General features: G+C 48.0%; 43 protein-coding genes and 1 tRNA gene. 40 read left to right on the forward strand and 4 right to left on the reverse strand.

Annotation, left to right across the window (positions count from 1 at the left end):
* Positions 1-226: 226 nt before the first annotated feature.
* The 4 genes from tig (at position 227) to ACI31H_RS03180 (ending at position 3,926) form a co-directional block, all read left to right on the forward strand.
* Complete coding sequence (gene tig, locus ACI31H_RS03165) at positions 227-1,549, forward strand: trigger factor (RefSeq protein WP_439770549.1); 1,323 nt, start codon at positions 227-229, stop codon at positions 1,547-1,549.
* A 215-nt stretch (positions 1,550-1,764) separates the two neighbouring features.
* A complete protein-coding gene (gene clpX / locus ACI31H_RS03170; protein WP_439770550.1) occupies positions 1,765-3,015 on the forward strand; it encodes an ATP-dependent Clp protease ATP-binding subunit ClpX in 1,251 nt (416 codons plus the stop codon).
* 18 nt (positions 3,016-3,033) lie between these two features.
* On the forward strand, positions 3,034-3,624 hold the full coding sequence (gene yihA / locus ACI31H_RS03175; protein WP_439770586.1) for a ribosome biogenesis GTP-binding protein YihA/YsxC: 591 nt from the start codon (positions 3,034-3,036) through the stop codon (positions 3,622-3,624).
* Positions 3,625-3,626: 2 nt separating this feature from the next.
* On the forward strand, positions 3,627-3,926 hold the full coding sequence (locus tag ACI31H_RS03180; RefSeq protein WP_439770551.1) for a nucleoside triphosphate pyrophosphohydrolase family protein: 300 nt from the start codon (positions 3,627-3,629) through the stop codon (positions 3,924-3,926).
* A gap of 74 nt (positions 3,927-4,000) precedes the next feature.
* Here the strand turns inward: ACI31H_RS03180 and ACI31H_RS03185 are convergent, their stop codons facing one another.
* Complete coding sequence (locus ACI31H_RS03185) at positions 4,001-4,144, reverse strand: SPJ_0845 family protein (RefSeq protein ID WP_439770552.1); 144 nt, start codon at positions 4,142-4,144, stop codon at positions 4,001-4,003.
* A gap of 148 nt (positions 4,145-4,292) precedes the next feature.
* Between ACI31H_RS03185 and uvrC the strand changes: the two genes are divergently transcribed.
* The 10 genes from uvrC (at position 4,293) to ACI31H_RS03235 (ending at position 15,171) form a co-directional block, all read left to right on the forward strand.
* Entirely contained in the window at positions 4,293-6,104 is a 1,812-nt protein-coding gene (gene uvrC, locus ACI31H_RS03190; protein ID WP_439770553.1) for an excinuclease ABC subunit UvrC, read from the forward strand.
* Between the two features lie 62 nt (positions 6,105-6,166).
* Positions 6,167-7,492, forward strand: coding sequence for a GTPase ObgE (obgE, locus tag ACI31H_RS03195; RefSeq protein ID WP_439770587.1), 1,326 nt, complete (start codon positions 6,167-6,169; stop codon positions 7,490-7,492).
* Between the two features lie 29 nt (positions 7,493-7,521).
* Positions 7,522-8,451, forward strand: coding sequence for a ribonuclease Z (rnz, locus tag ACI31H_RS03200; RefSeq protein ID WP_439770554.1), 930 nt, complete (start codon positions 7,522-7,524; stop codon positions 8,449-8,451).
* Positions 8,452-8,463: 12 nt separating this feature from the next.
* Positions 8,464-9,297: an SDR family NAD(P)-dependent oxidoreductase gene (locus ACI31H_RS03205; protein ID WP_439770555.1), complete on the forward strand. Its 834-nt coding sequence runs from the start codon at positions 8,464-8,466 to the stop codon at positions 9,295-9,297.
* A gap of 104 nt (positions 9,298-9,401) precedes the next feature.
* Positions 9,402-11,720 carry a single-stranded-DNA-specific exonuclease RecJ gene (recJ, locus tag ACI31H_RS03210; RefSeq protein ID WP_439770556.1) on the forward strand — a complete coding sequence of 773 codons (2,319 nt, stop codon included), beginning with the start codon at positions 9,402-9,404 and terminating at the stop codon, positions 11,718-11,720.
* A gap of 17 nt (positions 11,721-11,737) precedes the next feature.
* A complete protein-coding gene (locus tag ACI31H_RS03215) occupies positions 11,738-12,256 on the forward strand; it encodes an adenine phosphoribosyltransferase (protein WP_439770588.1) in 519 nt (172 codons plus the stop codon).
* A gap of 69 nt (positions 12,257-12,325) precedes the next feature.
* Entirely contained in the window at positions 12,326-12,922 is a 597-nt protein-coding gene (locus tag ACI31H_RS03220) for a DUF308 domain-containing protein (protein WP_439770557.1), read from the forward strand.
* 109 nt (positions 12,923-13,031) lie between these two features.
* Positions 13,032-13,120: transfer RNA gene (locus ACI31H_RS03225), tRNA-Ser, on the forward strand.
* A gap of 175 nt (positions 13,121-13,295) precedes the next feature.
* Positions 13,296-14,009: a ribonuclease H family protein gene (locus ACI31H_RS03230; RefSeq protein ID WP_439770558.1), complete on the forward strand. Its 714-nt coding sequence runs from the start codon at positions 13,296-13,298 to the stop codon at positions 14,007-14,009.
* 4 nt (positions 14,010-14,013) lie between these two features.
* Positions 14,014-15,171, forward strand: coding sequence for a hydroxymethylglutaryl-CoA synthase (locus ACI31H_RS03235; RefSeq protein WP_439770559.1), 1,158 nt, complete (start codon positions 14,014-14,016; stop codon positions 15,169-15,171).
* A 58-nt stretch (positions 15,172-15,229) separates the two neighbouring features.
* Here ACI31H_RS03235 and lexA read toward each other — a convergent pair whose 3' ends face one another.
* Positions 15,230-15,856: a transcriptional repressor LexA gene (gene lexA / locus ACI31H_RS03240; RefSeq protein ID WP_439770560.1), complete on the reverse strand. Its 627-nt coding sequence runs from the start codon at positions 15,854-15,856 to the stop codon at positions 15,230-15,232.
* A gap of 138 nt (positions 15,857-15,994) precedes the next feature.
* Between lexA and ACI31H_RS03245 the strand changes: the two genes are divergently transcribed.
* Together ACI31H_RS03245 and ACI31H_RS03250 are read left to right on the forward strand one after the other, a co-directional pair.
* Positions 15,995-16,246, forward strand: coding sequence for a DUF896 domain-containing protein (locus ACI31H_RS03245; RefSeq protein ID WP_439770561.1), 252 nt, complete (start codon positions 15,995-15,997; stop codon positions 16,244-16,246).
* An 80-nt stretch (positions 16,247-16,326) separates the two neighbouring features.
* Complete coding sequence (locus ACI31H_RS03250; RefSeq protein WP_439770589.1) at positions 16,327-16,551, forward strand: YneF family protein; 225 nt, start codon at positions 16,327-16,329, stop codon at positions 16,549-16,551.
* A 111-nt stretch (positions 16,552-16,662) separates the two neighbouring features.
* On the opposite strand, the gene ACI31H_RS03255 is transcribed toward ACI31H_RS03250, so the two are convergent.
* Complete coding sequence (locus ACI31H_RS03255) at positions 16,663-17,301, reverse strand: lysophospholipid acyltransferase family protein (RefSeq protein WP_439770562.1); 639 nt, start codon at positions 17,299-17,301, stop codon at positions 16,663-16,665.
* Between the two features lie 87 nt (positions 17,302-17,388).
* Here ACI31H_RS03255 and ACI31H_RS03260 point away from each other — a divergent pair, with 87 nt between their 5' ends.
* From ACI31H_RS03260 to ribF, 21 genes are all read left to right on the forward strand, one after another.
* Positions 17,389-18,159: a tRNA1(Val) (adenine(37)-N6)-methyltransferase gene (locus ACI31H_RS03260; RefSeq protein ID WP_439770563.1), complete on the forward strand. Its 771-nt coding sequence runs from the start codon at positions 17,389-17,391 to the stop codon at positions 18,157-18,159.
* Complete coding sequence (locus ACI31H_RS03265) at positions 18,143-18,466, forward strand: GIY-YIG nuclease family protein (protein WP_439770590.1); 324 nt, start codon at positions 18,143-18,145, stop codon at positions 18,464-18,466. Before ACI31H_RS03260 ends, ACI31H_RS03265 begins: the two co-directional genes overlap by 17 nt.
* A gap of 154 nt (positions 18,467-18,620) precedes the next feature.
* Positions 18,621-19,409 carry a 30S ribosomal protein S2 gene (gene rpsB / locus ACI31H_RS03270; RefSeq protein WP_439770564.1) on the forward strand — a complete coding sequence of 263 codons (789 nt, stop codon included), beginning with the start codon at positions 18,621-18,623 and terminating at the stop codon, positions 19,407-19,409.
* Positions 19,410-19,525: 116 nt separating this feature from the next.
* Positions 19,526-20,401: a translation elongation factor Ts gene (tsf, locus tag ACI31H_RS03275; RefSeq protein ID WP_439770565.1), complete on the forward strand. Its 876-nt coding sequence runs from the start codon at positions 19,526-19,528 to the stop codon at positions 20,399-20,401.
* Positions 20,402-20,473: 72 nt separating this feature from the next.
* Positions 20,474-21,196 (forward strand): UMP kinase, encoded by a 723-nt coding sequence (gene pyrH / locus ACI31H_RS03280; RefSeq protein WP_439770566.1) that lies wholly within the window; start codon positions 20,474-20,476, stop codon positions 21,194-21,196.
* Positions 21,197-21,199: 3 nt separating this feature from the next.
* Positions 21,200-21,760 (forward strand): ribosome recycling factor, encoded by a 561-nt coding sequence (frr, locus tag ACI31H_RS03285; RefSeq protein WP_439770567.1) that lies wholly within the window; start codon positions 21,200-21,202, stop codon positions 21,758-21,760.
* A gap of 183 nt (positions 21,761-21,943) precedes the next feature.
* Positions 21,944-22,723 carry an isoprenyl transferase gene (locus ACI31H_RS03290; RefSeq protein ID WP_439770568.1) on the forward strand — a complete coding sequence of 260 codons (780 nt, stop codon included), beginning with the start codon at positions 21,944-21,946 and terminating at the stop codon, positions 22,721-22,723.
* A 14-nt stretch (positions 22,724-22,737) separates the two neighbouring features.
* Positions 22,738-23,523, forward strand: a complete 786-nt coding sequence (locus tag ACI31H_RS03295) for a phosphatidate cytidylyltransferase (protein WP_439770569.1) — start codon at positions 22,738-22,740, stop codon at positions 23,521-23,523.
* Between the two features lie 20 nt (positions 23,524-23,543).
* Entirely contained in the window at positions 23,544-24,818 is a 1,275-nt protein-coding gene (gene rseP / locus ACI31H_RS03300; protein WP_439770570.1) for an RIP metalloprotease RseP, read from the forward strand.
* 24 nt (positions 24,819-24,842) lie between these two features.
* Positions 24,843-26,582 (forward strand): proline--tRNA ligase, encoded by a 1,740-nt coding sequence (locus ACI31H_RS03305; protein ID WP_439770571.1) that lies wholly within the window; start codon positions 24,843-24,845, stop codon positions 26,580-26,582.
* A gap of 65 nt (positions 26,583-26,647) precedes the next feature.
* Positions 26,648-30,970, forward strand: a complete 4,323-nt coding sequence (locus ACI31H_RS03310; protein ID WP_439770572.1) for a PolC-type DNA polymerase III — start codon at positions 26,648-26,650, stop codon at positions 30,968-30,970.
* A gap of 267 nt (positions 30,971-31,237) precedes the next feature.
* Complete coding sequence (locus tag ACI31H_RS03315) at positions 31,238-33,820, forward strand: peptidoglycan amidohydrolase family protein (RefSeq protein ID WP_439770573.1); 2,583 nt, start codon at positions 31,238-31,240, stop codon at positions 33,818-33,820.
* A gap of 17 nt (positions 33,821-33,837) precedes the next feature.
* A complete protein-coding gene (locus ACI31H_RS03320) occupies positions 33,838-36,525 on the forward strand; it encodes a serine hydrolase (protein ID WP_439770574.1) in 2,688 nt (895 codons plus the stop codon).
* Between the two features lie 119 nt (positions 36,526-36,644).
* Complete coding sequence (rimP, locus tag ACI31H_RS03325; protein ID WP_439770575.1) at positions 36,645-37,118, forward strand: ribosome maturation factor RimP; 474 nt, start codon at positions 36,645-36,647, stop codon at positions 37,116-37,118.
* 17 nt (positions 37,119-37,135) lie between these two features.
* Complete coding sequence (nusA, locus tag ACI31H_RS03330) at positions 37,136-38,347, forward strand: transcription termination factor NusA (RefSeq protein WP_439770576.1); 1,212 nt, start codon at positions 37,136-37,138, stop codon at positions 38,345-38,347.
* A 20-nt stretch (positions 38,348-38,367) separates the two neighbouring features.
* Complete coding sequence (gene rnpM / locus ACI31H_RS03335; RefSeq protein ID WP_439770577.1) at positions 38,368-38,673, forward strand: RNase P modulator RnpM; 306 nt, start codon at positions 38,368-38,370, stop codon at positions 38,671-38,673.
* Complete coding sequence (locus ACI31H_RS03340; RefSeq protein WP_439770578.1) at positions 38,660-38,971, forward strand: L7Ae/L30e/S12e/Gadd45 family ribosomal protein; 312 nt, start codon at positions 38,660-38,662, stop codon at positions 38,969-38,971. Before rnpM ends, ACI31H_RS03340 begins: the two co-directional genes overlap by 14 nt.
* A gap of 13 nt (positions 38,972-38,984) precedes the next feature.
* Positions 38,985-41,264, forward strand: coding sequence for a translation initiation factor IF-2 (gene infB, locus ACI31H_RS03345; protein ID WP_439770579.1), 2,280 nt, complete (start codon positions 38,985-38,987; stop codon positions 41,262-41,264).
* Positions 41,265-41,279: 15 nt separating this feature from the next.
* Positions 41,280-41,639 (forward strand): 30S ribosome-binding factor RbfA, encoded by a 360-nt coding sequence (rbfA, locus tag ACI31H_RS03350; RefSeq protein WP_439770580.1) that lies wholly within the window; start codon positions 41,280-41,282, stop codon positions 41,637-41,639.
* Between the two features lie 74 nt (positions 41,640-41,713).
* Positions 41,714-42,616, forward strand: coding sequence for a tRNA pseudouridine(55) synthase TruB (gene truB / locus ACI31H_RS03355; RefSeq protein WP_439770581.1), 903 nt, complete (start codon positions 41,714-41,716; stop codon positions 42,614-42,616).
* Positions 42,617-42,627: 11 nt separating this feature from the next.
* Positions 42,628-43,599 carry a riboflavin biosynthesis protein RibF gene (gene ribF, locus ACI31H_RS03360; protein ID WP_439770582.1) on the forward strand — a complete coding sequence of 324 codons (972 nt, stop codon included), beginning with the start codon at positions 42,628-42,630 and terminating at the stop codon, positions 43,597-43,599.
* A gap of 68 nt (positions 43,600-43,667) precedes the next feature.
* Here ribF and ACI31H_RS03365 read toward each other — a convergent pair whose 3' ends face one another.
* Positions 43,668-43,988: a hypothetical protein gene (locus ACI31H_RS03365; RefSeq protein WP_439770591.1), complete on the reverse strand. Its 321-nt coding sequence runs from the start codon at positions 43,986-43,988 to the stop codon at positions 43,668-43,670.
* A gap of 166 nt (positions 43,989-44,154) precedes the next feature.
* Between ACI31H_RS03365 and hrcA the strand changes: the two genes are divergently transcribed.
* The 3 genes from hrcA to dnaK all read left to right on the forward strand — a co-directional run.
* Complete coding sequence (hrcA, locus tag ACI31H_RS03370) at positions 44,155-45,207, forward strand: heat-inducible transcriptional repressor HrcA (protein WP_439770583.1); 1,053 nt, start codon at positions 44,155-44,157, stop codon at positions 45,205-45,207.
* Between the two features lie 12 nt (positions 45,208-45,219).
* A complete protein-coding gene (gene grpE, locus ACI31H_RS03375; protein WP_439770584.1) occupies positions 45,220-45,819 on the forward strand; it encodes a nucleotide exchange factor GrpE in 600 nt (199 codons plus the stop codon).
* Between the two features lie 22 nt (positions 45,820-45,841).
* On the forward strand, positions 45,842-47,195 hold a 1,354-nt coding region (gene dnaK / locus ACI31H_RS03380), incomplete at its 3' end, for a molecular chaperone DnaK (RefSeq protein WP_439770585.1).

Below are 47,195 nucleotides of genomic sequence, written 5' to 3' on the forward strand. Positions count from 1 at the left end.
ACACTGTTGGTGCCGGTGTGGTATCAGAAGTGTTAGACTAATTTTCAATTAGGCTAAATAAGTTAAAGGAATTCGGTTTTACCGGATTCCTTTTTCTTTTAAATAATTACCGGCGGAAACCCGTCAATTAGTTGCAATTGCCCGTGCCGTACGGTAAACTAATAAGGTATGTAAAGACCTACTTATTATAGTAATGGTCAAATTGATTGTTATTGGAGGAAATAAAATGTCAGCAAAATGGGAACGCGATAGCGATGCCAGCAAAGGGACATTAACGTTTGATATTGATGTCGACACGATTAAGAAGGGAATCGACGAAGCCTTCGTTGAAACTCGGAAGAAGATCACGGTACCAGGTTTCCGGAAGGGCCGTGTTCCTCGTCAAATCTTTAACCAAATGTACGGTGAAGAATCATTATACCAAGATGCCTTAAACAAGGTTCTTCCAGATGCTTACAGTGCAGCGGTTAAGGAAACCGGCATCAAGCCAGTTGACCAACCACAAATTGACATTAAGAGTATGGAAAAGGACCAACCATGGACTCTGACGGCCGAAGTTGCTGTTGAACCAGAGGTTAAGTTAGGCGACTACAAGGGCATGGAAGTTCCAGAACAAGACACTACTGTTTCCGATGCTGATGTTGATTCAGAAATCGAAAAGAAGCGTCAACAACAAGCTGAATTGGTTCTTAAGGAAGACAAGCCAGCTGCTAAGGGTGACACGGTTGTTATCGACTACGAAGGTAGTATCGATGGCAAGAAGTTTGACGGTGGTTCTGCCGACAACTACTCCCTTGAATTAGGCTCTGGCTCATTTATTCCTGGTTTTGAAGACCAATTAGTTGGTGCCAACTCCGGTGATGACGTTGACGTTAAGGTTACCTTCCCAGAAGATTACCACGCCAAGGAACTTGCTGGTAAGGAAGCACTGTTCAAGGTTAAGGTTCACGAAATCAAGGAAAAGCAACTGCCTGAACTTGACGATGATTTTGCCAAGGACGTAGACGAAGATGTTGATACCCTTGACGAATTGAAGGACAAGACGCGGAAACAATTACAAGAACAAAAGGACGACCAAGCTAAGGGCGCAATTGAAGATGCTGCCATTGAAAAGGCCGTTGCTAATGCTGAAATTGAAGACATTCCACAAGCAATGTTGGATGAAGACACCAACCGTCAAATGCAACAATACCTGGCCGGAATGCAACAACAAGGCATCAGCCCACAAATGTACTTCCAAATTACTGGAACCAAGGAAGATGACCTGAAGAAGCAATTTGCTAATGATGCTGAACAACGGGTTAAGACTAACTTAGTTCTGGAAGCAATCGTTGACGATGCTAAGCTGGAAGCCAGTGACGACGAAATCAAGGATGAAATCAAGGACTTAGCAAAGCAATACGGCATGGAAGAAGATGCTGTTGAAAAGGCCTTATCTAAGGATATGCTGAGCCATGATATCAAGATCAAGAAGGCCGTTGACCTGGTTGCTGATTCCGCAAAGCAAGTTAAGTCAGCTAAGAAGGATGACGAAAAGTCCGATAAGTAATTAGCATCCTTATCACCATGGAGAGTATAAGCACGGTCAGACTGAACTGATCTGAATACTTTCTGCAAGTACAAAGAGGCCCCAAACGTTCGGGATTATCCGAATGCTTGGGGCCATTTGTATACCACACTGCCAGCGGTTCGAAAGGCACAATGTTCGAATTTAATGGTAAAGTTTGGTATGATTATTTCATAAGTTTTAGAGGAGGTTTATAAATGTTTGAAGATACCAGTGAAATGGATTCTGTCCATTGTTCCTTTTGTGGGAAATCACAGGACGAAGTTAAAAAAATTGTGGCTGGACCAGGCGTTTATATCTGTAATGAATGCGTTGATTTGTGTAAGCAAATCATCGACCAAGAGCTGTCAGAAGATAGCGCAAAAATGACCTTCCGGGTACCAACGCCGGAAGAAATTGTTAAGGATCTAGATGATTATGTGATCGGCCAAGACGCCGCTAAGAAGACATTGGCGGTAGCGGTTTACAACCATTACAAGCGGGTTAATGCGATGACGACCGGTGATAACAATGATACCGAGTTGCAAAAGAGTAATATTGCGGTGATCGGTCCTACGGGTTCCGGGAAGACCTACCTGGCACAGTCACTGGCACGTATCTTAAATGTTCCGTTTGCAATTGCGGACGCTACGACCCTGACTGAAGCCGGTTACGTTGGTGAAGACGTTGAAAACATCATTCTTAAGCTTCTCCAGGCGGCTGACTTCGATGTTGAACGAGCTGAAAAAGGCATTATCTACATCGATGAAATTGATAAGATTGCCAAGAAGAGTGAGAATGTTTCAATTACCCGGGATGTTTCCGGTGAAGGTGTCCAACAGGCCCTGTTAAAGATCCTGGAAGGAACGATTGCAAACGTACCGCCACAGGGTGGCCGTAAGCACCCCCAACAAGAGTTTATCCAAGTTGACACTAGCAATATTCTCTTTATTGTTGGTGGGGCCTTCGATGGAATTGAAAACATTGTTAAGGAACGGGTCGGCGAAAAAACGATCGGTTTTGGAACGAGTTCTGCAGAGCGGGATGACATTACCGAAAAGAATATTCTGCAACACGTTATTCCAGAAGACTTACTTAAATTTGGCCTTATTCCGGAATTTATCGGCCGACTGCCTGTAATGACGGCCCTGGAAAAACTAGATGAGCATGACCTCGTGCGAATCTTAACGGAACCGAAGAATGCGCTGGTAAAGCAGTATCAAGAATTAATCCGGTTAGACGGCAGTGAGTTAAGTTTCACAAGCGGTGCCCTGACGGCCATGGCCAAGCTGGCAATTGCCCGCAATACGGGTGCGCGGGGTCTGCGTTCGATTATTGAAGAAGTCATGCAAAACGTCATGTTTGAATTGCCAAGTCGGAGTGATGTGGCTAAAGTTGTTATCGGGAAGCGTTGTGTCACCGACCATGCGGAACCGAAGTATGTGATGAAGGATGAACAAGCATCCTAATGATATGGGAGGTTAATGATGGAAGTTCACAATGTTGATTTAACGATTAGTGCAGTCCGGCCAGATCAGTATCCACGGACCAATTATCCAGAAGTGGCACTGGTTGGGCGTTCCAATGTCGGTAAATCCTCGCTGACGAATGTTTTAATTAACCGCCGTAACTTTGCACACACGTCAAGTCAACCGGGGAAAACCCAAACACTGAACTTTTATAATGTTGAAGATCAGCTATACTTTGTCGACGTGCCAGGCTATGGTTATGCGAAGGTCTCGAAGAAGGAGCGGGAACGTTTTGGTCAAATGATTGAACAGTACTTGACCGAACGGAACCAACTCTGTGGAACGATCTTATTGGTGGATGGCCGCCATGCGCCGACTGATGATGATATTAGTATGTATCAGTGGTTGGCTTACTACCGGATTCCAACTTTAGTAGTAGCTACCAAAATGGATAAGGTTAAAGGAAATGCTTGGAACCGTCAGGAGAGCTTAGTTAAAAAGACACTGGGGATGGACCGGGAAACACCGCTGGTTTTGTTTTCAGCAGTTAACAAGAAGGGCCAGGAAGCGGTCTGGCAGTGGATTGAAAAACAGATGGAGATGAACTAACAGTGGACTTTAATGAGTACCAAAGTGCTGCTAAACGAACGCTCTATGGTAATGAACAAGTATTAACCAATTGTGCCCTTGGGCTTGCTGGTGAGGCTGGCCAAGTGGTCGATTTGGTCAAAAACTACACTTTTAAGGGGCAGAAGCTAAGCCGGCAAGAATTAATTCATGAGATGGGGGATGTACTCTGGTACCTTTCCCAGGTGGCCGAGTGGGCTGATATTCCCTTTGATGAGGTTGCCAAGGCCAATATTGAAGAATTAAACCGGCGCTACCCAACCGGCTTTAAAAAACAGGGTTAATTGATACTGGTAAGTTAAGAAAAGGTCCCCAGTGTTCGCATTTGGTTGAACACTGGGGACCTTTTTGATTAACGTTACTTCTTTTGGTCCGTTTTAGCAGCTTTCTGGTCCGCTTTTTTATCCTTTGGCTGGTCCTTAGGATGCTTTTTCTTTGGATCAATAGCAAATTGGTCGAAAAGCCGGTCTAATTGCTCACTCCGGCGAGTTACTAAGCCCATTATTATCGCACTCCTTCTTATTTCAAATCATCTTAGCACAGGGACTGGTCTTCCTGCAAGATTTTAGGATGAAAGTAGTCACATTCTTTGCCCTGACTGCGCATTATCCTTTATAATATTATATTAGCAATTGAGCGGGAGGGTTAAAATGGCCAGTGAATATCTAGAACATAAGCTCGCATTACTACCGGATAAGCCGGGTTGTTACTTAATGAAGAACATCAATGGGCAGATTATTTACGTTGGTAAGGCCAAAAATCTTAAGAACCGGGTACGCTCTTATTTTAAGAGTAGCCACACCGGGAAGGTCGCCAAGATGGTTTCTGAAGTGGCCGACTTTGAAACCATTATTACTTCAACTAACAAGGAGTCCTTCCTTCTTGAAATTACGCTAATTCAAAAGCACCAACCCTACTTTAATATTAAATTGAAGCGGGGGACGGGGTATCCGTACATCAAGATAACGAACGAACGGGACCCCCAAACAGAAATTGTTAGTACGGTAAAAAAAGACGGGGCCTACTATTTTGGCCCGTACCCCAATGTCTATGCGGCCGAGGAAACCCTGCATTTTATCCAAAAGGTCTATCCCTTGCGCCGCTGTAATGGGTATCAGGGACGACCGTGTCTGTATTACCATATGGGGCAGTGTCTGGGGGCGTGCTTCAAGACGGTCCCACCAGAAGAATACGAGCGGCAGGTAAAACGGATTAAGTCCTTTTTGAATGGCAATACGGCGGCAGTTAAGCGCCACCTGACAGCGAAAATGGAGCAGGCCGCGGCCAGCCTGGAGTATGAACGGGCAGCTGAAATTCGGGACCAGCTCCACTATATTGAAGTGACGGTTGAAAAACAAAAGATCATCTCAAATGACCGGACCCCCCGGGACCTCTTTAACTTTTACATGGATAAGGGCTGGCTGTCGATCCAGGTTTTCTTTATTCGCCAGGCCCGGTTAATGAAGCGGGAAAAGCGACTATTCCCGGTTGTTGATACCGCCACTGAAGAAATGACGAGTTTTATCCTTCAGTTCTATAACCGGCGCAATAATATTCTTCCCCGGGAGATTTTGCTGCCGGCGGGACTGCCTAACAAGGAGATTAGTGAAATCCTCGGTATTCCGGTCCGCACTCCGGAACGGGGGGAGAAAAAGGACCTAATGGCGATGGCAGCAGAGAATGCGCAATTGACGTTGGATGAAAAGTTCCGCCTCCTCGAAATGGATAAGGGTAAGACTACCGGCGCGATGAAAGAAATTACGGACGCGTTAGGCTTACCAGTTGGCCATAAGATCGAAGCCTTTGACCACTCCCATATTCAGGGAGCTGATCCAGTGAGCGCAATGGTTGTCTTTATCGATGGTGAACCGGCCAAGAAACTATACCGGAAGTATAAACTCAAGACGGTGATTAACCATGCTGACGAAGCGGCTAGTACCCGGGAAGTAATCCGTCGCCGGTATAGTCGCCTGTTGCGGGAGAATAAGCCGATGCCGGACATGATTTTCATGGACGGGGGCGAGATTCAAATGAATGCGGTCAAAGACGTCTTAGAAAACGAACTGGGGCTTGATATTCCAGTCGTGGGGATGGTTAAAAATGACAAGCACAAGACGGCGGACCTCCTCTTTGGTGATGATGACCAACACGTTAATCTAAATCCCCGGAGCCAAGGATTTTACCTGGTCCAGCGGATTCAAGATGAGGTTCACCGCTTTGCAATTACCTTCCACCGTAACGTCCATACCAAACACTCACTGAGCTCGCGGCTGGACGAAATTAAGGGGGTTGGCCCGCGGACTAGGACCAAGCTGCTTAAGAAGTATGGCTCGGTAACTAAAATCGCCCAGGCCTCGGTCGATGAAATTCATTCGCTGGGAATTAACCGGCCGACGGCGCAGCTAATCAAAGTTTCGCTCCAAAAAAATGCGGCGGTTGCGAAGGGGAGTAGCCACGATTGATTTTGACGGCCCCCCGCTTTTCAAATATACTAGTAATAAGAACTTAGAACGGAGAAATCATGATGAATACCTTTGTTGATCAAATTAAAATTGAAGCCCATGCCGGTAAGGGGGGCGACGGGATGGTTGCCTTCCGGCGGGAAAAATACGTTCCCAACGGTGGCCCGGCTGGTGGTGATGGTGGCCGTGGTGGCTCCATCATCCTAAAAGTCGATGAAGGCTTACGGACCTTGATGGACTTTCGTTACCACCGGATTTTTAAAGCTAAGAATGGTGGTAACGGGATGAATAAGCAGATGACTGGGGCCAGTGCCGAAGATACTGTGATTGCGGTTCCCCAGGGGACCACGGTCCGCGACCTTGATACCGGTCAGATTATTGGTGACCTGGTAGAAAAAGGCCAGGAACTCGTTATCGCTAAGGGGGGCCGCGGTGGTCGTGGCAATATCCACTTTGCTAGTGCCAAAAACCCGGCTCCTGAAATTGCTGAAAATGGGGAACCAGGCGAAGACCGTTACCTTGAATTAGAGTTGAAGATGCTGGCCGACGTTGGCCTGATTGGTTTTCCTTCGGTTGGGAAATCAACCCTGTTGTCAGTGGTTACCGGTGCAAAACCAAAGATCGCGGCCTATGAATTTACGACCCTTGTTCCTAATTTGGGGATGGTAATGTTGCCAGATGGCCGTGACTTTGCGATGGCCGATATGCCGGGGCTAATTGAAGGGGCCTCGAAAGGAATTGGCCTAGGACTAAAGTTTCTCCGGCATATTGAACGGACCCGGGTCTTGCTGCACCTAGTTGATATGTCAAGCGAAGATAGCGAGCAGGCCATTAACCGTTATCGGCAAATCAACCATGAATTGGCGAACTATGATCCGGAGCTGCTAAAGCGGCCACAGGTTGTAGTAGCCACTAAAATGGATATGCCTAACGCTGAACAGAATCTGGCCCGGTTTAAGCAACAGTTGGCAACCGACCAGACGTTAGCTAAGCAGCCGACGATTTTCCCAATTTCGGCGGTAACCCACCAAGGGGTTCAACAGTTAATGCAGTTAACGGCGGACCTCTTAGACCAGACGCCGGCATTTGACAGTGCGAGCCATGATGAGCAGCTGACACCCGAATACGAGGAAGCCGGCAAGCAGTTCCAAAAGAACCCGTCCGGCCCGGCCTTTACCATCAGCAAGGATGAAGATGGTACCTGGGTTCTGGGTGGTGAACAACTACTCCGTCTGTTTGATATGACAGACCTGACGCATGAACAAAGTCAGCTTCGTTTTGCCCGGCAAATGCGGCAAATGGGGGTTGATGATGCCCTTCGTGAAAAGGGAATTCAAAATGGTGATATGGTGCGGATTCGGAAGTTCGTCTTCGAATTTATCCAGTAGTCACGGTAAAAAGGTAGGGAATTAAAATAATGCAACTTGAATTTTTAGGAACTGGCGCCGGTTCACCGAGTAAACAACGGAATGTCTCTAGCGTGGCCCTCCGGCTGTTGGAAGAGCGCAATGCCATTTGGCTTTTTGATGTGGGTGAAGCTACCCAGCACCAAATTTTAAACACCACGATTCGGCCGCGGAAGATTGAAAAAATCTTTATTACCCACTTACATGGTGATCATATTTTTGGCTTACCGGGATTGCTAAGTTCACGGTCCTTCCAAGGGGGAGCAGCACCACTAACAATTTATGGTCCGGTTGGGATTAAGCGCTTTGTGATGACGGCCTTGCAAGTTAGTGAATCCCGGCTTAGCTATCCCTTACACTTTGTCGAGATTGATCATGAAGGGGTAGTCTTTCATGATCAGGGCTTTACGGTAACCGCTAAGAAGCTAGACCACAAGATCGCTTGCTATGGCTACCGGGTCGTCGAAGCGGACCACCCGGGTGAGCTGCAAGTTGATAAGTTGCGTGAGCTAAAAATTCCGTCAGGCCCAATTTATGGTCAGTTAAAGGCCGGCAAAACCGTTGTATTGGATGATGGGCGAACGATTAACGGTCAAGACTTTATCGGCCAACCACAGCCCGGGCGGATTGTCGCGATCTGTGGCGATACGCGTAAAACCGAAAACGCGGTGGAATTAGCGCGCAATGCTGATGTCTTGGTTCATGAGAGTACCTTTGCTAAGGATGAAGCCAAGTTAGCCCGTAGCTATTACCACACCACCAGCCTGCAAGCAGCAGAAATTGCGAAACGTGCTGGGGCTAAACGCCTGTTACTTAACCATATTTCAGCCCGGTATGCTGGTAAGTCAGCCTACCAGCTGGCCTACCAGGTTCGGGATGTTTTCCCTAATACACGGGTAGTGAATGACTTTGACGTAGTCGATATTCCTTTTAATAAGTAAGGAGTGAGGAAAATGCTGAGACGGGTAAAAGTATTACGGTTTTTGCGAAATGAAGTGGTGCTGATTACCGGTGGTTCCGGTGGAATCGGTAAGAAGTTAGCTCTCGAGGCGGCACGACGGGGAGCCATCGTCGTCGTTACCTCCCGTAACCAGGAAAAACTTGACCGGGTTGCCAAACAGTGTTTACTTCTGTCCGGTCGACCGGCCTTTGCCTTTAAAATGGATGCCACTTCGCCAGATCAGATCGATGCAGTCCTTGATAAAATTCAACACCAGGTCGGGGGGATCGACGTTCTGGTTAATTCGGCCGGCCTCGGTGATTTTAGCCCGGCAGCTGATCAATCCTACAAGACCATGGCGACGATGACCGACGTTAACTTGCTGGCCCTGATGTACATTAGCCGGTGTGTCGCCCGGCGGATGATGGCCCAGGGGTATGGCGCCATTATTAATATGGGCTCTGCCTGTGGTAAGATCCCGACGCCTAATAGTGCCGCCTATTCGGCAACTAAGGCGGGAGTAATTCAATTCGACAATGTCCTCCGGATGGAAGTTGCCGATTATGGGGTTCAGGTTTTGACGGTTAACCCGGGTCCAGTTAATACGCCCTTCTTTGAGAAGGCAGATGCGGCAGGGAACTACCGGTCACACCTCCCGAAATGGTTATTCATTGAACCCGACGAATTAGCCCGGCGAATCTGGAATAACGTCGGTTATAAGACACGTGAAATTAATGTTCCGGGTTATGTTGCCTACCTTGGTTGGGCCTATCAAGTAATTCCTGGCTTAGGCGATTGGGCAATCAAGAAGTTCTTTGACTTCCAACAAAATAAAAAGGAATTATAGACTCGACGATTGAATATTAATTATGAATAGAATAATGAAAGTGTAGAACGGGCAGTGGCGTAACGTCACGCCCTTCTTGTTTTTAGTGAAATGTGGGGAAGAAAATGATCAAAGCACATTATGCTTGGCAAATGGATTCGACGACGGTTGACCAACAACTGGTAAAAACATTTCAAGAAAAGCTAGGGGTTTCATCGGTAGTGGCCACCCTGCTTGTTCAGCGGGGGTTAACGACGCCAGACGCCGCCCAGGCTTTTTTACATCCTGACTTATCAACGGTTCATGATCCCCGTCAGCTCCATGATATGGACAAGGCGGTCGAACGGATTGAAGACGCGGTTGCTAATGGTGAAAAAATAACGGTCTATGGTGACTATGATGCTGATGGGATCACGAGTACGGCGGTAGTATACGAGGCCTTAAGTGAAATTGGTGCTGACGTTGACTACTACATCCCAGACCGTTTTAAAGACGGTTATGGTCCCAATCAGGCGGCCTACGAGCGGATTATCGCTAATGGAACCAAGCTAATTATTACCGTTGATAACGGGGTTAGTGGGAAGACGGTAATTGATCAGGCAATGGCTCAGGGGGTCGATGTAGTTATTACTGACCACCACGAGCTACCGGCCGATCTCCCCAATGCGGTTGCCATTGTCCACCCTCGTTATCCGGGAAGTGAGTACCCATTTCCGGACCTCTCTGGGGTTGCGGTCGCCTTTAAGCTTGTGTGGGCACTTCAGGAAGAATTTCCGGAAGAGATGCTCGACCTGGTTGCCATCGGCGAAATCGCGGATGTGGTCACCGTAACTGATGAAAACCGTGCCTTGATTTCGCAGGGGATTCAGTTGCTGCGGCAGGGGATGCGTCCTGGTTTGCGGGCCCTCCTTAAAATTGCCGGTACTAATATCGCCAAACTGACTGACCAAGATATTGGTTTTACCATTGCCCCGCGGTTAAACGCCCTCGGCCGGGTTGCTAATGCCAGTGTTGGCGTGGAATTACTGACCACCCTCGATGAGGAACGGGGGACGGAGCTGGCCCAGCAGGTGGAGGCAGCTAATCAGCAACGCCGGGACCTGGTCGACCAGATTATGGCCGCTGCTCAACAGCAGGCCACTGCACCGGCTAATCGTGATCAACCGGTTCTTGTTTTGCTAGGGCATGATTGGCACCAGGGTGTTTTGGGAATTGTTGCTAGCCGGATTATGGACCTCACGGGAAAGCCCACGATTGTTGCCGGAATAAATGACGGGGATACCTTGGCCAAGGCTTCTGGTCGCAGTGTCACTGGTTTTAACCTTTTTGAAGCACTAGATGCCCACCGTGATTTGATGTCTTCTTTCGGGGGGCACCCGGCGGCCTGTGGCTTATCCTTTGCAGTTGACCAGGTCGATGAGTTACGTCGAGTTTTGAAACAAGCGGCACAAGAGCAAGGCTTTTCAACGGACGAAAAGCAAGTAATCACCGTGGCGGACCAATTAAATGTGGGGGCCGTTAATGAGAAGCTCTACCAAGAGGTACAACAATTGGCACCTTTTGGCCCGGGGAATGAGCAGCCGATCTTCCTGTTTAAAGATGTTCAACCCAGCAACGTTAAGACGATGGGGAAAGATAATACCCACCTTAAGTTCAATTTAGGTGGGCAATTAACGGTGGTTGCCTTTAACCAGGGGCAGTTGGCACCGCTGCTGAATGGTCAGGGCGGTGAAGTCGACTTACTGGCTAAGTTAAGTATCAATGAATGGCAGGGACGGCGGACGGTCCAGTTAATGTTAGTTGATATTCAGGTAACGGGCACCGTTATTCTTGACCAGCGAACTAATCGCCTTCGTCCCCAGCACTTTACGATGGGGGGCTACTACCTGGTTTACAATGACCGCTTACGGGAAAATATTGCGCCCCACGTTGCTAAGGGACACGCACTTTCACCGGCAGCGGCTGCTGAGATCGACTGGGCGGACCAGCAGCTAACGGTGGTTGACTGTCCACCAGACCTTACTGAGTTTACCCGACTCTTTGCTGATGATAGTGGCGCACCGGCGGTAATCCGCTTACTCTTGTATGAGGCTAATAGTATTTACCTTGCCGGGCTACCGTCCCGGAATGATTTTGTTAGCCTGTACCGCTTCCTTGGACAACACCCTAATCTCCAGTGGCCCCAACAACGGACGGCGGTCAGTCGTTATTTAAGAATTAATGAAGTCCGATTAAATTTGATGATAAGTGTGTTTTCTGAGGTAGGATTTGTTACAATTACTAATGGTGTTTTAAATCTGGTAACTGGGGTCGCAAAGGCTGATTTAAAACAGACAGACCGCTATCAAGCGCAGCTCGCCCAGTACCAAGCTGAACAGACCTTATTGTTCAGTGACACCGGTACGGTGGCCAAATGGGTCATGCAGTGCCTGAAGAAGAATTAAAGGAGACAATTTCTGGTATGACTTTAGACCTTTATAAATTTGTTGCTAGTATCCCTGATTACCCTGAGAAGGGAATTATTTACCGGGATATCTTACCATTAATGGCAAACGGCGAAGCTTATAAACAGGCTACAGATGAGTTAGTTGCCTATGCGAAGGATAAAAATGTTGATATGGTCGTGGGCCCAGAAGCCCGGGGCTTTATTGTGGGGTGCCCAATTGCCCGGGAACTTGGTGTTGGTTTTGCACCGGCCCGCAAGAAGGGAAAGTTACCACGGGAAGCGGTTAGTGCAACCTACACGCTGGAATACGGGACGGCCACTCTCCAGATGGAAAAGGATTCGATCAAACCTGGTCAACGGGTACTAGTTGTCGATGACTTATTAGCCACTGGTGGTACGATTTCGGCTACCATTAAGATGGTGGAAGAAATGGGTGGTATTGTTGTTGGCTGTGCCTTCTTGATTGACCTGAAAGATTTACACGGCCGCGATAAGATTAAGGACTACGATGTTAAGACATTGATGGAGTTTTAAAAATGAGGGTGAGACCGGTCGTCACACCCTTCTTTTTATAGCTAATGAAGGACACAAAGGAGTTTAAATATGATTTTCTTAGTTATTTTTGGTGGCCTGATGCTTTTGCTGGGGGCCTTCTACCTCGTTAACTCCTGGCAACGGTACCGGGAATGGAAATCAGGAACGGTGATTGTTGTATTGAGTTTGATTGCGGTCGTCTATGGTGCAATTAACCTACCCTACTTTAAGCATAACCAGCAATCACAATCGGCTAGCTCCTCCTCACAGGTGGTACAGGCTAGTAGCTTTTCGAACCGCCTAAGTGGTATTAACGGAAACAGTGCTAATACCCAGAACCAGCAGGCAGCAGTGTTACGGCAGCTGCAAAAGGGTTATTCTAAGCTGGGAACGGTCGAATTTAAAGAAGATAGCAATACTTACGTTGTAAAACCAACGGATGACAACACGGTTAATGCGATTAAGGCCTTAGTCCAAGATCCTAGTCAGGCTTCACAAATTGGCTGGCCTAACTTAACGAATTCGATTAAGAGAAATTCAGCACAGGTTTCAAAAGCCCTCGGTGGTGATTACTCAATTAGTATTGTGAACCCTGATAATACTAAGCAGGCAGTTTATACGGCTAAAAACGGGCGGACAACCTACAATATTGCCGATCAAAAATAGGCATTAGTCTTGGCTACCTTGCAATATCAGATAAGGTGAGAAGGGGTGAGTGATATATTTTTGGTTTACTCTTGCTCAAATGTTTGGTATAGTTAAAAGGTAGTCATATGGAGAGTTGGCAGAGTGGTAATGCACCGGACTCGAAATCCGGCGAACCCGTGTTGAGCGGGCGCGCAGGTTCAAATCCTGTACTCTCCTTTTTATATCCTTTAGAATCCTTTATACATAAGGATTCTTTTTTTATTTGTACATCAGTGCTGGTATTTCTTAAATGCAGTATTAATTAATCTCTTGTCTATTGGGGATTACGCAACTTATTTAAAATGGACTAAGCAGTTGTATAAAATATTAAATATACGAAGGTGAGGATAACATGGCAAGCAAGTACTACGCGGTCAAGCGGGGCCGGCACCCAGGAATCTATTCCAGCTGGGCCGCCTGTCAACGAGAAGTGACGGGTTACTCCGGTGCTATTTATCGGTCGTTTACCAACCGTCAAGAAGCCCAAGCCTGGTTAGGGGCACCAGTTAAAAATCAGCGTCCTAGTAAAAGGCAGCAATTAGCGTTAGACCTAGGACAATTCGAAGCGGAGCCGGCAGCGATAGCGACCATCGCCCTGTATACCGATGGCGGTTCACGTAATCACGGTAATCGTCGCGGCCAACATGTTAAGGAAAATGATAAGGCGGCCTGGGCCTTTTTAATCGAGCGGCAGGGTCAACAGGTGACGGGAACCGCGGGTGAATTTGGGGCTACCAATAACCGAATGGAGTTGCTGGGCCTAATTAATGCTTTCAAGGCCCTGATTCAACGGGAATGGCAAAACGAGACGATTAATGCTACCCTTGATTCACACTACGTCTTAGACCCGATCATGAAGGGCTGGCTCTATGGTTGGCGGCGCCGTGGCTGGGTAACCTCAACCGGTAAAGCCGTTGCTAATAAGGAGTTATGGCAAACTTTACTAACCCTGCTACCCCAGTTTCCCCACCTTCATTTTCAGTGGACGAAGGGACACGCCGATAACCAGGGTAATAACATTGTGGATGAATTACTGAATACAACGATGGATCGAATGGGGGACTAGTACGATGAAAATTGGAATTGATCAGATGGCCTTTGCCACTACCGATAAGTATATTGACCTGCGAGAATTAGCACGTGTTCGCGGGGATGAACCGGATAAGTACACGATCGGGATTGGCCAGGACCAGCAGGCGGTTGTCCCACCAACGCAGGATATTGTAACCTTGGGAGCGGCGGCCGCTGACAAGTTGCTGACCCCTGATATTCGGGAACGGATCTCAACAGTGATTGTGGCTACTGAATCGGGGATCGATAACTCAAAGGCCAGTGCCATCTATGTTAAACACCTTTTGGGATTAAGTGATTTTGTCCGAACGGTCGAATTAAAGGAGGCCTGTTACTCGGCCACGGCGGGACTTCAATTTGCCCGCGGGTTAGTAGCCCTTAATCCCCAGGAACTGGTATTGGTAATTGCGGCCGACATTGCCCGCTACGGGTTAGCAACTCCCGGTGAGGTAACCCAAGGGGCTGGGGCAGTGGCGATGTTGGTTAGCCAAAATCCGCATATTTTGGCGTTGGAGCCAACAACGGTTAGCCTAACTAAGGACATTATGGACTTCTGGCGACCACTATACGCGACGGAGGCCCGGGTTGACGGCAAGTATTCCACTAACGTTTACATTGACTTTTTTAAACAAACCCTGGCGCGTTACCAACAGCTGACAGGCCGACGGTTAGCCGATTTTGCGGCGGTCTTATTCCACTTACCCTTTACTAAAATGGGCAAAAAGGCCTTGGAAGCGGTTCTGCAAGAACGGCAAGATGAGGTTGCACAGCGCTTGCGGGCGGCCCTAACGGCAAGCCAGGTATACAGCCGGCGGGTGGGTAACCTCTATACTGGTTCACTCTACTTGGGCCTAATGTCCTACCTCCAAAACGGGTCGGCCCAAGCGGGTGACCGATTAGCTCTATTTAGCTATGGATCGGGTGCGGAAGGCGAATTCTACACGGGAATTCTTCAGCCAGGTTTTGCCACCCATTTATCCGCTGTACCGACTGACCTAGCCCAACGTCACCAGGTAACGATTGCTGAATATGAGCAGGACTTCCAGCAACAGTTAGGGATGAATCCGGCCGACGTTAGCTTTGATGTAACTAAGGATCCAGCTAAATTTGTCCTGGCAGGGCAAAAAGACCACCAGCGGATTTACCAGTGCCGGTAAACCAAAAGGTCAATCAGAATTTTTAACTAAATTCTGATTGACCTTTTAAAATTAATTATTAAAAAATATTATCACGGAAAAGACCGACAACCTTGCCCAGGATCTTGACATTTTGGAGGAAAATAGGATCCATCGTGTCGTTTTCTGGTTGAAGGCGGAAACGAGTCTTCTCCTTGAAGAACCGCTTGCAGGTCGCTTCATTGTCATCATTCATGGCAATGACGATATCACCGTTTTTAGCGGTGGATTGCTTCCGCACGATTACCTGGTCACCATTTAAGATGCCGGCCTTAATCATGCTGGAACCCCGGATAGTCAGCATGAACAAATCATCATTATCCTGGATTGAAGGCGGGATAGGGAAAAAGTCGGTAGCGTCTTCGACAGCCAATATTGGTTGTCCAGCGGTTACTACGCCTAGCAAGGGGATCTTAGTCTGCCGGGGTTTAATCCCTAACAAATCGAGGCCTTTGGGGGTAATCTCCAGGGCCCGGGGCTTGGCAGGGTCCTTCTCTAAAAAGCCCCCCTCGATAAGACGGTTAATATGTCCATGAACAGTTGATGTCGACGAAAGGCCCACCGCGCTACAAATTTCACGTACAGTCGGTGGATAACCGTGATCAGCGACTTGCTTGTGGATGTAGTTTAAGACGGCCATCTGCTTGTTTCTAACAGGCTTTGCCATGCTAACACCTCATTAAATTTATTCTTATGTCAAGAATATCATAGCTAACAGGTGATTTCAAACACATGTTCGTAATTGACAAAAAAAGACATTAATCTACAATGTTACTATGGATGTCGAATTAGGAGGACATTGATCATGACGGAATCAAAAGAACAGGAAAAACTATTAAAACGCATTAATGAGCTCGCTCATAAAAATAAAAAAGAGGGGTTAACGGAAGCGGAAACCCGTGAACGGGAACGTTTACGCCGGGAATACATTAAGAACTTCCGGGAAACCATGCGGTCAAATATTGAAATGATGCGGATCTTCGATAAAAATGGTAAAGAAGTTACGCCAGAAAAGGTCCGGGAAGTTCAACGTAAGAAGGGTCTTCGCGACGATTAATTTAGCTTTTACCTTTTCAAGTGTGAAACATTCGTGTAAGATAAAAAAGTAATTTAGCAAAGGGGGAAGTAACCATGAGTATGGGTGCGACAATTTTACTTGTCATTCTGGGACTACTAGTGGGGCTGGTAATCGGCTTCTTTGGTGCACGGAAGTACATGGAAAATTACCTGCGCAACAATCCGCCAATTTCTGAGGAAATGCTGCGGACGATGATGCTTCAAATGGGGCAAAAGCCATCTAGCCGTAAGTTACATCAGATGATGCAAACGATGAAGGCCCAGGCTAAAAAGGCCAACAGGTAAAGGAGTTGTCCGGTGACCACTAGCTAGGTGGACGGATAACCAAATAAAAAGAGGCTGGGAAAAAACGCTTGTTTTTTCACCAGCCTCTTATCTTTTTAGCGTAAGTCCCTTTTAGAAGTCATCATCCTTGGGCTTAGGCGGCATTACATATTTAAAGTGGGGGTCGATTTGCTGATCGAGTTGGTCGAACGCCGTTTGCATTTGCTTTTCCAATGCTGCTTGGTATTCCTCGGTTAGCCGTTTCTTCCGGTCAATGACAATGGGTTGACCAAAGGCAATTTTGCGTGGTTGACGACTGAAAAGTTTGCCAAAGGAAAGGGGTCCCTGGTAAACGGCCGGTACTAAGGGGACGTTGGCCATTTTAGCAATTAGGGTTGCCCCACCCTTTAGCTTGGCCGAATAGCGGGAGCCACTGGGAAAAATGATTGTTGATAAATCACTTTTGCGCAGGAGCTTAACCGGCGTCTTAATTGCGGACGGCCCGGGGTTTTTCCGGTCAACGGGGTAGGCGTTTAAAGCCCGCAGAAAGCGACCGGCGAGTGGATTTTTAAACAATTCTTTTTTGGCCATAAAGCTGAACTTCTTGGGCCAAACCGCTAAAGCGATCAGTACCGGGTCCATCCAGGTCCGGTGTGGGGCAACGATGATATAGTTGTCCTTGGGGAGGTTCTCCCGGTTATAGATGTGGGCCCGTCCATTAATTAAATTTAAAAACGGCCCAACAATTCTTACTAAGAAGGTGTAGAGCATAGCTAGTCTTCCAATCTATTTAAAATTTACTGAATAAAGTATGACCAAATTTATCTTAACATGCAAGAGGGAGGAGTAAAAAGATTTATGAATGCACATCCAGTACAGTTAAAGGACGATGAGCGGATCGATCAATTATATAGCCAAGATATCCAAATAATTCAGAGCCCGAGTTGCTTTGCCTTTTCCTTGGATGCCGTGTTACTAGCTGATTTTGTTCGTCCTAACCACCGGCACCGGCTCCAAACAGTTGACCTATGTGCGGGGAATGCAGCCATTGGCCTTTTTCTCCACAATAAGTTGGCCGGTCGCTTTACGGAAGTAGAACTTCAGGGACGAATTGCGGATATGGCCCAGCGAAGCATTGAACTTAATGGCCTGACTGACCGTTACCAGGTATTAAATATGGATATTGCGGATGTATTTACCGCTATTCCTAAGGATTCGGCAGACGTGGTTTTATGTAACCCGCCCTATTTTCCGGTTACCGCTAAGAGTCAGAAAAATCCCAACCAGTACCTGGCGATTGCCCGGCACGAAATTAAAACTAACCTGGCGATTGTTGCTCGTCAAATGAGTGGCCTGCTTAAAATGAACGGTCATGGTTACCTGGTTCACCGCCCGGACCGGTTAAGCGAGATCTTAACCACCCTCGAGCAAAATCGGTTAGTGGCCAAACGCTTGCGTTTTATCTATCCTAAACCGGACCGCGATGCTAACATGGTTTTAATTGAAGTGATTAAGGATGGTAAACCAGGAGGACAAAAGGTGGTTCCGCCATTGGTGGTAAGCGATGAAAAAGGAAATTACCAATCAGAGGTAAGAAGGCTGTTATATGGCAATGAACGAGAAGAATAAGCCCTATTACATCTACGTTTTATATTGTGCTGATAACACCCTTTATTGTGGCTTTACCGATAATGTTCGCCGGCGCTTTAGAGTTCACCAGGCCTATAAAGGGGCTAAATATACCCGGGTGAAACGCCGGCACCCCCTGCAACTAATTTATAGTGAAAAATTTACTAATAAGCACGATGCTCTTAGTGCGGAATACCACTTTAAGCACCAAACCCGGCAGAAAAAGGTTGCCTATTTGAGCGCCCATGGTGTCAATATCCGGCGCTTTTTTCTCCAGAATCAGCGCAATAAGCAAACAAAGCAGTAAAAAGCTTGTCATTGGACAAGCTTTTTTGTATACTATTAAACGGTGTTTAATAACATATAACACACCCGTGTTGATAGGTAGGGATGTGCCTACTAGCGAGGTTCTCGACCTAAGGGATGCACGGGGAGGAAAAAACATTTTGGAGGTATAACACATGTCTGTTGTTACTATGAAGCAATTGCTTGAAGCTGGTGTCCACTTCGGTCACCAAACTCGTCGCTGGAACCCAAAGATGGAAGAATACATCTTCACTGAACGTAACGGTATCTACATCATCGACTTACAAAAGACTGTTAAGTTGATCGATACTGCTTACAACTACATGAAGGATGTTGCTGCTGATGGTGGCGTCGTTCTCTTTGTTGGTACGAAGAAGCAAGCTCAAGATTCAATCGAAGAAGAAGCTACCCGTGCCGGTCAATACTACGTTAACCACCGTTGGTTAGGTGGTACCTTGACCAATTGGAAGACGATCCAATCACGGATTGCTCGTCTGAAGGAACTTAAGAAGATGGCAGAAGACGGTACGTTTGATGTCCTTCCTAAGAAGGAAGTTGCTGTTTTGACTAAGCAACGTGAAAAGTTGGAACGGTTCTTGGGTGGTATCGAAGATATGCCTAAGATTCCTGACGTTCTGTTCATCGTGGACCCGCACAAGGAACAAATCGCCGTTAAGGAAGCTCAAAAGCTGCACATTCCAATCGTTGCCATGGTTGACACCAACACCGACCCAGATGACATCGACTACGTAATCCCTTCAAACGATGATGCTATTCGTGCCGTTCGTCTGATCACTTCTAAGATGGCCGATGCAATTGTTGAAGGTAAGCAAGGTCAAGACGATGCTCAACAAGCAGACGCAGATGCTGAAGAAACTGCCGAAGACACGACTGTTAGCGAAGATTCATTAAAGAACCTGAAGAACAGTGTTGAAGGCAAGTAATTTAACTGATTAATACAATACTTGGGCTGTTTTGTGTTATGGACCATTGTGGCCCTAAGTACAAACGGCCCCTTTTTTTGTAGAAAACCTTATAAAATCAAAGGAGAGAGTTAGTCATGGCTGAAATTAAAGCTGCTCAAGTTATGCAATTACGTAAGAAGTCCGGTGCCGGTATCATGGATGCTAAGAAGGCATTAGTTGCTAGTGATGGTGACATGGACAAGGCAATGGATTACCTTCGTGAAAAGGGAATCGCTAAGGCCGCTAAGAAGAGTGACCGTGTTGCTGCCGAAGGTTTAGCAGATATCGCTGTTAATGGTAACACCGCAGCGATTGTCGAATTAAACTCAGAAACGGACTTCGTTGCTGCCAGTGACCCATTTAAGGACCTTTTGAAGAAGGTTACTAAGTTAATCAGTGAAAACAAGCCAGCAAATGTTGATGAAGCATTGGCTATCAAGACTGACAACGGTACTTTGAAGGATGACATTATTTCCACTACCCAAAAGACTGGTGAAAAGGTTAGCCTTCGTCGGTTTACTGTTGTTGAAAAGGCTGACGGTGACTCCTTCGGTGCTTACTTGCACCAAGGCGGCCAGATTGCGGCCTTAGTTGTTCTGGAAGGCGCTGACGAAGCTACTGCCAAGGACGTTGCTATGCACGTTGCTGCTATTAACCCTGAATTCATGACTCGTGACGATGTTCCTGCTGACCGTCTCGACCACGAACGTGAAGTCTTCAAGGAAGAAACTCTGAACGAAGGTAAGCCTGCCAAGATCGTTGACAAGATTGTTGAAGGTCGTTTGAACAAGTTCTTGTCACAAATCTGCCTGGCTGACCAAGACTTTGTTAAGGATTCAGACAAGACGGTTGCCCAATATGTTAAGGACAACGGTGGTAAGCTGAAGTCCTTCATCCGTTACGAAGTCGGTGAAGGTATCGAAAAGAAGCAAGACGACTTTGCCCAAGAAGTTAAGGACCAAATGAACTAAGCGTTCGGATTGGCTAAAGGGACGTACTAACCAGTGCGTCCTTTTTTACAGGGTCTGTTAAGGAGGAACACGATGGCTGATATTAAATATAATCGAGTTATCTTAAAGTTAAGTGGTGAAGCACTTGCCGGTGAAAAGGGCTTCGGTATTAACCCACCGGTATTGAAGGACGTTGCTAAGGAATTAAAGGCCGTTCACGATAAGGGGGTTCAAGTCGCCATTGTTGTCGGTGGTGGTAACATGTGGCGTGGTGTAACCGGTGAACAACTGGGAATGGAACGAGCCCAAGCGGACTACATTGGAATGCTGGGCACGATCATGAACGCCCTGTCACTACAAGACGCTTTAGAATCAATTGACGTCCCAACCCGGGTGCAAACCTCAATCGAAATGCGGCAAATTGCCGAACCATACATTCGGCGGAAGGCGATCCGGCACTTAGAAAAGGACCGGATTGTGATCTTCGCCGGGGGGACTGGTAGCCCATACTTCTCAACTGATACCACGGCGGCATTACGGGCAGCCGAAATTAATGCTGATGCAATCCTGATGGGGAAGAACGGTGTTGACGGTGTCTACTCCGCCGACCCTAACAAGGATAGCAGTGCGGTTAAGTTTGACCACCTGACCCACATGGACTTAATTGAAAAGGGCCTGCACGTGATGGATACCACGGCAAGCTCACTCTCTATGGATAACCATATTCCAATCGTGGTCTTTAACCTGAACACGGCTGGAAATATTATGAAGGTTGTTACCGGTGAAGAAGTCGGTACAACGATTGAGGGGGACTAGAATATGGCATCGAGTAAGGAAATTTTAAATGATGCAAAGGATAAGATGAAGAAGTCTGGTGAAGCATTACAACGAAGCCTGGCTGATATCCGGGCCGGACAAGCTAATGCGGCGCTGTTGAATTCCGTTAAGGTGGAATACTACGGTGCACCAACACCATTGAACCAAGTGGCTTCAATTACAATTCCAGAAGCTCGTCAGTTGCTAATTAAGCCCTATGATGAAAGCATCTTGGAAGAAATTGAACGGGCAATCTACGCCTCCAACCTGGGCCTGACACCACAAAATGACGGTAGTGCTATTCGGTTGATCATTCCGCAACTGACGGAAGACCGCCGGAAGGAACTGGTCAAGGATGTTAAGGCCGAGCTTGAAAAGGCTAAGGTGGCAGTTCGAAATGTTCGTCGGGAAGCCATGGATGACCTGAAGAAGGGGAATAAGAGCGGCGACTTTAACGACGATGAATTCCATGACTTGGAAAAGAAGGTTCAAGACGAAACCGATGCTGGAATCAAGAACCTGGAAGACATTGCGGCTGCAAAGGAAAAAGAATTAATGGACTAAAGCCAATTATTCGGGCCGGAGGACTTCCTCCGGCCCCTTTTTTGGCTCATCGTGGGGACGGTGTGTTAACTGGGAAAGCTTTTCGGCATCGTTTTCCAAGCATAAATTGTTTTTTCTGACCAAGAGCTTTATAATAGATGAACGAATTTATTTTTAAAATAGCAAATGACGTTTGCTTACTATATGGAGGAAAAAAGATTGTTCTCTAAGAAAAACGCCGCTGAACCGCCGACAGCGCTCGACTTAAACCGGATTCCCAAACATATCGCTATTATTATGGATGGAAATGGTCGGTGGGCCCAGAAGCGTCACTTACCACGGGTAGCGGGCCACAAGCAGGGAATGCAGACCGTTAAAACGGTGACGATTGCCGCTAGTCGGTTGGGCGTTAAGGTGTTAACCTTATATGCATTTTCAACTGAAAATTGGAAGCGGCCCTCTAGTGAAGTTAACTATTTGATGCAGTTACCAATTCGCTTCTTCTCAACCTTTGTTCCAGACCTTGTTAAAAATAATGTCCGGGTGATGGTAATGGGCGATATTTCACGTTTACCAGAAAAAACGCAACAAGCGGTTAACGATGCCATTGCCGATACGGCTCACTGTGACGGGATGGTTTTAAATTTTGCCCTAAACTATGGTGGCCGTGATGAAATTACCCGTGCAGTTAAAAAGATTGCTGATCAAGTGAAGAAGGGTGAGCTAGACCCTAGTCAGGTTGATGAATCAGTCATTAACCGGCAGCTAATGACGGCGCCGCTTGGTGAACTAGCGGATCCCGACCTGCTGATTCGGACCAGTGGTGAAGAACGGATTAGTAACTTCTTGCTGTGGCAGTTGGCTTATAGTGAACTTGAGTTTGTTCCCGAGCACTGGCCTGACTTCGATGAAGAATCACTTCAAAGAGCAATTATTGAATTTCAGGGACGCCACCGTCGTTTTGGTGGACTTAAGAACGAATAGGAGAAGGTAAAGAGATGAAAACAAGAGTGATTACGGCAGTCATTGCCCTAGCAATTTTCATTCCGTTAATTGTATATGGCAGCTGGCCGTTAACAATCGCTGCCGTCGTTTTAGGGATTGTGGCGATGTCAGAAGTATTAGTAATGAAGAAAATGTTTGTCATTTCCTTTGAGGCAATTGTCAGTTACCTAGGGGTGGCCCTCTTAATTTTGCCAGATAACTGGTTGGACTTCTTACCGAGTGTTGCGACCCGGTGGTTTGGCTTCTATCTATTAGTCGCCCTTTTACTACTGCATACGGTACTTCGCAAGCAACGCTTCACCTTTGATGATGCCGGTGTCTTGACCCTAGCAATGTTATATATTGGGATGGGCTTCCATTACTTTGTGGTTGCCCGGTCAGTTAACTTTCAGACCCTCTTGTATGGGATGCTGATTGTTTGGCTGACTGATAGTGGGGCCTACCTGATTGGCCGTAAATTAGGTAAGAATAAGCTGGCACCACGCATCAGTCCTAATAAGACCTGGGAAGGGTCCATCGGTGGAACGGTTGCCGCAACGATTCTTCTAGCGGTTTACCTCTACTTCTTCCCGGTTGGCGATGGCTTTATTACGATGGTAATCTTAACGTTGCTTCTCTCAATTATGGGGCAGTTAGGTGACCTTATTGAGTCGTCTTTAAAACGGTATTACGGGGTGAAAGACTCCGGAAAGATTCTGCCTGGGCATGGTGGAATTTTAGACCGTTTCGACAGTATGCTGCTGGTAATGCCACTACTCCACATGGTAGGCATTATTTAAACGCCTAAGGAAGGGATTCTGTGATAATAACAATTATTACCTTTATTCTGGTCTTCGGAATTTTGGTTCTGGTCCATGAGTACGGCCACTATTATTTTGCTAAGCGTGCGGGGATCCTGGTCCGGGAGTTTTCCATTGGAATGGGACCCAAAATTTGGTGGCAGCGCAAAAATGGTACCACCTACACTGTCCGAATTCTGCCGGTCGGGGGCTACGTCCGCTTGGCCGGTAACGATGATGAAGACGAGGAGGAGTTACGACCGGGAACACCGGTGACTCTGCAGTTAAATGACCAGGATGAAGTAGTAGCAATCAACGCCAGCAATAAGTCGACCCTTTTCCAGGGGATCCCGCTGCAGTTAGTGGCAAGTGACCTAACCGATGGACTGTGGATCAAGGGATATGTTAACGGCGATGAGGGCCAACTCAAGCAGTATCCGGTTAACCATGATGCGGTAGTGGTAGAACATGATGGTACCCAGGTTCAGATTGCGCCGCGTGATGTTCAGTTCCGGTCCGCTAGCCTTCCTGCCCGAATGATGACTAATTTTGCGGGACCGATGAATAACTTTATCTTATCGTTGGTTGTCTTTATTATTTTAGGCTTTACGTTGGCGGGGGTTCCCACCAATAGCAACCAAATTGGTAAAGTTGATTCGGGTTCAGCAGCCGCACAGGCGGGCCTGCAGGCGGGTGACCGGATTACCCGGGTTAACCATACGCGGACTAACAATTGGACGGCGCTTTCGACGAACCTATCAGATAAGCCCGGGCAACGAGTTAAGGTGACTTATGTCCGGAAAGGGCAGACCAAGACGGTAACCGTGGTTCCCAAGACGGTTAAGCAGGGTAAGCAAAAGATCGGTCAAATCGGGATTCGTGAACAGACGCAGACCGGGTTTAAGGAGCGAATTATGTTCGGCTGGCAACAGTTTGTCCAAGCCGGAACGTTAATTTTTGCCGTCCTTGGTCATATGTTTACCCATGGCTTTAGTTTGAATGATCTAGGCGGCCCCGTAGCGATTTATGCCGGTACCTCTCAGGCGACGGCGCTGGGGGTAAACGGGGTGCTAAACTTTTTAGCCCTACTGTCAATTAACCTTGGAATTGTGAACCTGCTACCAATTCCGGCCCTAGATGGTGGTAAGCTACTATTAAACATTATTGAAGCGATTATTCGTCGTCCGATCCCCGAAAGAGCAGAGGGAATTGTGACGATGATTGGTTTTATGATACTATTGGTACTAATGATATTGGTTACCTGGAATGATATCCAACGCTACTTTATTCGGTAGCGAAGAACGGAGGAGAAGTACTTTATGAAGCAGTCAAAAATTTTAATTCCAACTAAGCGGGAAGCGCCAAGTGACGCCGAAGCACTTAGTCATATTATGATGGAACGTGCTGGTTATATTTATCAACTTTCAGCCGGTGTTTGGTCCTACCTACCAATGGCCTACCGGGTTATTCGGAAGGTTGAACAAATTATCCGTGAAGAGATGGATAAGGTTAATGCCTATGAAATGCAAATTCCATCGATGCTACCAGCGGAATTATGGCAGCAAACTGGCCGGTACGAGGCCTATGGTGACAACCTTTATAAGTTTAGCGACCGGAATGATCGGGGCTTTGTCCTTGGTCCAACCGATGAAGAACCGATCACGGCAATCCTGCGGGACAGTATCAAGTCCTACAAGAAGTTACCACTGGTGGTTTATCAAATCACTGATAAGTTCCGTGATGAAGGCCGGCCGCGTTACGGGATCCTTCGTGGTAAGGAATTTTCAATGTACGATGGCTACTCTTTCTCCGCTGACCAGGAAGGCCTTGATGAAGCGTACAACGATCAAGCCAAGGCTTACCGCAACATCTTTGACCGGATCGGTCTTGATTACAAGGTTATCTTAGCGGATTCTGGTACCATCGGTGGTGATAATTCCCAAGAATTCTCTGCTCCGGCCGAAGTTGGGGAAGATATTATTGCTTATACCGATGGTGGTTACGCTGCTAATATCGAAAAGGCAACTTCAAAGTTTACCGGTGTACAGCAGACGGCGGCCCCAGCTGAATTAACCAAAAAGGCTACGAAGGGCGCTCACACGGTTGATGAAGCGGCCGAAAGTCTGGGAATCGCTGCCGACCAAATCCTAAAGGCAATGTTCTTTATGGCTAAAATGGGCGAAGATGATTATCAACCAGTAATGGTCCTAATGCGTGGTAATGATAAGGTCAATGAAACCAAGGTTACTAACGCACTCGACTGTGAAGAACTAGAACTTGCCACCGAAGAGGATGCACAAAAGTACCTCGGTGCACATCCTGGTTCACTGGGACCAGTGGGTGTCGGCAAGGAAGTTAAGATCCTGGCTGATAACTACGTCAAGGTATTGGTAAATATGGCCTGTGGGGCCAACGATGATGGCTTCCACTACATCAACGCTAATATCGACCGTGACTTCCGGGTAGATGAATTTGGTGACTTCCGGAATGTTCGCGAAGGCGATATTGCTCCTGATGGTAACCCAATTAAGTTTACTAACGGGATCGAAATCGGTCACATCTTCAAATTAGGGACCGGGTACTCAGAAAAGCTTGGTGCCCAGGTACTAGACAAGAATGGCCGTCAGGTTGATATGATCATGGGTTGCTACGGAATCGGTGTTACCCGTCTTCTTTCGGCTGTTGCTGAGCAGAATGCGGATGAAAACGGCCTGGTTTGGCCAGACAGTATTGCACCATTTGACGTCCACGTAATTCCTGTTAATGCGAAGAAGGACGACCAGATGGCCATGGCTGATGAGCTTGAAGGTAAGCTGACGGCGGCTGGCTACGAAGTTCTGGTGGATGACCGGAAGGAACGGGCCGGAGTTAAGTTTGCTGATTCTGACCTAATCGGTATTCCATTGCGGGTAACGATTGGTAAGAAGGCCGCTGATGGGATTGTCGAAGTTAAGATTCGTAAGACCGGCGAAACAATTGAAGTTAAGCAAGAAGAGCTCGTGAATACGGTTGGTATTTTGCTAAAGCAGTTAAAGAGTCCAGCTGACGAGCAGGAATAAGAGAAAATGTGGCGCAACGATAATTAGCGAGGCGCCACATTTTTAAGTAGGAGGATTTAATAACAGTGGCGTTAAATCGACAGGAACTTTTTACTAAGTTACTTGAGCAGGTACATTTTCCAGAAAAGGATAATCCGGCTTTTAAGGGGGCGGCGGTTCAATCCGTCGTGGTTCACCGGGAAAGTCGGCAGTGGGAGTTTCATTTAATCTTACGGCGGCCCTTGCCATTCCCACTTTTTCAAGAATTTAATCAGGCAATCCAGGTGGGGTTTAAGGATATTGCTGGTGTTAGCTTGCAAATTAATAGTCCTTCCACGGAGATTGATCCTAAGCTCGTAGCTGACTACTGGGAATACGTTATTCAGCACAGCACGGGGGCATCCCCAATGCTCCAGCAGGCCTGTTTAAATACCGTTCCCGAGGTGCGGGATGGGCGAGTAAGTGTAGTGGTAGAAAATGAGATTCTGAAGGATCTGTTAACTAAAAAGGCCCTCACGACGATTGAAAACCAGTATCAGTTACTAGGTTTTCCCCGTTTTAAGATCCACCCCTTTGTTGACCAGTCGGCATCGCAAGCCAAGATTAAGGAACTCCGGGAAAAGCATGAAGCAGCTGATGCGGCTTTAGCAGCGAAGGCCCTGGCACAGATTAAGAAAAAGAATGCAAGCAAAAAATCAGCACCGGTGGCAGCGGCTGACGGGCCCGCCCAACTAGGCCGCGTGATTAATGATAAGCAAGACGTCGTTCAAATGAAGGATATTCAAGGTGAAGAGCGAAACGTCGTTGTTGAAGGTTACGTCTTTAATGCGGAAGTTCGTGAGCTCCGGTCCGGTCGACAACTGCTGACCTTTGAAATAACGGACTATACTTCCTCCTTTGCGGTTAAAAAGTTTTCCCGCAATAGTGATGAAGAGGCCCAATTTGCTAATATTAAGCCGGGAATGTGGCTGAAGGTCCGGGGACCGGTTCAAGAAGATACCTGGATGCATGACCTGGTAATCAATGCCTATGATATTAACCAGGTGACCCACGCGGAACGGCAAGATAAGGCACCGGCGGACCAAAAGCGGATCGAGCTCCATGCCCACACCGAAATGAGTCAAATGGATGCGACCAACTCCATTACCCAGCTGGCGGGACAGGCTAGTAAGTGGGGACAACCGGCAATTGCTGTGACTGATCATGGTAATGTTCAAGCCTTTCCGGAAGCCTTTAAGGCCAGCAAGAAGTTTGGTATTAAGATGCTATATGGGATGGAAGCCAACGTGGTCGATGACGGGGTTCCCCTGGTATACAATGAAAATCACGCAACGCTACTGGACCATACCTACGTTATCTTTGACGTTGAAACGACTGGGCTATCGGCGATTTATGACCGGGTAATCGAATTATCGGCCGTTAAAATGAAGGATGGTAACGTTTTGGAGCGGTTTGATGAGTTTATTGACCCCGGCTTCCCATTATCGGAGCAAACCACCAACCTGACCTCGATTACCGATGAGATGGTGCGGGGTTCCAAGAGCGAAGAAGAAGTCTTTAAAATGTTTAAGGACTTCTGTCAAGGAGCAATCATTGCGGGGCATAACGTTTCCTTTGATATGGGCTTCATGAATACTGGTTACCGGCGCCACCACATGGAAGAGATTACCGAACCGGTGATTGATACGTTGCCACTGGCTCGCTTCCTGTATCCCGACCTCCGTGGTTACCGGCTAAATACCTTGAGTAAGAAGTTCAAGGTTGCCCTGGAGCACCACCACCGGGCCAACTACGATGCCGAGGCCACCGGCCACCTACTGTACAAGTTCTTAAAGGATGCCGAGAAGCGTTATGATGTGCGCTATGTTGATGACTTAAATAAGCACATGGCGGAAAACGATGCTTATAAGCATGCCCGGCCATTTCACGTTACCATCCTGGCGCAAACTCAGGCGGGTCTGAAGAACCTGTTTAAACTGGTGTCCTTTTCTAATGTAAAGTACTTCCACCGGGTGCCACGGATTCCCCGGAGCCTCTTAACCAAGTACCGGGAAGGCCTGCTCTTGGGAACCGCTTGTTCATCAGGGGAAGTCTTCACGGCCATGATGGAGAAGGGGTATGCTGAGGCCCTCCGCAAGGCTCGTTACTACGACTACATCGAAGTACAGCCGCGGGCAAACTATGCCCCATTGCTGGAAACGCATGTGATCGCTGACCGGGCGCACCTTGACGATATTTTAAAGAATATGGTTAAGATGGGCGAAGAACTTAAAAAGCCGGTGGTGGCCACCGGGGATGTACACTACCTCGACCAACATGATGGGATTTACCGGCGGATTTTGATCAACTCGCAGGGGGGCGCTAATCCCCTCAACCGGACTAAGCGCCCCGATGTCCACTTCCGGACGACCGATGAGATGTTAGCCGAATTTACGGACCTATTAGGGGCTGACGAGGCGCAAAAGATTGTGGTCGATAATACCCACGTAGTTGCTGACATGATTGATGATGATATCCGGCCAGTCAAGGATAAGCTCTACACGCCGCACATGCCGGGGGCTGAGCAGGAAATCCAAGACCGGACCTGGAATACGGCTAAGGCCTGGTACGGTGACCCGCTGCCGAAGATCGTCAAAGACCGGGTGGAACTCGAACTTAACAGTATCGTCAAGAACGGGTTCTCAGTAATTTACTTAATTGCCCAACGGCTGGTAGCCAAGTCTAACAAGGATGGTTACCTGGTTGGTTCGCGGGGGTCTGTCGGTTCGAGTGTGGTTGCGACCCTTTCGGGAATTACCGAGGTTAACCCCTTGCCACCGCATTACCGGTGTCCACATTGTCAGTACACGCACTTCTACACGAAGGGGGAGTACAGTTCAGGCTTTGACTTACCAGAAAAACGCTGTCCAAAGTGCGGCACTTTATTGGTAAAAGATGGGCACGATATTCCCTTCCAAACCTTCCTTGGTTTTAAGGGGAATAAGGTCCCGGATATTGATCTGAACTTCTCTGGTGACTACCAGCCGATTGCCCACAACTACATGAAGGTCCTCTTCGGTGAGAAGAACGTTTTCCGGGCCGGAACGATTGGTACCGTGGCCGATAAGACTGCCTATGGTTACGTGAAGGCCTTTGAACGTGATAACGATGTCCAGTTCCGGGGTGCTGAAGAAGACCGGCTGGCGAAGGGGGCCACTGGGGTTAAGCGGACGACCGGGCAGCACCCGGCCGGAATCATCATCGTGCCGGATGATATGGACATTTATGACTTTACCCCTGTTCAATACCCGGCTGATGACCAAAACGCGGCCTGGGAAACGACCCACTTTGATTTCCACTCGATCCACGATAATATTTTGAAAATGGATATCCTGGGTCACGATGACCCGACGATGATTCGTGCCCTGCAAGACCTATCCGGAATCAATCCGCGGACGATCCCGATGAACGATCCGGGTGTGATGTCACTCTTCTCCAGTCCTAAGCAGTTGGGTGTGACTGAGGAACAGATCCAAAGTAAGACGGGAACGCTGGGACTACCAGAGTTCGGAACCCGCTTTGTCCGGGGGATGTTAAACGATACGCACCCGAAGAACTACTCCCAGTTGTTACAGATTTCTGGCCTGTCACACGGTACGGGGGTGTGGTTGGACAACGCCCAAGAGCTGATTAAGGAAGGGACGGCGACGATTGCCAACGTGATCGGTTGTCGTGATAACATCATGACCGACTTAATCCACTACGGATTGGATTCTGAAACATCCTTCCAGGTGATGGAATCGGTTCGGCACGGTCGGGGGATTCCTGATAAGTGGCAAGAAAAGATGCGGAAGGTCAACGTTCCCCAGTGGTACATGGACTCCTGTTTGAAGATCAAGTACATGTTCCCCCGGGCCCACGCGGCAGCCTACGTGCTGATGGCCTTGCGGATTGCCTACTTTAAGGTTTACTTCCCACTGGTTTACTACTGTGCCTTCTTCTCCGTGCGGGCAGATGACTTCGACGTTGTGGCAATGGCCCACGGTAAAGAGGCTGTTAAGTCACGGATGAAGGAGATTAATGATAAGGGTAACGATGCCAGTGCTAAGGAAAAGAGCCTGTTGACCATCCTCGAACTGGCTAACGAAATGTTGGAACGGGGCTTTAAGTTCAAGATGGTTGACCTGGAAAAGTCCGATGCGTCCAACTGGCTAATCGATGGTGATTCGTTAATTGCACCATTCCGGGCGATTCCGGGATTAGGTCTAAGTGTTGCCAAGCAGATCGTGGCGGCACGGGAAGAACGGCCGTTCCTGTCGAAAGAAGATTTGGCAGAACGGGGTAAGGTTTCGCAAACCCTAATCGACTTCATGACGGAAAACCATGTCATTGATCAATTGCCAGATGAGAATCAGTTGAGTTTATTCTAACTAATAAGGGTCTGGATGACTGTCGTCCAGGCCCTTATTAGTTTTAAATAATATGATCATTTTTTATAACGATTAAAAACTGGCAAGCTAAAAAACAAACTTTCGGCGCTGATGGGGCAAATAAGGGGCAAAAATTATTAAAAGTTATTCATTAACGGGCACTTTTCAATGAAGAAAAAGCTCATTAGTAGAAAAAGGTCGGCTCACGGTCAAAATTGGCTTAAAATAATTGTAATAATGATTTTTTTATTCTGGGGGAGAGTATAAATGATTATTAATTTTAATCGTGCTAAAAGGATTGCGGCAGGCTGTCTGGCAATGAGTAGCTGTGCCTTCCTTTTGTGGGTCAACCAGGCAACGATTCAGGCGGACCAGACCAGTGCTGGGCAATCGTTGAATGTCCAGGTGGTTAGCAATCAAAACGCGAAGGCCATTACCACAAGCAACCCGGACCAGCCGTCAGTCAATACCCAGGATCAAGGCAACTATGCCTGCCTCGACCAGGAGCAGGTTGATGACAACGGGAATTTAACCGTGACGGGTTGGCATGCGACCAATGCTTCCCGGGGACGGCAGTACCACTACCTAATTGCCTATAATCCGACTAGTCACCAGGAAATCAGTCGGCAAGACGTTACCGCAAACGAGGTTGCCCGTCCAGATGTGGCCCAAGTTCATAATATCTATGGTGCGGCAAGATCAGGGTTCCGGGCTAGCTTTAAACTCGGCGAACAACTTGCCAACCTCAAGCAGGTCCAGGTGATTAGTCGGTATACTAATGATTCTGCGGGAAATGGTGATAGCGTTGACTACTGGTTTGCACCGGTCACCATTGACCAAAATAATAATGCGAACTTAGACGGCGCGACCGTAAAGGATAATCAATTGGAATTAACGGGTTGGCACGCTACTAATCTAGCGGCTAATAAGCCCTACCATTATATTATTGTCATTGACCGCACTGCTGGTGGTCAGGAAGTGGGACGTTACTTGGTTAAAACGCCGGTCAACCGACCCGATGTTAGCCGGGCCTACCCGGATATCGAAGGGACGGCCAACTGTGGCTTTACCGCCCGGTTTGCACTAACGGGACTAAACTTTAACCACCAGTTACAAGCAGTTAGCCGCTATTCGGGTGCTAGCGATGGGAACAGCGATTATGTTGATTACTGGTTTCGGCCCTTTACCGGTGAGGAGAATATTAACCAGGGCTGTTTAGATAGTTACCATTTAACGGGAACGAAACTAAGGGTTAGTGGTTGGCACGTTAACAATCTGGCAGAGTTTGAGCCACAGCAATTCTTAATTCTGTATGATAACACCGCCCGCCGCCAAGTCGCGGTTAGCCAGGCGACTAAGGTTAACCGTCCGGACGTGGCCCGGGTTTACCCAACCGTGCCAAAAGCAGTTCAATCCGGTTTCACAGGGACGTTTGAACTGCAAGCTACCGACCTAATCGTGGGGCATTCGTATTCGCTCGTTAGTCGCTATTCAACTAGTACTACTGGTAATGGTGGCCAAGGTTCTTACACGGACTATTGGTCAAGGCCCTTTACCCTCTTAAATGACCAGCAGGCCGCCTGGCTTGATTCTGTAAAAATGACGAATCAGGGACTTCAGCTAGCGGGTTGGATGATTAGTAACCACTCCGTTGTCCAACCATATGCCTATGCGATTGTATTGAATAATGGTCGTGAAATTGCCCGGACCGCGCTCACTTTGCGGGATCGACCGGATGTCGCGGGGCAGTATCCTAACGTTTATAACAGTTCCAAGAGTGGCTTTTCACAACTGGTGGCCTTCGATCCCCAAAGGGCAACGGGCAATTTGAAAATTATCCTTCGTTTTAGCAATGACCGGGCCGGTAATGGCCAGTTTAGTGACCAATCATTCGGTGACTATGCAAGTAATACCGGTTACTTTGATACGGTTAGTGTTGCTGGAAATCGGTTTACGGTGACCGGCTGGCATGCTAGTGACCAAAGTGCGGCCCAGCCATACCAGTTTGTGATCGTCTTAAATGAGCACAACCAAGAGGTCGGCCGGTGGAAGGTGACGGATAAGATCAACCGTCCGGATTTAGCGGTTAACCACGCATATCTTCTCAACAGCGCTAGTGCCGGCTTTACGGTTAGTGGAGCCACCACCGAATCATTAGCTGGCCAGATCTTTACGATTATCCACCGCTTTAGTAGTGATCCAGCGGGAAATAGCCATTATACCGACTATGCCGCTAAGTACAGTCTGGATCCTGATGGTCAATTAACCACCGGGATCGTTAGACGGGGCAACCAAATTTACCACTTCGATGCACGTTCACATCAGATGACAAAAAATGCAACTATTGATGGCTTATACTTTGATGGTGCCGGGCACCTGGTTAATGGCCAATTTTCTAGTCGGGTCATCAACTGGTTTGTCAGCCATGAAGGGAAACTGACCTATTCGATGCAGGGCTCTCGTGATGGTCGTGATGGGACGGCCGATTGTTCCGGCTCAATGACCGCGGCTTTAGCAGCAGCTGGAGCTAGTCGGCCACGGTTCTTGTACTCGACTGGTAATATTGATCCTTACCTGGTTCAAAATGGCTACCACCTGGTTTACAGTGGCCGGGGTAATTTTACTCCCCAGTATGGTGATATTATTATCTGGCGAGAGCCGAATCGGATTGGTCATATTATGATTATCAGTGGGACTTCTGATAATCCCAAGGCCTTCTCCACTGGGTACTACTTAACCGGTGGAAAACCCGGAACGGCTGTCCAAGAAGCCGGTTATCACTGGTTTTGGAACTTTTCGGGATCAAGGACGCAGTATGTATACCGTCTATATAACCAAGCACGTAATTAAGGGAGGAGTAATTACTAATGCAGATTGACCTTAACCGAGCTAAGCGGGTGGCGATTGCCTGCCTGGCAATGAGTAGCTGTGCTTTTACACTTTGGACCTGTCAAAACAGTGGCTACGCGGATAGTCAGGTTGACAATCACAACACTTCACAGGTGGTGGTAAATAGCCAAGCAGGAGCGGCTGCTACCGTAACACAGGGGGCCGCTAACCAAACTTCCACGACGACTTTTGACCAGACCGACCAGGGAAACTATGGCTGCTTGGATAGTGAAAACATCGATGACCAGGGTCACTTAACCGTCAGTGGTTGGCACGCCACTAATGGGGCTCGAAACCGACCGTACCACTACATCATTGCCTATGACCGTACCAATAACCAAGAAATTAACCGGGTTAACGTGACTAATAAAAAAGTTGAACGAACGGACGTGGCCCGGGCCCATAACGTCTATGGCGCTGAGCAATCCGGCTTCCGGGCTAACTTTAACCTGGGACCGGTGCTGGCCAAAACCAACGCAATTCAAATTATTAGTCGCTACACTGACGACCAGGCTGGTAACGGTAATGCCTGTGACTACTGGTTTGCGCCGCTCACGGTTAACCGCAATAACAACGCTAGCTTAGACAGTGTGGCGGTCCAGGGGAACCAACTAAAGTTGACCGGCTGGCACGCCACGAACCTAGCAGCTGATAAGCCCTACCACTATGTGATCATTGTCGACCGCACGGCAAATGGCCGGGAAGTAGGCCGCTACCTAGTAAAGGAGCCGGTTAGTCGGCCAGATGTTGGTCACGCTTATCCTGATATTGAAGGTGCGGCTAAGTCCGGCTTTACCGCCAGCTTTGCATTGACCAACCTCAACCTTAATCACCAGTTACAGGTAATTAGCCGTTACGCGGGTACCAGGGATGGCAACAGTGACTACGTCGATTATTGGTTTAGCCCCATTACGAGCGGCAGTGAAGTTAACCAGGGACACCTAGATGGTTATGATTTAAGCTCTGGTAAACAATTAACGGTAACCGGCTGGCACATGAACGGCCTCGTCGGTATGGAGCCCGACCACTTCTTGATCCTGTTTGACCAAACCGCTAATCGCCAGGTTGGCCAGGTGACTCCCACGGTTACTAACCGGCCGGATGTTGCTAGGGCCTTTCCGAACATTAACCAGGCAGGGCGGGCCGGCTTTACGGCAAACTTTAACTTGAGTAAAGTTCAACTAGTCCCTGGGCACACTTATGCAGTCGTCAGCCGCTACTCCACTAGCTCCCAAGGCAATGGGGGCCAGGGACAATATACTGATTACTGGCTAACACCATTTACGCTAACCCAACGGGGAGCAGCCTGGCTGGACTCAAATCGGATGACCAATGACGGGCTCCAGGTTACCGGCTGGATGGCTAGTAACCAGTCACTTCGCCGCCCTTATGCGTACGTTATTATTTTGAATAACGGAAAGGAGATTGGCCGGTCACAGTTGACCCTAACCAGCCGGCCGGATGTTGGTAGGCAGTACGGCCAGACCTACAATAGTCAGCAGAGTGGCTTTTCAACCCTGATCAAGTTCAACCCAGCTCAAATCACCGGGCAGTTAGGGGTGATCCTACGTTTTAGTGCTAGTACAGATGGCAATAGCAACTATGTGGACGTCTTGAACCGCTCATTTGCTTCTAATGATGGTTACTTTGACAACGTGACGGTTAGTCCTAACAGCCTCTATGTCAGTGGCTGGCATGCTAGTGATCAATCGGCTGGCAAACCATACCAGTGGTTAATCTTTATTGACCAGAACGGGCACGAGCTATATCGTCAACGGGTCTTGGATATTAATAACTCCCGTCCTGATTTGGCCAATAACCGCTCGTTTATCCTCAATGCTGGTCAGGCGGGCTTTAAGTTGGGCCTGGCGATTCCGGCCCAACTCCAGCACCACGTCGTCCGGATCATTCACCGTTACACCGATGACCCCCAGGGGAATGGCAACGCCGTCGATCTCTGGTCCGGAATTGTTGATATCAATTCTCTGGAACAACGATTAAAGGGTCGCTGGCAGTCAATTGCCAATAATTTTGGAATGCCAGTTTCCATTGCTGTTCAGGACGCCAATACCGGTGAGGTCGTTAACTATTCCAATGTTCCCGGCCAGACCTTCATAATGGCCAGCACGGCTAAGGTCGGTATTTTGACTAAACTGCTGCACAATCAGGGCGGTAATTTATCGGCTTACCAGCAACAGACGGCGGCCCGGATGATTGAGTTTAGTGACAATGACTGTGCCACGGAACTCTTTCATGAAATTGGTCGACAGAATGGTTTGAACCAGCTGTACCAGGAGCTCGGGATGAGTTCGACGCATACCGATTTACGGTGGGGGTTAACGACCACCACGGCGCCGGACCAGCTCCGTCTTCTTCATGAAATCTTCTTAAACCCAGCCTCTACCTACCTGAATCATCAGTCGCAACAGTATATTCAGAGTCTGATGGCCCGGGTAACACCAAGTCAGAGCTGGGGGATTTCGGCTGGTAGTTCAAGCTTCTATATTAAGGATGGTTGGAACACCACGGATGCGTGGAACGTTAGCAGCATTGGCTTTATTCCTGGTAAGTACACCATTGCGGTATATACGAAAAATCCATCGTTTGATCGTTGCCGCTCATTTATTGAACAGTTGGCACTGGTAACTCGCCAGTCTTTTAACTAGTTATCGGGCATGAGCCTTGTGTTTGAGTACGGGCCATGCTACAATTACATATGGTAAATAACTCGTGGGAGTGAGCAGTAATGCTCGCTCTTTTTATTGCAAATAATGGAGGTGACAAAATGAGTACTGTTACCGAGACCGTAGCAGATTTAGTAACGCCAATTCTTGACGAACATGGTTTTTACCTATACGATATTGAATTTGTTAAAGAAGGAAAGAGCTGGTACTTACGGGTGTACATCGATAAGGAAGGTGGTATCACCCTTGAGGACTGTGCAACCGTCAGTGACCAACTAAGTGAGGCACTTGACAACGTTGACCCCGACCCGATTCCACAAGCTTATTTCTTAGACGTTTCATCTCCAGGTGCGGAACGACCATTGAAGAATGAGGCCGATTATCAACGGGCACTTAACCACTACATTCATGTTTCACTTTACCAGCAGGTAGAGGGACGGAAGGTTTATGAGGGGACACTGACCCAGTTATCGGATAAAGAACTAACATTGGACTATTTAGATAAGACTCGTCACCGGCAAGTAGTGATTAGCCGGGATAAGGTCGCAAAGGCACGGTTAGCGATTAAGTTTTAATTAAAGGAGTGTTCGTAGTGAGCAAGTCAAAAGTCAATACAGAAATGATTGGCGCCCTGGACTACCTGGAAAAGGAAAAGGGGATCAAAAAAGAAGTCGTAATTGACGCACTGGAACAGGCGCTAGAATCCGCCTATAAGCAAAACTATGGCGAAAAGAACGTAGAAGTTGAGTTCAATGCAACTACCGGTAACATTAAGGTATACGCTTTGAAGACGATTACCGACGATGAGGATAAGGTTGCTGAAGACAGCAATGAATACATGAGCTTAGCAGATGCTCGTAAGCTTCCCCATGGTCAAGGTTACGATGTTGGTGACCAAATTCGTGAAGAGGTAACACCTCGTAACTTTGGTCGGATCGCGGCCCAGACGGCTAAGCAAGTGGTTATGCAACGTCTTCGTGAAGAAGAACGGAAGATCATCTACGATAAGTACAAGACCTACGAAAACGAAATCATTACCGGGGAAGTTTCCCGGGAAGACAAGCGCTTTACTTACGTTGACTTAGGTGATGGTGTCGAAGGTGCCATGGGCTACCGTGACAAGATGCCAAACGAACACTACCACGTTCATGACCGGATCCAAGTCTACGTTTCTAAGGTAAATGATGACCGGCGGGGGCCACAGATTTACGTTAGTCGGACCGCGCCAGAGTTATTAAAGCGGCTCTTTGAGCGTGAAGTCCCTGAAATCAAGGACGGTACGGTCTTAATCGAAAATATTTCTCGGGAGGCCGGTGACCGGGCTAAGGTAGCCGTTTATTCCAACGACCCGAACATTGACCCGGTCGGGACCTGTGTTGGCCCACGGGGTTCCCGGGTTCAGGCAATTGTCAATGAACTAGATGGCGAAAACATGGATATTGTTGAATATGTCAAGGATCCTGCTAAGTTTATCGCTAACGCGTTGAACCCGGCAGAAGTACTGGACGTTATTTTCAATGATCCGGTAACGATCGAACGTGAAGACGGTGAAGAAGAACAAGAACGGTCCTGTACCGTGGTGGTTCCTGACGACCAACTGTCACTAGCAATTGGTAAGCGGGGACAAAATGCCCGGTTAGCGGCGCGGTTAACGAAGTACAAGATCGACATCAAGTCAGCCTCTGAGATGGAAGAAATTCAAGCCCAGGCCGCCGCTGATGACGAGGAGCCGGTCGCTAACGATGAAGCAACCGCGGCTGACCAACCAGCCGATCCAACCGATCAGCCGTCAGATGAAGATTAATTGAGCAATGGGGTGAAAAAATGAAAAAGAGAAAAGTACCAATGCGCAAGGATATCGTTACGGGAGAAATGATGCCCAAACGGCAGCTTATTCGGGTGGTTAAGAATAAGCAGGATGAAGTATCAGTCGACCCCACCGGTAAAAAGGCGGGTCGTGGTGCCTACATCGCAGTTGATGTTGACATTGCCAAACGTGCTAAGGCTGAAAAGACCTTTGAAAAGGCCTTCCACGTTAAATTGGACGAGTCATTTTACGATGAACTAATTAAATATACTGATCACTTGCAAGCACGACAGGCATTGTTTGGTAAAGATGGCAAGCAATAGTCAGCAGGTATTAGGCCTCTTAGGATTGGCACGGCGAGCGCGCCAATTAGTAAGTGGCGAAGCAACTGTCTTAAAAAATATTCAAACTAATCAGGCAAAGTTTGTGTTTTTAGCACAGGATGCGGGCCAGGCAACCACAAAGAAATTCATTGATAAATGCAATTTTTATCAGGTTCCCTACACGCAGTCCTTTACTAAAGACCAGCTCAGTCAGGCAACGGGCCAGCAGCGAACCGTAATTGCGGTGGTCCAAACAGGTTTTGCAAGAAAGTTTGAGGAACTAATGAAAATGGAATAAGGAGCGTGAGCGTATGGCCAAGGAACGGATTTATGAACTAGCTAAAGAGCTCAAGATGCCAAGTAAGAAGTTGGTCGAAGTAGCTAACCAACAGGGAATGGGCATTAAAAGTCACATGTCTTCAGTGACCCCGGCACAGGCAAGTAAGTTGCGTGATGTGGTAAAGGGGAATGCTAATGGCCGTCAGGAGAAAGCTACGAAGAACAAGAAGCAACAACCGGCTGCACATCAGCAAAATAACAATAAGAAGAATCATCAGCAAAAGACCGTTGATAGCCAACCTAAGCACCAACGGGATGATGAACGACCACGGCAAGAACACCAAAACCGTAACCACGAAAAGAAGCACAATGATAATAGCAATAGCCGTCGTAATCAAAACAACGGCGGGCGCTTTGGTGGTAGCTTAAATAACGACCGGCATGGCAAACGGTTCAATAAGAAGAACAAGAAGCGGAATCGCCGGAATAAGGGGAACAACCGCCTACGTGAAGTTGCCCATAAGCAACCAACCCAACGGAAGGATAAGCCATTACCGGAAGTTCTTGAATATACTGAAGGGATGAACGCTCAGGATCTGGGGAAGTTGTTACACCGTTCACCAGCAGAAATCATCAAGAAGCTCTTTATGCTGGGGGTAATGATTAACCAAAACCAGTCCTTGGACAAGGATACGATCGAACTGTTAGCTACTGATTACGGGATTGACGCCAAGGAAAAGGTGGAAGTCGATGTTTCAGACATTGATAAGATGTTTGAAGATGAGCAAAAGAATACGGCCCACCTGGGAAAGCGCCCACCAGTAGTTACTGTTATGGGTCACGTTGACCACGGTAAGACGACCCTGCTGGATAAGTTACGTCACTCACACGTGACCGAACACGAAGCCGGGGGAATTACTCAGGAAATCGGTGCCTACCAAGTTCACTACAATGACAACCTGATTACCTTCCTTGATACACCAGGTCACGCCGCCTTTACCGAAATGCGTGCTCGTGGTGCAAACATCACTGATATCACGGTCCTCGTGGTGGCCGCTGATGATGGGGTAATGCCACAGACGGTTGAGGCCATTCACCACGCCCAAGCCGCTAAGACACCAATTATCGTGGCGGTTAACAAGATTGATAAGCCGGGTGCTAACCCCGACCGGGTCACTGAGGAATTGGCAAAGTACAACCTGATCCCAGAAGACTGGGGTGGTGACACCATCTTCGTCAAGATTTCTGCTAAGTTTGGCAAGAACCTGGATGAGTTATTGGACATGATCTTACTCCAAGCCGAAATGATGGAATTAAAGGCTAACCCGGACCAAAATGCGGCCGGTTCCGTTGTTGAAGCCCGGCTGGACCAGGGTAAGGGTTCGGTTGCCACTGTCCTGGTTCAACAAGGTACTCTTCACGTTGGGGACCCAATCGTGGTCGGTAATACCTTTGGCCGGGTACGGACGATGACGAATGAAAATGGTCGCCGGATTAAGGCCGCGACGCCATCGACGCCAGTCGAAATTACTGGTTTAAATGAAGTCCCAGAAGCCGGGGACCGGTTCGTCGTCTTTGATGATGAAAAGACGGCCCGGGCAGCTGGTGAAGAACGTGCTAAGCGGGCCCAGGATAAGGAACGTCAAAAGACTTCCCACGTTACCCTGGATAACCTGTTTGCGACGATGAAGAAGGGTGAAATGAAGACCCTGCCAATCATCATCAAGGCCGATGTCCAAGGTTCAGTTGAGGCCCTCAGCCAAAGTCTCCAAAAGATTAAGGTTGACGGTGTACGGGTTGATATTATCCACCAAGCCGTTGGTGCCATTAGTCAATCCGACGTTACTCTGGCCGAAGCTTCCAACGCGGTTATCATTGGTTTCAATGTACGGCCAACACCAGTTGCTAAGTCACTGGCTGACTCGAACAACATTGATATCCGTCTTCACCGGGTCATCTACAACGCCATTGAGGAAGTTGAAGATGCCATGAAGGGGATGCTGGAGCCGGTTTACAAGGAAGAAACCATTGGTGAAGTTGAAGTTCGGCAAATCTACAAGGCTTCTAAGGTAGGTACCATTGCCGGGGGAATGGTTACTTCCGGTAAGATTACCCGTGACTCCAAGGTTCGGCTGGTTCGTGACGGTGTCGTCGTTTACGAAGGTGAACTAGGATCACTGAAGCGGTTTAAGGATGATGTGAAGGAAGTTAAGTCCGGCTTTGAATGTGGTTTGACCATTAAGAACTACAATGACATTAAGGAAAATGATGTGATTGAAGCTTACCAAATGAAGGAAGTTCCGGTTAAGTAAGGAGAGACGTTTATTATGCCAAATAAGCAATATCGCGTTGATCGGCTTGCCCAACAGATTCAACGAGAAGTCGATGATATCCTGTTGAAGCGGGTCCGTGATCCGCGGGTTCAAGGCATTACGATTACCGGGGTTGATGTAACCGGTGACCTACAACAGGCAACAATCTATTACAGTATTTTATCCGATAAGGCTTCGGTAGCGGAGAAGACACAAGCGGGCCTGGAAAAGGCCACGGGTCTGATCCGGTCCGAACTAGGGGCACGATTAAATATCTTTAAAACCCCAGAGATTAGCTTTAAGCGGGACCCATCCGTCGCCTATGGTAGCCGAATTGATCAATTAATTAATAAGCTCCACCAACAGGATAAGTAATTACGTCAATACAAAAGGGAGTAGGATGGTGCGTTCATCCCGCTCCCTTTTTAATGTACGGAGGAAAAGATAAAATGGATGGAATAATTCCCTTATACAAAGACCGGGGGATGACGAGCTTTGACTGTGTCAGTCGACTCCGGCGTATTTTAAAAACCAAGAAAATTGGCCATTCTGGAACCTTGGACCCCGCAGTGGATGGCGTTTTACCAATTTGTGTGGGGTCGGCCACGAAGGTCGTTGAATACTTAATGCAGTCGGGGAAAGTTTACCAGGGTGAGTTAGTCATTGGCCGAGCAACGGAAACGGAAGATTTCGAGGGGAAGGTGATTGAACAAGCACCCGTAACCACCCCCTTGACGGATGAGCAGATCCGCGCGGCAATGGCTAAGCTTACCGGCCCCATTACTCAGATCCCGCCAATGTATTCTGCCGTGAAGGTGAACGGTAAGCGGCTTTATGAGTATGCACGTGCTGGTGAAGAGGTTACGCGGCCGGTTCGGCATGTAACTATTAAGCGCTTTGAATTGGTCCGCAACCGTTATGACGCGGTCCACCACGAACAGCACGTTTTCTTTAAAGTGGCTTGCACCAAGGGAACCTACGTGCGAACCCTTGTCGTTGACCTGGCACGGTCACTTGGCTATCCGGGGGCGATGAAGTGGCTTACCCGACTCGAAAGCGGTGGCTTTACAATTGACCAGACCCTCAGTCTGAATGATATTCAAGCACTGGTTGCCCACCAGACAATTGACCGCTACCTTTACCCATTGGATTACGCATTGAAGGACTATCCAACGATGGAGTTAACCGCTAGCCAGTGGAAGGCCGTCCAAAATGGTGGTTGGTTGCGGGCAACAGAAGTTCAGCCAGCCGCTGATGAAGTGGTCCTGAAATACGACGGGGCGACCAAGGCCCTTTACCACCGGACCGCTGACCAGCACTATAAGCCAACTAAGATGTTTTCCGTGAAGTAGGAGGCAAAAAATTGCAAGTTATCAGAATTCACCATCCACTTAATCCGGCCCTGGTACCGGCTGGCCCAGTGGTATTAGCAATGGGCTTCTTTGATGGCGTTCACCAGGGACACCAGGCGGTAATCAAACAGGCCCAAGAAATCGCCCATAAACGGGGACTACCATTAGCGGTGTTAACCTATGATCATGCGCCCGGAATTGTTTACCACCAGTACCCCGGGGGCTTTAAATACCTCTCAACTACTAAGCGTAAGTTAGAATTATTGGCAAAGCTCGGGGTGGACCGCGTATACCTGGTAAGCTTTACGTCGGCTTATGCTAGTCTGACACCGGCAGAGTTTGTCAACCAGTACCTCTTAGCCTTTCATAGTCAGGTGGTAGTAGCGGGGTATGACCATACCTATGGTAAAAAAGAGGTGGCCACGATGGAGCGGCTGCCAGAATACGCCCAGGGTCGTTTTGAGGTTGTGACGGTTCCTAAGTTTACACTGCCCACCGCTCCCACGGCCAAGATTGCTTCGCGGCATATTCGGCAGCAAATTCAAACGGGGGAGATCGCCGCAGCTAACCAGGCCCTTGGCTACTACTACACTACCTCGGGCGTGGTTGTCCACGGCTTGGCCCGCGGCCGGACGTTAGGCTTCCCAACGGCTAATATTGAGACCCCTACCGAAGAGTTACTACCGGGAATTGGCGTGTATACCACCCAAGTTAAGATTAATGACCGGTGGTACGGGGGGATGGCCAGTGTTGGTCATAACATTACCTTTGGCCAGGGTGCTAAGTTAACGGTTGAGATCTACCTGTTTGACTTTGACCAGATGATTTATGGAGAAGACGTCCGGGTTCACTGGTTGCAACACCTACGGGGCGAAGAAAAATTCGCTGGCGCAGCGGAATTAGTTGCACAGATGAAAAAGGATGAGCAAGCTTCCCGGAAGATCTTAAAGCAGGTCAAAATGAAGGATTTCCCGCTGGAATAACTATTTAAATAGACTGCGGCGCTGAGTGTTAGAGCCTTAACTACTCAGCGCCGCCTTTTACTTAGTTATTAGTGTCGACTTGCCCGGTGACCGCCGGACTGGTGAATTTTATGAACCCGCCGTTTAAACTTAGTGCCGCTTTCACTCACCAGTTTAAAGTGACGAAGTTTAAAGTTGAACGGTCGTCCCGAGAGCCGGATGACGGTCCAGCGCCGCATTGCTTCACTCATGGTCCCCAGTGATTTAAGTAGTTCCTGGTTGCCTTCTTTGACCGCGGCATCATGAATGTCACTACCCAGCCGGTAAACGAGGTTATTATGGTAGGCTAATAGTTCTTGTGTTAGGGGAGCACTACGGTACTGGTTAAATAGTTTCTGAATGACTTCCATTGCTTCACGTGCAGTGTGTGGCTGAATGAAACGTTGTTGATTGGTCACGTTGAAAACTCCTTTGATAAATCTTTGACATTCCTTGACTTTTAGACAAGTGATTGGTATATTATACAGTGTGTTTAGCACTTAGCCCTAAAGAGTGCTAAAAAGGGATGTGATCAAAATGCTAACACAACGTCAAAAGAAGATCCTGCAAGCGATTGTACGTCAATACACGTCGACCGGTCAACCGGTGGGGTCCAAGCACTTGGCAGAACAGTTACCGTTTAAGGTCAGTTCCGCAACCGTCCGCAATGAGATGGCCGTCTTGGAAGACCAGGGGCTGGTTACCAAGGAGCACTCGTCATCCGGCCGGGTACCTTCCCGGGCTGGTTACCGTTTCTACGTTGACCACTTACTGGATCCCGGTGCAGTGACTGATAATGACCTAGTCGTTATTCAGAACTCGCTCGGGACGAGCTTTCAAAAGATCGATGAGATTGTGTCGCACTCGGCAGATATCTTATCAGATTTGACCTCTTACACTGCCTTTACACTCAAGCCCGAGCAAAGCGATGTTCGCTTGAGTGGCTTTCGGGTCGTTCCTCTGGGTAACCAAAAGGTAATTGCGATCCTCGTTACCGATAGTGGTGACGTTGAGAGCCAGCCGTTCACCTTACCCCGGGACTATGACACGGATGCCCTACAGGCGGTGGTCCGGATGATTAATGACCAGTTGGTGGGATTACAGCTGACGGAAGTATTGCGGCGTCTTAATGATAACTTACCGCTCCAGATCATGCATTATATGCACGGTGCGGATGGGTTCTTGGACCTCTTTGACAGTGTCGTATCGAGAGCTGCGCGGGAGCGGTTCTTCGTTGGTGGGCGGTTAAATATTCTGGGCTTCTCTAATAACCAGGATCCGCAAGCTCTGCAGGCCTTATACAGCCTGCTGGACCGCAACGATGAACTGTCACACCTCCTTGAGACTGGTTCTTCCGATGATGATTCTATTAATGTTAAGATTGGTTCTGAGATTTCAAAGGACCAGGTCTTAAAGGATTATAGTTTAATCACCGCGAAGTACGATGTTGACCAGTACGGTAAGGGGATAATTGCGGTACTAGGGCCGACACGGATGCCGTATTCGCGGACGATTGGGATTGTCAATGCCTTTCGTCAGGCACTAGCCAAGCGGTTACTTGATTTTTATCGACATTATTACGATTCATAGGAGGCGAGTCACTTGGCAGAAAAGCAAGCTAAAGAGCAAGAGGCAGCCAAGCAGGCGCAAGACGCGACTAAAAAGACTGCTGAGCAGGCAGCGGCTAAGAGCGGCACCGCCAAACATGATGAACATCATGAAAAGTGCCACCACCGCTGTGAACAATTACAAAAAGAAAATGCTGACTTAAAGAAGCAGTTGGCAGATAAAGATGATAAATATTTGCGGGCGGAAGCGGAAATCCAAAACATGACAAACCGCTTCAAAAAAGAACGTGCGCAAATACTAAAATATGATGGACAAGAGCTAGCAAAGAGTGTCTTGCCCGTTCTTGACAACCTTAAGCGAGCGTTATCGATTGAGGTAACCGATGAAAATGGTCAGCAACTTAAAAAGGGTATTCAAATGGTCCATGATCACCTGATGACCGCGTTGACTGACCACGGGATTACTGAGATCCCGGCAGAGGGCAAGCCTTTTGATCCAACCATGCACCAGGCTGTACAAACGGTGCCGGTTCAAGAAGGACAAAAGCCTGATACCGTGGTCAAGGTTCTTCAAGCTGGCTACCAGTTAAAGGACCGGGTTTTGCGCCCCGCAATGGTTGTTGTAGCACAATAAAAAATAAGAGAGGGAATAAACAATGGCAAGTAACAAGATTATTGGTATTGATTTAGGTACTACTAACTCCGCCGTTGCCGTTATGGAAGGTAACGAGCCCAAGATTATTACTAACCCAGAAGGGAGCCGGACAACTCCATCAGTTGTTTCATTTAAGAATGGTGAAACCCAAGTTGGTGAAGTTGCTAAGCGGCAAGCAATTACTAATCCGAACACGATTTCTTCTATCAAGAGTCACATGGGTGAAGCTGGCTACACGGTTGAAGTTGATGGCAAGAAGTACACGCCACAAGAAATTTCAGCAATGATTCTGCAATACATCAAGAAGTACGCCGAAGACTACATCGGTGACACGGTTGACAAGGCCGTTATCACGGTACCAGCCTACTTCAACGATGCCCAACGGCAAGCTACTAAGGATGCCGGTAAGATCGCTGGCTTGGATGTTAAGCGGATCATCAACGAACCAACTGCTTCTTCACTGGCTTACGGCCTGGACAAGAAGGATAAGGATGAAAAGATCCTGGTTTACGACCTTGGTGGTGGGACCTTTGATGTTTCCATTCTGGAATTAGGTGACGGGGTCTTCCAAGTACTCTCAACTAACGGTGATACGCACCTTGGTGGGGATGACTTCGACCAAAAGATCATGGATTGGTTAATCGATGGTTTCAAGGAAGAACATGGAATTGACCTTTCACAAGACAAGATGGCACTGCAACGGTTGAAGGACGCTGCTGAAAAGGCTAAGAAGGACCTTTCTGGTGTCCAAGAAGCTCAAATCAGCCTACCATTTATTTCATCTGGTGAAAATGGCCCTCTGCACCTTGAAAAGAGCTTAACGCGGGCTCAATTCAACCAACTGACTAACGACCTGGTTGAACGGACGAAGCAACCAGTTCTGAACGCCCTGAAGGATGCCGACTTATCATTTGATGACATCGACGAAGTCATCCTGAACGGTGGTTCAACCCGGATCCCAGCTGTTCAAGAAATGGTTAAGGAATTAACTGGTAAGGAACCTAACCACTCCATCAACCCTGATGAAGCCGTTGCCCTGGGTGCTGCTATCCAAGGTGGTGTCCTGACCGGTGATGTTAAGGACGTTGTTTTGCTTGATGTTACGCCACTGTCACTTGGTATTGAAACCATGGGTGGGGTCTTCACCAAGCTGATTGACCGGAACACGACGATTCCAACTTCCAAGAGTCAAATCTTCTCAACTGCCGCCGATAACCAGTCTGCCGTTGACATTCACGTCCTACAGGGTGAACGTCCAATGGCCGCTGACAACAAGACGCTGGGGAACTTCCAACTAACAGACATTCCTGCTGCTCCTCGTGGTGTTCCTCAAATCAAGGTTACCTTCGACATCG

Origin of the sequence: Limosilactobacillus sp., assembly GCF_051873035.1 — a bacterium.
In the GTDB taxonomy this organism is placed as follows: domain Bacteria; phylum Bacillota; class Bacilli; order Lactobacillales; family Lactobacillaceae; genus Limosilactobacillus.

What these genes read in the sequence shown, in the direction of transcription:
- ACI31H_RS03295 (WP_439770569.1), top strand. Translation starts at nt 22,738, where the DNA reads ATGAAAACAAGAGTGATTACGGCAGTCATTGCCCTAGCAATTTTCATT.
- obgE (WP_439770587.1), top strand. Translation starts at nt 6,167, where the DNA reads ATGAATACCTTTGTTGATCAAATTAAAATTGAAGCCCATGCCGGTAAG.
- recJ (WP_439770556.1), top strand. Translation starts at nt 9,402, where the DNA reads ATGATCAAAGCACATTATGCTTGGCAAATGGATTCGACGACGGTTGAC.
- rnz (WP_439770554.1), top strand. Translation starts at nt 7,522, where the DNA reads ATGCAACTTGAATTTTTAGGAACTGGCGCCGGTTCACCGAGTAAACAA.
- ACI31H_RS03185 (WP_439770552.1), bottom strand. Translation starts at nt 4,144, where the DNA reads ATGGGCTTAGTAACTCGCCGGAGTGAGCAATTAGACCGGCTTTTCGAC.
- ACI31H_RS03205 (WP_439770555.1), top strand. Translation starts at nt 8,464, where the DNA reads ATGCTGAGACGGGTAAAAGTATTACGGTTTTTGCGAAATGAAGTGGTG.
- ACI31H_RS03260 (WP_439770563.1), top strand. Translation starts at nt 17,389, where the DNA reads ATGAATGCACATCCAGTACAGTTAAAGGACGATGAGCGGATCGATCAA.
- ACI31H_RS03220 (WP_439770557.1), top strand. Translation starts at nt 12,326, where the DNA reads ATGATTTTCTTAGTTATTTTTGGTGGCCTGATGCTTTTGCTGGGGGCC.
- tig (WP_439770549.1), top strand. Translation starts at nt 227, where the DNA reads ATGTCAGCAAAATGGGAACGCGATAGCGATGCCAGCAAAGGGACATTA.
- lexA (WP_439770560.1), bottom strand. Translation starts at nt 15,856, where the DNA reads ATGGCAAAGCCTGTTAGAAACAAGCAGATGGCCGTCTTAAACTACATC.
- ACI31H_RS03315 (WP_439770573.1), top strand. Translation starts at nt 31,238, where the DNA reads ATGATTATTAATTTTAATCGTGCTAAAAGGATTGCGGCAGGCTGTCTG.
- yihA (WP_439770586.1), top strand. Translation starts at nt 3,034, where the DNA reads ATGGAAGTTCACAATGTTGATTTAACGATTAGTGCAGTCCGGCCAGAT.
- uvrC (WP_439770553.1), top strand. Translation starts at nt 4,293, where the DNA reads ATGGCCAGTGAATATCTAGAACATAAGCTCGCATTACTACCGGATAAG.
- ACI31H_RS03215 (WP_439770588.1), top strand. Translation starts at nt 11,738, where the DNA reads ATGACTTTAGACCTTTATAAATTTGTTGCTAGTATCCCTGATTACCCT.
- rnpM (WP_439770577.1), top strand. Translation starts at nt 38,368, where the DNA reads ATGAAAAAGAGAAAAGTACCAATGCGCAAGGATATCGTTACGGGAGAA.
- pyrH (WP_439770566.1), top strand. Translation starts at nt 20,474, where the DNA reads ATGGCTGATATTAAATATAATCGAGTTATCTTAAAGTTAAGTGGTGAA.
- hrcA (WP_439770583.1), top strand. Translation starts at nt 44,155, where the DNA reads ATGCTAACACAACGTCAAAAGAAGATCCTGCAAGCGATTGTACGTCAA.
- infB (WP_439770579.1), top strand. Translation starts at nt 38,985, where the DNA reads ATGGCCAAGGAACGGATTTATGAACTAGCTAAAGAGCTCAAGATGCCA.
- frr (WP_439770567.1), top strand. Translation starts at nt 21,200, where the DNA reads ATGGCATCGAGTAAGGAAATTTTAAATGATGCAAAGGATAAGATGAAG.
- rimP (WP_439770575.1), top strand. Translation starts at nt 36,645, where the DNA reads ATGAGTACTGTTACCGAGACCGTAGCAGATTTAGTAACGCCAATTCTT.
- rbfA (WP_439770580.1), top strand. Translation starts at nt 41,280, where the DNA reads ATGCCAAATAAGCAATATCGCGTTGATCGGCTTGCCCAACAGATTCAA.
- ACI31H_RS03320 (WP_439770574.1), top strand. Translation starts at nt 33,838, where the DNA reads ATGCAGATTGACCTTAACCGAGCTAAGCGGGTGGCGATTGCCTGCCTG.
- ACI31H_RS03245 (WP_439770561.1), top strand. Translation starts at nt 15,995, where the DNA reads ATGACGGAATCAAAAGAACAGGAAAAACTATTAAAACGCATTAATGAG.
- ACI31H_RS03340 (WP_439770578.1), top strand. Translation starts at nt 38,660, where the DNA reads ATGGCAAGCAATAGTCAGCAGGTATTAGGCCTCTTAGGATTGGCACGG.
- ACI31H_RS03235 (WP_439770559.1), top strand. Translation starts at nt 14,014, where the DNA reads ATGAAAATTGGAATTGATCAGATGGCCTTTGCCACTACCGATAAGTAT.
- ACI31H_RS03255 (WP_439770562.1), bottom strand. Translation starts at nt 17,301, where the DNA reads ATGCTCTACACCTTCTTAGTAAGAATTGTTGGGCCGTTTTTAAATTTA.
- ACI31H_RS03230 (WP_439770558.1), top strand. Translation starts at nt 13,296, where the DNA reads ATGGCAAGCAAGTACTACGCGGTCAAGCGGGGCCGGCACCCAGGAATC.
- ACI31H_RS03250 (WP_439770589.1), top strand. Translation starts at nt 16,327, where the DNA reads ATGGGTGCGACAATTTTACTTGTCATTCTGGGACTACTAGTGGGGCTG.
- ACI31H_RS03305 (WP_439770571.1), top strand. Translation starts at nt 24,843, where the DNA reads ATGAAGCAGTCAAAAATTTTAATTCCAACTAAGCGGGAAGCGCCAAGT.
- ACI31H_RS03290 (WP_439770568.1), top strand. Translation starts at nt 21,944, where the DNA reads ATGGAGGAAAAAAGATTGTTCTCTAAGAAAAACGCCGCTGAACCGCCG.
- tsf (WP_439770565.1), top strand. Translation starts at nt 19,526, where the DNA reads ATGGCTGAAATTAAAGCTGCTCAAGTTATGCAATTACGTAAGAAGTCC.
- ACI31H_RS03365 (WP_439770591.1), bottom strand. Translation starts at nt 43,988, where the DNA reads ATGGAAGTCATTCAGAAACTATTTAACCAGTACCGTAGTGCTCCCCTA.
- rpsB (WP_439770564.1), top strand. Translation starts at nt 18,621, where the DNA reads ATGTCTGTTGTTACTATGAAGCAATTGCTTGAAGCTGGTGTCCACTTC.
- truB (WP_439770581.1), top strand. Translation starts at nt 41,714, where the DNA reads ATGGATGGAATAATTCCCTTATACAAAGACCGGGGGATGACGAGCTTT.
- clpX (WP_439770550.1), top strand. Translation starts at nt 1,765, where the DNA reads ATGTTTGAAGATACCAGTGAAATGGATTCTGTCCATTGTTCCTTTTGT.
- ACI31H_RS03265 (WP_439770590.1), top strand. Translation starts at nt 18,143, where the DNA reads ATGAACGAGAAGAATAAGCCCTATTACATCTACGTTTTATATTGTGCT.